Annotated in this window: 53 protein-coding genes and 1 pseudogene (1 of these 54 cut by a window edge); 13 read left to right on the top strand and 41 right to left on the bottom strand. The window is 44.2% G+C overall.

Annotation, left to right across the window (positions count from 1 at the left end; translation table 11 throughout):
- Positions 1-301: 301 nt before the first annotated feature.
- The 3 genes from sodB to AAGA51_RS10795 all read left to right on the top strand — a co-directional run bounded on the left by sodB (position 302) and on the right by AAGA51_RS10795 (position 2,398).
- Positions 302-886: a superoxide dismutase [Fe] gene (gene sodB / locus AAGA51_RS10785; RefSeq protein ID WP_042483784.1), complete on the top strand. Its 585-nt coding sequence runs from the start codon at positions 302-304 to the stop codon at positions 884-886.
- A gap of 140 nt (positions 887-1,026) precedes the next feature.
- The gene (locus tag AAGA51_RS10790; protein ID WP_042483787.1) at positions 1,027-1,530 is read left to right on the top strand and encodes a VC2046/SO_2500 family protein; all 504 of its coding nucleotides are present in this window, start codon (positions 1,027-1,029) and stop codon (positions 1,528-1,530) included.
- A gap of 199 nt (positions 1,531-1,729) precedes the next feature.
- Positions 1,730-2,398, top strand: coding sequence for an SDR family oxidoreductase (locus AAGA51_RS10795; protein WP_042483790.1), 669 nt, complete (start codon positions 1,730-1,732; stop codon positions 2,396-2,398).
- A 21-nt stretch (positions 2,399-2,419) separates the two neighbouring features.
- On the opposite strand, the gene AAGA51_RS10800 is transcribed toward AAGA51_RS10795, so the two are convergent.
- The 23 genes and pseudogenes from AAGA51_RS10800 to sixA form a co-directional block, all read right to left on the bottom strand.
- Positions 2,420-3,178, bottom strand: a complete 759-nt coding sequence (locus AAGA51_RS10800) for an MlaA family lipoprotein (protein WP_042483795.1) — start codon at positions 3,176-3,178, stop codon at positions 2,420-2,422.
- 76 nt (positions 3,179-3,254) lie between these two features.
- Entirely contained in the window at positions 3,255-4,472 is a 1,218-nt protein-coding gene (gene ccmI, locus AAGA51_RS10805; RefSeq protein WP_042483799.1) for a c-type cytochrome biogenesis protein CcmI, read from the bottom strand.
- Entirely contained in the window at positions 4,472-4,948 is a 477-nt protein-coding gene (locus AAGA51_RS10810; protein ID WP_042483802.1) for a cytochrome c-type biogenesis protein, read from the bottom strand. The genes ccmI and AAGA51_RS10810 overlap by 1 nt, the downstream gene beginning before the upstream one ends.
- Positions 4,945-5,499 carry a DsbE family thiol:disulfide interchange protein gene (locus AAGA51_RS10815; RefSeq protein WP_042483806.1) on the bottom strand — a complete coding sequence of 185 codons (555 nt, stop codon included), beginning with the start codon at positions 5,497-5,499 and terminating at the stop codon, positions 4,945-4,947. The genes AAGA51_RS10810 and AAGA51_RS10815 overlap by 4 nt, the downstream gene beginning before the upstream one ends.
- Positions 5,500-7,455, bottom strand: a complete 1,956-nt coding sequence (locus tag AAGA51_RS10820; protein ID WP_042483808.1) for a heme lyase CcmF/NrfE family subunit — start codon at positions 7,453-7,455, stop codon at positions 5,500-5,502.
- Positions 7,452-7,934 carry a cytochrome c maturation protein CcmE gene (ccmE, locus tag AAGA51_RS10825; protein WP_042483810.1) on the bottom strand — a complete coding sequence of 161 codons (483 nt, stop codon included), beginning with the start codon at positions 7,932-7,934 and terminating at the stop codon, positions 7,452-7,454. Before ccmE ends, AAGA51_RS10820 begins: the two co-directional genes overlap by 4 nt.
- Positions 7,931-8,137, bottom strand: a complete 207-nt coding sequence (gene ccmD, locus AAGA51_RS10830; RefSeq protein WP_042483811.1) for a heme exporter protein CcmD — start codon at positions 8,135-8,137, stop codon at positions 7,931-7,933. The genes ccmE and ccmD overlap by 4 nt, the downstream gene beginning before the upstream one ends.
- Positions 8,138-8,139: 2 nt before the next feature.
- Complete coding sequence (locus tag AAGA51_RS10835; protein WP_042483813.1) at positions 8,140-8,886, bottom strand: heme ABC transporter permease; 747 nt, start codon at positions 8,884-8,886, stop codon at positions 8,140-8,142.
- Positions 8,887-8,975: 89 nt separating this feature from the next.
- Positions 8,976-9,644 carry a heme exporter protein CcmB gene (gene ccmB, locus AAGA51_RS10840; RefSeq protein WP_042483816.1) on the bottom strand — a complete coding sequence of 223 codons (669 nt, stop codon included), beginning with the start codon at positions 9,642-9,644 and terminating at the stop codon, positions 8,976-8,978.
- A complete protein-coding gene (ccmA, locus tag AAGA51_RS10845; protein ID WP_042483819.1) occupies positions 9,644-10,264 on the bottom strand; it encodes a cytochrome c biogenesis heme-transporting ATPase CcmA in 621 nt (206 codons plus the stop codon). Before ccmA ends, ccmB begins: the two co-directional genes overlap by 1 nt.
- 210 nt (positions 10,265-10,474) lie before the next feature.
- Positions 10,475-10,981: a DUF2802 domain-containing protein gene (locus AAGA51_RS10850; protein ID WP_042483822.1), complete on the bottom strand. Its 507-nt coding sequence runs from the start codon at positions 10,979-10,981 to the stop codon at positions 10,475-10,477.
- A complete protein-coding gene (locus AAGA51_RS10855) occupies positions 10,981-11,475 on the bottom strand; it encodes a chemotaxis protein CheW (protein WP_042483825.1) in 495 nt (164 codons plus the stop codon). Before AAGA51_RS10855 ends, AAGA51_RS10850 begins: the two co-directional genes overlap by 1 nt.
- A gap of 50 nt (positions 11,476-11,525) precedes the next feature.
- Positions 11,526-12,521, bottom strand: a complete 996-nt coding sequence (locus AAGA51_RS10860) for a chemotaxis protein CheW (protein ID WP_042483829.1) — start codon at positions 12,519-12,521, stop codon at positions 11,526-11,528.
- Positions 12,511-13,290: a ParA family protein gene (locus AAGA51_RS10865; RefSeq protein WP_042483832.1), complete on the bottom strand. Its 780-nt coding sequence runs from the start codon at positions 13,288-13,290 to the stop codon at positions 12,511-12,513. Before AAGA51_RS10865 ends, AAGA51_RS10860 begins: the two co-directional genes overlap by 11 nt.
- A gap of 9 nt (positions 13,291-13,299) precedes the next feature.
- On the bottom strand, positions 13,300-14,436 hold the full coding sequence (locus AAGA51_RS10870) for a protein-glutamate methylesterase/protein-glutamine glutaminase (RefSeq protein WP_042483834.1): 1,137 nt from the start codon (positions 14,434-14,436) through the stop codon (positions 13,300-13,302).
- A 26-nt stretch (positions 14,437-14,462) separates the two neighbouring features.
- Positions 14,463-16,700: a chemotaxis protein CheA gene (locus AAGA51_RS10875; RefSeq protein ID WP_042483836.1), complete on the bottom strand. Its 2,238-nt coding sequence runs from the start codon at positions 16,698-16,700 to the stop codon at positions 14,463-14,465.
- A gap of 9 nt (positions 16,701-16,709) precedes the next feature.
- Positions 16,710-17,435, bottom strand: a complete 726-nt coding sequence (locus AAGA51_RS10880) for a protein phosphatase CheZ (RefSeq protein WP_042483840.1) — start codon at positions 17,433-17,435, stop codon at positions 16,710-16,712.
- 57 nt (positions 17,436-17,492) lie between these two features.
- Positions 17,493-17,861: a chemotaxis response regulator CheY gene (gene cheY / locus AAGA51_RS10885; protein WP_042483844.1), complete on the bottom strand. Its 369-nt coding sequence runs from the start codon at positions 17,859-17,861 to the stop codon at positions 17,493-17,495.
- A 45-nt stretch (positions 17,862-17,906) separates the two neighbouring features.
- A complete protein-coding gene (locus tag AAGA51_RS10890) occupies positions 17,907-18,641 on the bottom strand; it encodes an RNA polymerase sigma factor FliA (protein ID WP_042483847.1) in 735 nt (244 codons plus the stop codon).
- Entirely contained in the window at positions 18,634-19,521 is an 888-nt protein-coding gene (locus AAGA51_RS10895) for a MinD/ParA family protein (protein WP_042483851.1), read from the bottom strand. The genes AAGA51_RS10890 and AAGA51_RS10895 overlap by 8 nt, the downstream gene beginning before the upstream one ends.
- Before the next feature lie 13 nt (positions 19,522-19,534).
- Positions 19,535-20,806, bottom strand: a pseudogene (flhF, locus tag AAGA51_RS10900) (flagellar biosynthesis protein FlhF); the annotation flags it as partial.
- A gap of 270 nt (positions 20,807-21,076) precedes the next feature.
- On the bottom strand, positions 21,077-23,173 hold the full coding sequence (flhA, locus tag AAGA51_RS10905; protein WP_042483857.1) for a flagellar biosynthesis protein FlhA: 2,097 nt from the start codon (positions 23,171-23,173) through the stop codon (positions 21,077-21,079).
- 249 nt (positions 23,174-23,422) lie between these two features.
- A complete protein-coding gene (gene sixA, locus AAGA51_RS10910) occupies positions 23,423-23,890 on the bottom strand; it encodes a phosphohistidine phosphatase SixA (protein ID WP_042483860.1) in 468 nt (155 codons plus the stop codon).
- A 376-nt stretch (positions 23,891-24,266) separates the two neighbouring features.
- Between sixA and AAGA51_RS10915 the strand changes: the two genes are divergently transcribed.
- Positions 24,267-27,044, top strand: coding sequence for an insulinase family protein (locus AAGA51_RS10915; RefSeq protein WP_042483862.1), 2,778 nt, complete (start codon positions 24,267-24,269; stop codon positions 27,042-27,044).
- 66 nt (positions 27,045-27,110) lie between these two features.
- Here the strand turns inward: AAGA51_RS10915 and AAGA51_RS10920 are convergent, their stop codons facing one another.
- The gene (locus tag AAGA51_RS10920; protein WP_042483864.1) at positions 27,111-27,704 is read right to left on the bottom strand and encodes a VOC family protein; all 594 of its coding nucleotides are present in this window, start codon (positions 27,702-27,704) and stop codon (positions 27,111-27,113) included.
- Positions 27,705-27,928: 224 nt separating this feature from the next.
- On the opposite strand from AAGA51_RS10920, the gene argS reads away from it, so the two are divergent.
- Both argS and AAGA51_RS10930 read left to right on the top strand, forming a co-directional pair.
- Positions 27,929-29,662 (top strand): arginine--tRNA ligase, encoded by a 1,734-nt coding sequence (argS, locus tag AAGA51_RS10925; protein WP_042483867.1) that lies wholly within the window; start codon positions 27,929-27,931, stop codon positions 29,660-29,662.
- Positions 29,663-29,865: 203 nt separating this feature from the next.
- The gene (locus AAGA51_RS10930) at positions 29,866-30,294 is read left to right on the top strand and encodes an HIT family protein (protein ID WP_042483870.1); all 429 of its coding nucleotides are present in this window, start codon (positions 29,866-29,868) and stop codon (positions 30,292-30,294) included.
- Between the two features lie 101 nt (positions 30,295-30,395).
- Here AAGA51_RS10930 and AAGA51_RS10935 read toward each other — a convergent pair whose 3' ends face one another.
- From AAGA51_RS10935 to znuA, 5 genes are all read right to left on the bottom strand, one after another.
- Positions 30,396-30,626 (bottom strand): FeoC-like transcriptional regulator, encoded by a 231-nt coding sequence (locus AAGA51_RS10935; RefSeq protein ID WP_042483874.1) that lies wholly within the window; start codon positions 30,624-30,626, stop codon positions 30,396-30,398.
- A complete protein-coding gene (gene feoB / locus AAGA51_RS10940) occupies positions 30,623-32,896 on the bottom strand; it encodes a Fe(2+) transporter permease subunit FeoB (RefSeq protein ID WP_042483879.1) in 2,274 nt (757 codons plus the stop codon). The genes AAGA51_RS10935 and feoB overlap by 4 nt, the downstream gene beginning before the upstream one ends.
- The gene (locus AAGA51_RS10945) at positions 32,896-33,123 is read right to left on the bottom strand and encodes a FeoA family protein (protein ID WP_042483883.1); all 228 of its coding nucleotides are present in this window, start codon (positions 33,121-33,123) and stop codon (positions 32,896-32,898) included. The genes feoB and AAGA51_RS10945 overlap by 1 nt, the downstream gene beginning before the upstream one ends.
- Positions 33,124-33,835: 712 nt before the next feature.
- Positions 33,836-37,186 carry an AraC family transcriptional regulator gene (locus AAGA51_RS10950; RefSeq protein ID WP_042483886.1) on the bottom strand — a complete coding sequence of 1,117 codons (3,351 nt, stop codon included), beginning with the start codon at positions 37,184-37,186 and terminating at the stop codon, positions 33,836-33,838.
- A gap of 211 nt (positions 37,187-37,397) precedes the next feature.
- Complete coding sequence (znuA, locus tag AAGA51_RS10955) at positions 37,398-38,282, bottom strand: zinc ABC transporter substrate-binding protein ZnuA (RefSeq protein ID WP_042483889.1); 885 nt, start codon at positions 38,280-38,282, stop codon at positions 37,398-37,400.
- Between the two features lie 79 nt (positions 38,283-38,361).
- On the opposite strand from znuA, the gene znuC reads away from it, so the two are divergent.
- Both znuC and znuB read left to right on the top strand, forming a co-directional pair.
- The gene (gene znuC, locus AAGA51_RS10960; protein ID WP_042483893.1) at positions 38,362-39,150 is read left to right on the top strand and encodes a zinc ABC transporter ATP-binding protein ZnuC; all 789 of its coding nucleotides are present in this window, start codon (positions 38,362-38,364) and stop codon (positions 39,148-39,150) included.
- Entirely contained in the window at positions 39,143-39,925 is a 783-nt protein-coding gene (gene znuB / locus AAGA51_RS10965) for a zinc ABC transporter permease subunit ZnuB (protein ID WP_042484160.1), read from the top strand. Before znuC ends, znuB begins: the two co-directional genes overlap by 8 nt.
- Before the next feature lie 75 nt (positions 39,926-40,000).
- Here the strand turns inward: znuB and sucD are convergent, their stop codons facing one another.
- The 8 genes from sucD to sdhC form a co-directional block, all read right to left on the bottom strand.
- On the bottom strand, positions 40,001-40,873 hold the full coding sequence (gene sucD, locus AAGA51_RS10970; protein WP_042483896.1) for a succinate--CoA ligase subunit alpha: 873 nt from the start codon (positions 40,871-40,873) through the stop codon (positions 40,001-40,003).
- Positions 40,873-42,039, bottom strand: coding sequence for an ADP-forming succinate--CoA ligase subunit beta (sucC, locus tag AAGA51_RS10975; protein ID WP_042483897.1), 1,167 nt, complete (start codon positions 42,037-42,039; stop codon positions 40,873-40,875). Before sucC ends, sucD begins: the two co-directional genes overlap by 1 nt.
- Positions 42,040-42,230: 191 nt before the next feature.
- Positions 42,231-43,439, bottom strand: coding sequence for a 2-oxoglutarate dehydrogenase complex dihydrolipoyllysine-residue succinyltransferase (gene odhB / locus AAGA51_RS10980; protein WP_042483902.1), 1,209 nt, complete (start codon positions 43,437-43,439; stop codon positions 42,231-42,233).
- A 28-nt stretch (positions 43,440-43,467) separates the two neighbouring features.
- Positions 43,468-46,278 (bottom strand): 2-oxoglutarate dehydrogenase E1 component, encoded by a 2,811-nt coding sequence (sucA, locus tag AAGA51_RS10985; protein WP_042483904.1) that lies wholly within the window; start codon positions 46,276-46,278, stop codon positions 43,468-43,470.
- An 89-nt stretch (positions 46,279-46,367) separates the two neighbouring features.
- Entirely contained in the window at positions 46,368-47,078 is a 711-nt protein-coding gene (locus AAGA51_RS10990; RefSeq protein ID WP_042483907.1) for a succinate dehydrogenase iron-sulfur subunit, read from the bottom strand.
- Between the two features lie 14 nt (positions 47,079-47,092).
- Positions 47,093-48,859 (bottom strand): succinate dehydrogenase flavoprotein subunit, encoded by a 1,767-nt coding sequence (sdhA, locus tag AAGA51_RS10995; RefSeq protein WP_042483910.1) that lies wholly within the window; start codon positions 48,857-48,859, stop codon positions 47,093-47,095.
- Positions 48,860-49,204, bottom strand: a complete 345-nt coding sequence (gene sdhD, locus AAGA51_RS11000; RefSeq protein WP_042483912.1) for a succinate dehydrogenase, hydrophobic membrane anchor protein — start codon at positions 49,202-49,204, stop codon at positions 48,860-48,862.
- Positions 49,198-49,590 carry a succinate dehydrogenase cytochrome b556 subunit gene (gene sdhC / locus AAGA51_RS11005; protein WP_042483914.1) on the bottom strand — a complete coding sequence of 131 codons (393 nt, stop codon included), beginning with the start codon at positions 49,588-49,590 and terminating at the stop codon, positions 49,198-49,200. The genes sdhD and sdhC overlap by 7 nt, the downstream gene beginning before the upstream one ends.
- Before the next feature lie 394 nt (positions 49,591-49,984).
- Between sdhC and AAGA51_RS11010 the strand changes: the two genes are divergently transcribed.
- The gene (locus tag AAGA51_RS11010; RefSeq protein ID WP_042483918.1) at positions 49,985-51,274 is read left to right on the top strand and encodes a citrate synthase; all 1,290 of its coding nucleotides are present in this window, start codon (positions 49,985-49,987) and stop codon (positions 51,272-51,274) included.
- Between the two features lie 67 nt (positions 51,275-51,341).
- Here AAGA51_RS11010 and AAGA51_RS11015 read toward each other — a convergent pair whose 3' ends face one another.
- Positions 51,342-52,100: a Nif3-like dinuclear metal center hexameric protein gene (locus tag AAGA51_RS11015; protein ID WP_042483920.1), complete on the bottom strand. Its 759-nt coding sequence runs from the start codon at positions 52,098-52,100 to the stop codon at positions 51,342-51,344.
- Positions 52,101-52,180: 80 nt separating this feature from the next.
- Between AAGA51_RS11015 and AAGA51_RS11020 the strand changes: the two genes are divergently transcribed.
- Positions 52,181-52,942 (top strand): DUF1853 family protein, encoded by a 762-nt coding sequence (locus tag AAGA51_RS11020; protein ID WP_042483922.1) that lies wholly within the window; start codon positions 52,181-52,183, stop codon positions 52,940-52,942.
- Positions 52,943-53,018: 76 nt separating this feature from the next.
- On the opposite strand, the gene pgm is transcribed toward AAGA51_RS11020, so the two are convergent.
- Both pgm and seqA read right to left on the bottom strand, forming a co-directional pair.
- Entirely contained in the window at positions 53,019-54,665 is a 1,647-nt protein-coding gene (gene pgm / locus AAGA51_RS11025; protein WP_042483924.1) for a phosphoglucomutase (alpha-D-glucose-1,6-bisphosphate-dependent), read from the bottom strand.
- 158 nt (positions 54,666-54,823) lie between these two features.
- Positions 54,824-55,384 (bottom strand): replication initiation negative regulator SeqA, encoded by a 561-nt coding sequence (seqA, locus tag AAGA51_RS11030; protein WP_042483927.1) that lies wholly within the window; start codon positions 55,382-55,384, stop codon positions 54,824-54,826.
- Positions 55,385-55,476: 92 nt separating this feature from the next.
- Between seqA and AAGA51_RS11035 the strand changes: the two genes are divergently transcribed.
- The 3 genes from AAGA51_RS11035 (at position 55,477) to fldA (ending at position 57,163) form a co-directional block, all read left to right on the top strand.
- The gene (locus AAGA51_RS11035; RefSeq protein ID WP_042483932.1) at positions 55,477-56,241 is read left to right on the top strand and encodes an alpha/beta fold hydrolase; all 765 of its coding nucleotides are present in this window, start codon (positions 55,477-55,479) and stop codon (positions 56,239-56,241) included.
- Positions 56,242-56,357: 116 nt separating this feature from the next.
- The gene (locus AAGA51_RS11040) at positions 56,358-56,579 is read left to right on the top strand and encodes a DUF2788 domain-containing protein (protein ID WP_039424790.1); all 222 of its coding nucleotides are present in this window, start codon (positions 56,358-56,360) and stop codon (positions 56,577-56,579) included.
- A gap of 56 nt (positions 56,580-56,635) precedes the next feature.
- Positions 56,636-57,163: a flavodoxin FldA gene (gene fldA, locus AAGA51_RS11045; protein ID WP_042483937.1), complete on the top strand. Its 528-nt coding sequence runs from the start codon at positions 56,636-56,638 to the stop codon at positions 57,161-57,163.
- A gap of 103 nt (positions 57,164-57,266) precedes the next feature.
- Here the strand turns inward: fldA and AAGA51_RS11050 are convergent, their stop codons facing one another.
- On the bottom strand, positions 57,267-57,671 hold the 3' portion of the coding sequence (locus AAGA51_RS11050) for a DUF4442 domain-containing protein (protein ID WP_042483940.1). It continues 108 nt past the right edge of the window; the window shows 405 of its 513 coding nt (coding positions 109-513); its start codon lies off the right edge, out of view — the gene reads right to left on this strand; the stop codon is at positions 57,267-57,269.

Genomic DNA, 57,671 nt, shown 5'->3' on the forward strand with positions numbered 1-57,671 from the left:
AAACAAGGCACTGATTTGAAAACATAGTCATTCTACGTTGAAAATCAGTAACGTAGGATAAAAGCGAATAAAACTCGCCCTTTGGGAGCTCATCAACGAGCCCATATCGGCGGCAAATAACTTTGAAAGGGGATGACCATTTCTACAGTTATTTTTCTTGATCTGAACTCGTTGATGAAGCTCTGAGTCCAGTATCTTGAGATTACTTGGGTATACAGTCAGTCGTACCGACGAAAACAAAAAACGAAATTGGAAGCAATCGAGAGAGTTCTCTCTCTTCACCTATATGGAGAATCGAGCAATGGCATTTGAACTACCAGCTCTTCCTTACGCAAAAGACGCACTAGAACCACATATCTCTGCAGAAACTCTTGAGTACCACTACGGTAAGCACCACAACACTTACGTTGTTAAGCTTAACGGCCTAGTACCAGGAACTGAATTCGAAGGCAAAACTCTAGAAGAGATCATCAAAACTTCTACTGGCGGTGTTTTCAACAACGCAGCACAAGTTTGGAACCACACTTTCTACTGGCACTGTCTAGCGCCAAACGCGGGTGGCGAACCAACAGGTGCAGTTGCTGAAGCAATCAATGCTGCATTCGGTTCTTTCGAAGAATTCAAAGCAAAATTCACTGATTCAGCAATCAACAACTTCGGTTCTTCTTGGACTTGGTTAGTGAAAAAAGCTGACGGTTCTCTAGCTATCGTTAACACTTCTAACGCTGCAACTCCAATCACAGAAGAAGGTGTAACTCCACTTCTAACTGTTGACCTATGGGAACACGCGTACTACATCGATTACCGTAACCTACGTCCAGACTACATGAACGGTTTCTGGGCTCTAGTTAACTGGGAATTCGTAGCTGCTAACCTAGCTAAATAATTTCTAGTCGCTGCTCAAGCGATTAAAAAACAAACGATGCTAAGCCTGCAGATTTGCAGGCTTTTTTTGTTTTTTAGTGAAGTTTATATCTAAAGATTTTGCGTCCGTTGCCGTTATAAGTGCATCAAGCGGAGAGCAAAATGCAAGTACATACTTTAGATAAAGCGGGAATCATCAATGAACTGAACATAGGTTCAGGGATTTGTCACGCCGTCCATCAAGGACGACGAGCCGACTTTTCTTTACTTGTTGCTCTGTTCTCCAATGATGTTCGTGACAACACACCTGTTGAGCATATAGAACAACCTCAGACGACTGACGAACTCTTGCGCGAACGTTTCGAGCTGGCTACACCGCAACCGCTAAGGAACGATCAAAGCTCCTATGCAATATCCGCGAAGCAAGCAGAACACTTCCATCATGGAGGGCTCGCAAGTGCCAAACTCTGTCATTACCTCACCCCTGAAGTACTGACTTATCTGCCCGAAGATACGCAAGATCTACCGGAAGATGTTTATCTCAACCTTTCCGGACATGAAAGGCGTCATCTAGCAGTAAAATCACCGCCAAAGACACTGCCATTCGATTTGTACAATAAGCTGACAACCGCTTATCGCCATGATCAGTTGAGAGCACAGACCTAGATCGCTGTATGCGCTGATTTAGTGCGAACATTCTCAGCTCATTGCTTTAGAGTGTGAAACACTGCTCAAAATGATCACTGATAATAGAAACTAAACCTTTTCTTTGAGTTCATTCACACAAAGTGTCACATCCTTCACCCATTCTTACTGTTCAAAAGTTAATCGAAATAATTAAAAAACCAAACAGAAGGTGCGCACTATGGAAATTAAAAGCGCCATTGTTTTAATAACTTCAGCAAGCTCACAGCTAGGTAGTACCCTCGCAACGCATTTTACTTGTTTAGGTGCGACCGTGATTTTATGTGATACCGATAAACAAGGCTTATATGAAACCTTCGGTCGTTGTAAAGAACTCTCAAATCACGTTGATTGCTATCACCTTAGAGACTATTCGCAAGAGAGTCTCAATAGAATGCTCGACAGTATTGAATCAAGTTACCACACTGTACCCGATGTACTGATCAACAACTGGCCTTCATCACCTATGCCTTCTTTAGTAGATGAAAAACCGACAGAACTCTTTATTCAAAGACTGGCGTTAATGGCTTCCTCACTTTTTTCATTTGGTCAGGCTTGTACTGAACGAATGCGCCAACATCACATCAAAGGAGTTATTGTGAATGTCATTTCATTGAATGACAGCCGCGACTTTTCCGGCATAGAGAATGCGAGTTGTATGGTGTCAGGGTTTACACAAAGCTGGGCGAAAGAACTCGTTCCCTTCAATATTCGAGTGGGAGGTGTTGTGCCCATGCCTTCAGCCAGTAAACATAGAAGTCATTGGGCAGAAATTCAGGATGAGCTCATTCGCAACACAGAATACATTGTCGCGAATGAGTATTTCAGCGGACGAGTAATGTCAGCTTAACTAGCAGGGATATACAGACGGTTAAAAACCTTCTTCCATATAGGAATCAAGGTAATCTTCTTCACTGTTATCGACTTCCGTTGATGTTTCCACTTCGGCAGTGAAATCTCTGCGTTGTAGATAGGCAGCTCGAGTGAAAGAGTAAGAATCAGGAGAATCCTCTAATAGTGCTTCCTGATTTACTAAAGCAGCGCGGGTTTCCATACCTTCTAGAGCCCATTTACCTACCGATGCCCAGATATTTAAGTAGGAAAGTGGAGCATAGAAGCTATCAACGACATCGCCGGCTTCGCGAACCACAACAGGCCCGTAGCCCGGAACCATAACATAAGGCCCTTTACCCACACCATGATGACCAATCGCATCACTAAAGGCCTTTTCACCATGCTTTGTAATACCAGCTTCAGAAGCAATATCAATCAAACCAAGCAGGCCAAAAGTTGAGTTAATCCAGAAGCGGTTGAAATGATCGATCGCTTTCTTACCATTTCCCATCAATAAGTTATTGATCATGCTCGACGGTTCATCGAGATTCGAAAGAAAGTTAGCGATACCGTGACGAACTGGGTCTGGCGTGTATTCCACATAAGTAAGAGAAATGGGACGCACGAAATAAGGGTCTAGGTAATCATAGTTAAATGCCCACATTGACCGGTTGAATCCTTCAAAAGGATCATTAACTTGCGGATCTGACGCGCTTTGCTCTTCAGGAACAGAACTACACCCGGTGATGACAACCATCAAGCTCAGTAAGACAATCCTTGTTAATCGGCTGATCATTATTATTATTTCCTTAACCAATCGACAGAAGGCCAATGAAAACATTGGCCTTTGGCTTTTTTATAAAGGTACAGTATTAAAACTGCTTATTGATTTCAACCTTTACCTCGCTTCCCAGCTCAACGACTTGGCTTTCGCCAAACCAATCTCCGTCTCGCGTAGCCACATTACCGTCAGAATCGATTCGAACGCGAACGATTAGTTGCTGTAAATCAGACAACCTACGTCCCTGCATCATGCTGTTCGAGTCATCCATTATAACCGTGAATGGGAAGTTACCGAGCGGATATCTCGCTGCGGCAATCGGCATTGGCGCACCATCTGCTGAATGCACAGAGACAATCACAACACCTTGATTCGGAAGTACGACTTCACTGCCTAATGAAATTGAAACTGACACCGCATGCTCATCCAGCACCGCAGGTTCCATTTTAGCTTTCGCACTGGCGATGCTGCGAGACAACATCTCGTAGCGACCATCATCCGGACCAATCATTTGTTGCATAGACTGCCAGTGTTCAATCGCAGTTGGATAATCCTGACGCTCAAACGCATCAAATGCCAGCAACGAATAGACACGTAAATCGACGTAGTCAGCTTTCAACATTTTATTCAGCAGTGTGCGGGCACTTTGCTGATCAACCTGATCATTCGAGAGCATCAAAGCTTGCGCATAACCTAACTTAATATCGCCATCTTGTGGTTCGATTGCATAGGCTTTTTTCATCGCACCAATCGCGGTTTCCATATCACGATTCGCCAATCCGATGCGCCCCAGTAGTAACCAACCTGTCGAATCTTGCGGTTCGTAATGAAGTCGAGTTCTTAAAGCTAAGGTTAAGTCTTCCATCTCTTTATCGGTCAGCTCAACCCCTTGAGGGTTCATCAGTTTTTTCGATAGCTCTGGAAGGCTCTGGCTAATATCTTGCCAATGCTGCACTTTCTGGTAATTACCAAAAACGGCGTACAAACCGTAACTCAACGCCACCACAAGAATAAGCGAAGGAACAAGTACCATAGACGTTGATAGAGTCCGTTCTTCGGTCTTGTTCTGGTCATTTGGAATATCGTCCAACAGCGATTGTTTAAGATCCGCGACCAGCTCTTGTTGGTCTTCAACTAAGCCTTCATCCGTTTCAACAGCTAATTCGGCAAGTCGATCTTTATAAAAAGCTTTATTGAGATCATCGCGCAACGCTGCATCATTATTCGCTTTTGGTTTAAGCATTGGAATAGCGACAAAGACACACGCAATCGCGACAAGAATTAGCGTTAACACCCAAAATAAAGTCATTACTGCTTATCTCCGTCTTTATCTTCTTCCAATAAGGCTTTTAAACGTTGCTCTTTGTTTTCGTCCCACTCTCCGGCTTCAGCACTGGCTTTACGGCGCTTGGTACGCAAAACAATAACAACAAAACCAACCACTAATACAGACAGCGGAGCCACCCACAAAATAGCGGTTGATAGCGTTAACGGTGGATTGTAAGTCACGAAGTTGCCATAACGGGCAATCATGTAATCGACGATCTCACTTCTGGATTTACCCTGCTTGGTCATCTCATAGACTTTTTGACGCAAGTCCTGAGCTAACGCAGCGTTAGAATCAGCAATAGAGTTGTTCTGGCACTTAGGGCACCGCAGAGTGTTACTCAATTCATGAAACTGTGCTTCCTGCTCTGGTGTATCGAAATCGTAAACATCAATCGCAGCAATGACCGAAAAAGACAACAGAGCTGCAGCGATTAAAGCGAATAACTTAACTCTCATTTCTTCGCCTCCAGCAGCAGTTGCTCATAAATCGGAGCCAGTGTTTGTTTCCAGTTAGTCGGATTAACATCACCGACATGGCGATAACGAATAACACCATTAGCATCAATCAGAAACGTCTCTGGCGCGCCGTAAACACCAAGATCCAATCCCAGCATACCGTTGCCATCGAACAGGCTGATAAGGTATGGGTTACCTAATTCGTTCAACCATTGAACGGCTTTATCACGTTGGTCTTTGTAGTTCAAACCAATGATTTTCACATCTTGCTTTGAAAGCTCATTTAAGTACTGATGCTCGGCATAACAAGTTGGGCACCAAGTCGCCCAGACGTTGAGCAACAGTGGCTCGCCACGAAATATCGCCTGATCATAAAGCTTGCCGGGTTCCGCTAAGTCTTCTAAGCGAAATTCAGGCACTTCTTTACCCACAAGAACCGATTCCAACTTGGTTGGGTCGTCACCACCAGCATTTCTGACCAGCTGCGTGGTAAAAACCGCGACCAAACCAAGAAAAACAACCAGAGGGATAAATAATATCTTCTTGTTCATTTAAGCCTCCTTCACTGCTGTTTTTCTGAAACGGTAACGTTTATCACTGATTGCGAGAATGCCGCCGATAGCCATCAATAAACCGCCAGCCCAAATCCAACGTACAAACGGCTTGTAATACAGGCGTACTGCCCATGCATCGCTGTTATCAAGACGCTCGCCCATTGCGATATAAAGGTCGCGAGTGATTCCACGGTCAATCGCAGCTTCAGTCATCATAGACTTAGCCGTATTGTAGAAACGCTTTTCAGCATTCAATGTATTGACGTACTGACCATTCTTTGTGACTTCGAACTGAGCGACATAGCCATCATAGTTAGGGCCATCACGGTCTAGTAAGCCTTTGAAATAGAAATCGTATTCGTTCAGTTGGAAGTGCTCACCCGGTGCCAAACGCACATCACGCTCGATGCTGTAATTTTGCACCATAGCAATACCAATAATCGAAATTGCTAAACCAATGTGACCAAGTACCATTGACCAATGGCTACGATGGACCTGTTTCACACCAACCATAAAGCTATGACGGTGAGTGGCTCGTTGGTGAATCTCATAGCCATGCAATAAGATAATCCACCACGCCATTACCCAGCCCATGAAAGCCAAACCTGTAAATGACTCTGCCGTTGCGAATACACAAGCAGCCGCCAGAGCCAAAGACCCAACAGCTGAAATAGCCATAGGTTTAGCTAAAACAGAGAGGTTATCTCGCTTCCAGCGAACCAGTGGACCAATACCGAGTAATAAAGCGAATGGCACCATCAACCAGCTGAACAAACTATTAAAGAATGGCGCACCAATCGAAACAGAGCCAAGACCTAACTGCTTGTGAACCAGCGGTAACAGAGTACCAATCAGAACCACAACCAAAGCGGTAATCAGTAGTACGTTATTTGCTAAAAGCGCGTTTTCACGCGATACCAACTCATAATTTCCTCGCGCTCGTACCGATGCACCTTTTACTGCGAACAGCAGTAAAGATCCGCCGATAACAAATACTAAGAAAGCTAAAATGAACATACCGCGAGCAGGATCAGAGGCGAATGCATGCACAGAAACCAGAATGCCCGAACGCACAAGGAATGTACCCAGTAGACTTAGTGAGAATGCAGAAATCGCAAGCAGAACCGTCCAAGCCTTAAACGTGCCACGTTTTTCCGTAACAGCAAGCGAGTGAATTAATGCGGTACCCGCTAGCCAAGGCATAAATGAAGCGTTTTCTACTGGATCCCAGAACCACCAGCCGCCCCAGCCAAGTTCGTAATATGCCCACCATGAGCCAAGAACGATACCCAGCGTCAAAAATAACCACGCCGCTGTTGTCCAAGGTCGAGACCAACGAGCCCAAGCGGTATCAAGACGTCCTGTCATCAGTGATGCAATCGCAAAAGAGAAGGCAACAGAAAAGCCCACATACCCCATGTATAACATCGGTGGGTGAATGATTAGCCCCGGGTCTTGCAGCAATGGGTTCAAATCACGACCGTCGATAGGGAAATAAGGCAATGTGCGTAAGAACGGGTTAGAGGTAACAATGATAAACAGTAGGAAACCTACCGAGATCATCCCCATAACAGCAAGTACACGCGCCACAGATTCTTGCGGCATACCACGGCTAAAACTTGCAACCGCAACAGTCCAAGCGGCTTGAATTAACACCCATAACAGAAGCGAACCTTCGTGCGCTCCCCAAACCGCCGTTAAACGGTAATACCATGGGAGCAAGCTATTAGAGTTACTTGCGACATATTTAACCGTGAAATCATTGGTATAGAATGCCCAAAGCAAAATGCCGAATGACAATAACAAAAATGAGAACATCCCCCATGCCAGAGGACGGGCTGAGTTCATTAATAATGCGTTATTTCTTGAAGCACCAACCAGAGGCAATAGGCTTAGCAAGACGGCTAAGCCCAACGAAATAATCAGGGCAAAGTGACCTATTTCTGCAATCATTGATCACTTCCTTGTTTTTGTTCCGGTGTGTAAGTCAGCGGAGCATGGTTCTTTTCCATCGCTTCTGCAATTTCAGGAGGCATGTATTCTTCATCATGCTTAGCCAGTACTTCAAAAGCTTCAACTGTCGTCGCATCCACTAATACACCTTGAGCAACAATGCCCTGCCCTTCACGGAAGAGATCGGGAAGAATGCCTTCGTAAACCACAGTGACCGATGGACCAACATCATGTAATAAAAAGCTGACTTTGAGAGAGTTAGGATCGCGTTTAACGGACCCCACAGTGACCATACCGCCAATACGTAAACGCTGACCAACCTCTGGCTTTTTGCCATCTTTACCGTTAACTAATTCTGTCGGCGTATAGAACAGGTCCATATTTTGGCTTAATGCATAGAGAATCAAACCTGTTGTCGTGCCTAAACCAATGAGAATAGCGAGGACAATACCGAGCCTCTTTTTACGTCTTGGGTTCACAGTGTGTTCTCCATATGTTTAGCCGCTTCGATACGCTCTTGACGCTTAATTTTATTTCTGACTTCTTTCATGAGCGCCTTACTACGATTAATACTCAAAAACCATAAAACGGCCATCGATAAATAGGTAATGCCGAAACCACCCCAAACGTAGCTGGCGTAGCCGCCCATCGCGAAAAAATCTGACCAAGTTTCAAAATGCATGGTTACTCTCCTTTCTCTGCTTGAGCTAGCTGGATAACCCACGGGCGGTGACTCTCTTTACTGATAATTTCGTTTTTTAATCGTGCAAGTGTCAACGCAGCAAAGAAAAAAGCAAAGCCAAAAATATTCAGTAACAACGGCCACAACATATTGGCAGAGATAGAAGGCTTCTCAAACTTAGTGATCGTTGCACCTTGATGTAACGTGTTCCACCATTCCACAGAGAAGTGAATGATTGGCAGGTTAATCACACCGACAATTGCCAAAATACCTGCCGCTTTCGCAGCGGTTTTTTGATCATCAAATGCGTGGTAGAGAGCAATAACGCCAAGATAAAGGAAAAGCAGAATTAATTCTGAAGTTAGGCGAGCATCCCAAACCCACCAAGCTCCCCACATGGGTTTTCCCCAAACAGCACCAGTGATAAGTGCGATAAAAGTGTAAACCGCACCGATAGGAGCCATGGCTAATGCGGCCATATTGGATAATCTTACCTGCCAGACGATGCCGATAAACGCAGCAATTGCCATAGACATGTAAGCACCCATAGACCAAATGGCTGAAGGCACATGAATATAGATAAGCCTGAAACTATCACCTTGCTGGTAGTCCGACGGAGCAAATGCAAGCCCCCAAACTGTACCAACCGTCAAACAGCCAAAAGCTAAAACAGTGAACCACGGGAAAAACTTCCCGCATAACTGGTACGCAGATTCTGGCTTAGCGTAGGGATGGAGCCATTTCCACATTGTTTGTCCTCACTTTGCTTCTAATACTTAACTTATTCGTGTTAAGTTTTTTGTGTAAATTTGGGCTAAATAAAAAAGTCGTTCTTAAGTTAGTTAACACTTACTCGTAACGCAGCACTGATCGCAAACGGTGTTAACGTCATCGCTCCAACCAGCATTGCCGCTAAGATGGCCAACTGGCCGTTGTAGGCCATTCCCAAAGAAGCAGCATCTATCGCTGATGTGGCGAAAATTAAAATGGGTATATACAAAGGCAAGACTACAAGGCTGAGCAGTACGCCGCCTTTTTGCAGACCAACCGTTAATGCTACGCCGATAGCGCCAATAAAACTGAGTGTTGGTGTACCAAGCAACAGGGTCGCGACCACACCAAGCCAAGTGTCAAAATTCAGCGACAACAGAATAGCTAATAATGGGCTTATTAATATCAGAGGCACGCCAGTAAGTAACCAATGAGCGATCACTTTTGACAAAGCAACCACAGAAAGAGGTACTGGCATAATCATCATCTGCTCAAGGGCCCCGTCTTGAAAATCATCACGGAACAAACGCTCTAAAGAGAGCAAAGCAGACAGGAGTGCGGCAACCCAAACAATGCCCGGAGCAATCCGAGAGAGCAGCCCCGGCTCTGGACCAATGCTGAGCGGGAACAATGTAATAACGATGATAAAAAACCACAGCGGGTTAAAAATATCGGCTTGGCGTCGGAATGCGATTAGGAGTTCACGCTGAATGATCATCGCCATAGTTGAAAACATTAGGCGTCTCCTAGCTTGATTTTGCGTAACTTGTCATGGTCAGCGAACATATCTTGGTGTGTGGTTAAAATAACAATGCCACCATTTTCCGCATGTTTTAAAAACAGAGCTTCCAATACTTTCACACCTTGTTTGTCGATAGCGGTCAAGGGTTCATCCAGAATCCACAGCTTCTGTTCGCTCAGCCACAATCTTGCTAAAGCTACGCGTCGCTGTTGTCCAGCGGACAACTTAGCCACTGGTACGTCTTCACGCCCTACAAGTCCAACCTGCACTAATGCTTGATAGATATCTTCTTTGTTATTTTTTGCTGAGTGAACAGATTGGTAAAAATGCAAATTCTCATAAGCGGTTAACTCACGCTTAATACCGGTTTGATGTCCCAAAAACAGTAAATCCGTATGATAGCTGTCTCTGTCTTCTTCGATATTAACTTTGTTCCAGTAAATCTCACCTTCGTCGCGGTCAGCAAGGCCTGTGATAATACGCAACAAAGTCGTTTTACCTGTGCCATTTCGGCCTTCAATCTGGACGAGTTCGCCCGCGTCGATATTGAATGATAAATGCTCGAATAGCACCTTTTCATCGCGAATTGCAGTGAGATTGTTAACGTCCAGCATGAGCTTCTATATAACAAATTAGGGGCTGCTATATTAACACACCACCGTTTAGACAAAATAGAAGAAGGGTATTACGAATCACGAAACTAAGTAAGAATCTGTTAATTTTTAGCGATTTGTTTTTTCTTTTACCACTTTATAGTTACAAATGAAGATCTCGAAAAACAAAAAAGGAAGCGATTGGCTTCCTTTTAGGCTTAATGGATGTTTCTAACGAGATTGTTTTCGTACTGGAGGCCGATTGGGTACTGCGCGTGCTTTGCCTTCTGGATGACTCGTCAATGGCGGAATCGCCTCTTTCCCTTGCAGTTTTTTCTGCAAAGACATCATCAGTTCAGCTTCAGCTTTCGGCAATTCACACTCTTCGATCAGTTCGTCGAGATCTGCGCCGAGTTTGACCATTTTGCTCGCCCGACTGTACAGACGTGCGTCAGTATCAGCGTTTTCCAGCTCTTTCAATCTGTCGTTTAGGTGCTTGATCATATCTTGCTGATCGTTGACTGTTTTTCCAAGGCCAACAACAACTGAGCGAACTTCTAGCAATTGTTTGCTAACTTTCTGCTGTTCTTTATCAGCATTTCGAAGTTGCTGCCTGAAATAGTCCCCCTGACGAATCAAGGCTCGGCGTAGGCTAACCCACACCAAACCAATCAGTAAGATTATCAGTACAGCACCACCCGCTAAAAACGGAGATGCATAAGACATCAACTCATTCATTATAGATGAGCCATTTCATCCCATTCTTCGTCTGAAAGCAGTTTATTTAGGTCAACCAAGATCAGAAGTTTACCGTCACGGTTGCTTACGCCTTGGATGAACTTAGAGCTTTCATCAGTACCAACACTTGGAGTGGTATCAATTTCAGAAGAACGTAGGTATACAACCTCAGCAACGCTATCCACTAGGATACCAATTACTTGACGCTCAGATTCGATCACTATGATACGAGTATTATCACTGGTTTCACCAGGCATCAAACCAAAGCGAGAACGAGTGTCGATAACCGTTACTACGTTACCACGTAAGTTAATGATACCTAGAACATAGTCCGGCGCACCCGGTACAGGGGCGATTTCAGTGTAACGAAGTACCTCACGCACTTGCATTACGTTGATGCCATAGGTTTCTTCTTCTAGTTGGAACGTCACCCACTGAAGTACTTCATCCTTCGAGTGTTCTTTTCTAACTTCGACTTCGTTAGCTTGAGACATACCTTTTCCTCTCTAAGTCGTTACCGACAAAAATATTATTTTATCCAGAGCTATTTATCTAATGCTTTTACATCAAGCCCTGCATTAAGCATAGCTATCAATGCTTCAACATGGATCAAAGCACACATTTTTTCTTTAACCATACCAGCAAGCCACGGACGTTTACCGACCTGCTCTCGCCAGCGAATTTTTTCACTGCTTAGCGTTTCTGTCCCCAACAGTTGAGAACACGCCAGACCCCACATGCTCTCACCCAACATAACGATATATTGGTACGCTTCTTTGTAGCTGTCATCACGTAGCTTTTCCGCCATGACCCACTTTGCCGTATCAACAACATCAAGTTGAGAATCGCGGTTGGTTTGTAAACCTAAGTACCAAGCGGGGCGACCGATCAGATGATTAAGCTCAGCCTTACGATGGATACCACCCAGTTCATCTAACGGAACCGCAAATGTCACACCATTTACATCAAAGTATAGAACCTGAAAGTTCTGCTCACGGATTGGAGTTTCCCAATGGCCGATATCCGCAGAACCTGATTGAGTTTGTAGTTCAACAGCGACCTGCTCTTCAACCACAATTTCAGGTTCAATGTCTGCAATTTCGCTTTCTGTTACTTCGACCTCAGGTGTTTCAACTTTAGCTTCAAGTTCAACTTCTGTGATGTCGGTTGCTACATCCCACTCTTGAATCTCTTCAACAATAGGTTCTTGAATATCCGGCTCTTGTACAACAGGCTGTGTCGCAACCTGAATATCGAGCGTGTTCTGCTCCATCACCTGTTCAAGTTCGAGTTCAGCCACTGGATTACTTGCTTCCATCTGGCTTAACAGACGCTGGACATCTTCCAGATTCGGCATCTCTAGTTCTTGTAAACCATCCAGAGAATCATCCAAATAACTTTTTTCTGGGACAGATTGAACCATAGGAGCCAGTTCTGGCTCCTTTTCAACAGGCTGCTCTTCTATCAACTCTTCTTCTAGAAGAGCCGTAAAATAATCATCTAATGCTTGTTCACTTGATAGTGAATGGCTACTGCTCATTAATAGCAAGCCTCTCCAAATACAATAGCAACTGTTTATAAGCAAATACGCCGCGACTACCGTCGGCGAAATGGGATGCAGGTAAGCGCTTCAAACTCGCATCTCTAAATTTTGTATCAATAGGTACTGCTGAAGACCACACCTGATCTGGGTAATCTTTCTTAAGCTGGGTCAAGGTTTGCAAAGAAGCACGAGTGCGTTTGTCGTACATGGTTGGTACGATCGTCACTTTGAACTCGCGGCTACGTGACTTCTGCATAATTGCCAGAGTACGAACCATGCGCTCTAGCCCTTTCATTGCCAAAAATTCAGTTTGTACTGGAATAAGAATTCGATCACTTGCTGCCAATGCGTTGACCATCATCACGCCCAAAATTGGCGGACAGTCAATCAGCACATAATCGTAACGTTGACGCAAAGCCATTAAGGCGCGCTTAAGGATTAACCCCATTCCGCTACGGTTACCCATTACACGGTCTAAAGTCGCCAGAGACATATGTGCAGGAATAAGGTCGATACCTTCAACGTCTGTTTTCAATATCAGAGGTTTAACGCTTTGTTCGTTATACTCTTTTAATTGAAACAGATCGAACAAGCTGGTTGGAACGCTATCTGAATCGTAACCCAGATAAGTCGTTAACGATGCGTGTGGGTCAGTATCCACCAGCAAGACGCGTTTTCCTTGTTTACTTAACAAACCGGCTAACGTAATCGTTGTTGTGGTTTTACCTACGCCACCTTTTTGGTTTGCAACGCTCCAAACAATCATTAAATATCCTTATGCAAGACCTACTTCAACCAGCATTCTTTCTGCAATGCGGTCTAGTGGCAGATCTTCAGATGAAATACCTGATTTCGCGACAGCTTGTGGCATACCATACACCACGCAACTTGCTTCATCTTGAGCCCAAATGGTTGAACCCGCAGATTTCAGCATTCGAGAACCTTCGCGTCCGTCTGCACCCATACCAGTCAGAATCATCGACAACACTTTGTCGTTGTAAACTTTTGCTGCTGAACCAAAAGTGACATCCACGCAAGGCTTATAGTTCATGCGTTCACCACCATCCAGTATACGGATTTTTGCAGCGCCCGGACGGCCTTCCAGCATCATTTGCTTACCACCAGGAGCCAGATACGCAACACCCGGACGTAATGGATCACCATCTTCAGCTTCCTTCACTTCAATTTTGCAAAGTGAATTCAAACGGCTAGCAAATGCTGCGGTAAACGTAGCAGGCATATGCTGAATCAGAACAATAGGATGAGGATAATTGGCTGGCAGTTTAGTCAGAATTTTTTGCAACGCAACGGGGCCGCCAGTAGAGGTTCCAATAGCGGTTAACTGATAGTTTTTACCAGAAGCTTTGAAACGAGCCATCGGAGACGAAGGTCTTGCCGCAGGAGCAGCCGACGCTGTCGTGTTCGCTTGTGCTCGCCCAAATGGGCTGGTTGTTGATGACGCTGAAGATGTTGCAGAGCGCGTTGTACCGCCAATTGGTCGGCGCATGAAGCTCTTTTTGGCTGCAATTTGAATCACGCGCTGTTGTAACAAACTTACCGCTTCATCACGATTTCGCGCAATATCTTCAAACTTCTTCGGTAAGAAATCTAAAGCACCTGCGTCTAACGCATCTAATGTTGCTTTAGCGCCTTCTTGTGTTAACGAAGAAAACATCAAAATCGGTGTCGGATTTGATGCCATGATTTGACGGACGGCTGTAATACCGTCCATCACTGGCATCTCAATATCCATGGTAATCACATCTGGCTTTAGACGTTCGGCTTTTTCAACCGCTTCTTTACCGTTAGTTGCGACATCGATGACTTCAAGGCGTGGTTCAGCGTTTATGATCTCGCTTACTCTGCGTCGGAAAAAACTTGAGTCATCTACAACTAATACTTTAATCGCCATAGTTTTCCTTAAATTTATACTCTTACTTAAACTCGAGAAGCAGCTGCATAACGTTTAAGCAGATCTGGAACATCAAGAATCAAAGCAATGTGCCCGTCACTGGTAATTGTCGCGCCAGCCATACCCGGAGTACCTTGCAGTAGTTTATCCAGTGGTTTGATAACCACTTCTTCTTGACCAATTAAAGTATCAACAACGAAACCAACACGTTGACTACCTAGCTGAACAATAACAACGTGTCCATGACCTTGACGCGCTTGTACTTTACCCGCCTGAGGAGCTAACCAGTTTTGAAGGTAGAAAAGTGGAATAGACTTATCACGTACAATGATAGTTAACTGTCCATCAACAACGTTGGTTCTACCTAAATCTAAGTGGAAAATTTCGTTCACGCTTGCCAATGGCAATGCAAATGGATGACCAGCAACACCAACCATAAGAGTTGGTAGGATTGCGAGTGTAAGCGGTACTTTAATCGTGATCTTAGTGCCTTTACCCAGTTCCGAATCGATATCGATTGAACCGTTTAGGGTATTAATAGCCGTTTTTACAACGTCCATCCCTACACCACGACCTGAAATATCAGAGATCTTTTCTTTACTAGAGAAGCCCGGCATGAAGATAAGGTTAAAACACTCTTTATCAGTCAGGCGAGAGGCTGCATCTTCATCCATCATTCCACGCTTAACTGCGATAGAACGTAGTTTATGAGGGTCCATACCTGCGCCATCATCAACGATAGCCAATTCAATATGGTCGCCTTCTTGTGAAGCTGAAAGAATCACTTTACCCGTACGAGATTTACCAGTCTTCGCACGCTCGTCCGGCATTTCAATACCGTGGTCAACCGAGTTACGAACCAAGTGAATCAATGGATCCGCTAGCGCTTCAACCAAGTTTTTGTCGAGGTCGGTCTCTTCACCACGCATTTCAAGCACAATGTCTTTATTTAAGCTACGCGCCAAATCTCGAACCACTCGAGGGAAACGGCCAAAAACTTTCTTGATCGGCTGCATGCGCGTTTTCATCACTGCGCCTTGCAAGTCAGCAGTAACAACATCAAGGTTTGCAACCGCTTTAGACATCTCTTCGTCGTTGCTATTTAAGCCAAGGCTTAATAGACGGTTACGTACCAACACTAACTCACCAACCATGTTCATAATGACATCTAGAGTTGAAGTATCTACACGTACCGTCGCTTCCGCTTGGTTCTGTGTTTTCTTAGCTGTGGCAACTTCTCGTTTTTCTTCAGGCTGTTTCACCGCAGGTACTGCTGGTTTTTCTGCCGCTGCCACTTTAGGCGCTACCGCTTTTGGAGCTGGAGCAGCAGCTTTTGCCGCTGCCGGTTGAGTATTCGCTGCGGCTGGGCGCGTTGCCATATCCAACTCTTCAATTGAAGGGCCCTTACCTGAACCGTGTAGTTCATCGAGAAGTTTTTCGAACTCCTCATCGGTCATTAAGTCGCCGTCAGCGCCTGTTGCGCTTGAAGCAGCTGATTGCGCGGGCTTACTTGGAGCAACAGGTTCAGCAGGCTTTTGTGGCACGCCGCTGGCAGTTGGACTCTTACCCTTGCCATGAAGTTCATCAAGTAACTTTTCGAACTCATCATCGGTGATATCACCGCTTAAGTCCGAGTTAGTCGCCGCGCTTGGCTGCACTGGGGCTGCTTCAGATTTAGCCGCAACGCCCGGGCTCTTGCCCTTGCCATGCAACTCATCCAATAGTTTTTCAAATTCGTCTTGAGTAATTTCGTCGATAGAATCAGCCGACAATTTGGTTTCTTCTGGCTGACTTTGAACCGGAGCTTCGATCACTGGTTCTTCAACAACAACGTCTTCAACAACAGGTTCTTCTGCTGCAGGAGCATCTTCAGATTCAGGCTTGCACAAGTTATGCAGCTCATCAAGAAGTGCGGGATCTGCAGGTGTCAACGGTTCACCATCCTGAACCGCACGGAACTGTTCATTCACCGTATCGAGTGAACGAAGCATTGTATCCATAAGGCTTGGGGTAACACTGCGTTGGCCATTACGTAAAATGTCGAACACGTTTTCCGCGCCGTGGCAGGTTTCAACCAGCTCTGTTAGAGACAAAAAGCCTGCACCACCTTTTACTGTGTGGAAGCCGCGGAAGATTGCGTTTAACAAATCTTTGTTCTCAGGGTCATTTTCTAACTCGACTAATTGCTCAGAAAGCAATTCGAGGATTTCACCTGCTTCAACCAAAAAGTCTTGAAGAATGTCTTCGTCTAAATCGTAGCTCATACGTTACCCCTAAAAACCAAGACTCGACAATAAATCGTCTACTTCGTCTTGAGATGCGACTGCATCTTCTCTCTCATGAGGATTTAAAATTGGTCCTTCAGCTTGAGTAGATGCTTTTTTCTCGCTAACTATTTGTTTCTGTTGTTCTGATTGTTCTTTACCAAACGCCGTCAAAATATCGACCAAACGTTGTTCTACTTCGTTAACCAAAGTAATCACACGGCGGATGATTTGACCGGTCAAATCTTGGAAGTCTTGCGCCATCAGTATTTCAGTAAGCTGACCACGCAACTCACTGCTGTCACCTTCAACTTGCGACAATAGGTCATCAACACGATGACATAATGCTTTGAATTCACTGAGTTCTATCTGACCACGCATAAGTTCGTTCCACTGAGGACGAACGAGCAGTAATGTTTCATGTAAACTGTCAGCAATAGGCATACAACGATCAACAGCATCCATGGTCTTGTTTGCCGCGACTTCCGTTTTTTCTATTACGTAAGTTAACCGAGTCCGTGCATCAGGAATTTCATCCTTAGCAATTTCTGTAATTCGATCATCAATTTGAAACTGCTTAAGTGAATCATGCAGATCTCGGGTCAGTTCCCCGATCTCTTTAAACATCGGGTTACGTTCAGATTCAAAGACTCGCTTTAGAAATAGATTCGCTTCGTCTTGCAATCCATTCTCTAGCAATTCAACGAGTTCTCTGGCTTGTTCTAATGAAATCATTCTGATATAGCCCTTACACGCGTAATGAATAGAGCACCTTCGTCCTAGCAAAAGTGTTTATAGACGTTCGAATATTTTTTCTAATTTTTCTTTAAGGGTAGCGGCTGTAAACGGCTTCACAATATAACCATTAACGCCAGCTTGAGCGGCTTCGATAATCTGCTCACGTTTTGCTTCCGCTGTAATCATCAAAACAGGAAGATGCTTCAGTTGATCGTCTGAACGAATATGCTTCAACAGATCGATACCTTGCATACCAGGCATATTCCAGTCTGTGACTACAAAGTCAAACTCACCCTTCTTGAGCATTGGCAATGCCGTCAAACCATCGTCTGCTTCTTGTGTGTTATTGAAGCCCAAATCACGAAGTAGATTCTTTACAATACGGCGCATTGTTGAAAAGTCATCAACAATAAGGATCTTCATGTTTTTATTCAAAATTGCCTCCACTGAGTTCGAAATCAGTGATATTTAGTCATTTTGTGTCCAAGAACTTAACTTTGTTCTTAGACGTTGCATAGATTGGCTTAGTATTTGGCTTACACGGGACTCACTCACACCAATGACTTCACCAATTTCTTTCAAGTTTAACTCTTCATCATAATAGAGCGAAAGTACTAAGGCTTCACGCTCCGGAAGTGATTTTATTGACTCAACCAATGCTTTACGGAACGATTCATCAGCAACACCTTGGAATGGCGAGTTGTCCTCATCATCATCCAGTGGGGAAATAGCATCGTCCGAAACACCCAAGTCTTCAATACCGACAATTCGCGAGCAATTAATATCGCTTAATACCGTATGATACTGGTCAAGCGGCATATTTAAGTGCTTTGCGACTTCGGCATCGCTGGGATCTCGATTTAGTATTCCTTCTAATTCAGAGATCGCCTGGCTAATTTCTCGGTTATGTCTGTGAACCGAGCGCGGTACCCAGTCACCGCGTCGAATATCATCGAGCATAGCTCCACGAATTCGAATTCCTGCGTAGGTTTCAAAGCTAGCGCCTTTACTCCCGTCGTAATTCTTTTGAGCTTCAAGCAGACCAATCATCCCGGCTTGGATTAAGTCGTCAATCAAAACGTTGGGCGGTAGGCGTCCAATCAAGTGATGTGCAATACGCTTAACCAATACAGAATATTGCTCGATAAACAGCTGCTGGCTGTTCAAAGCTCCATATTGATTGTAGGTAAGCGCTTTATTCACCAAATGGTTCCTCTACTGTTTCTGATCGATTAAGTAGCCGCTCAACAAAAAATTCTAAATGACCACTTGGTGTTTTCGGTATTGGCCACGTGGTTGCTTTATTCGCCAATGAGCTAATCGCTAAAGATGCGGGTGAACGCGGAAAAGCATCAACTACGTTGCGCTGTCTTTTCACTGCCTGACGAACATTATCGTCCAGAGGAATACATGCTACGAGTTCAAGGCTGACATTCAAGAAGCGTTCTGTGACTAATGTCAATTTAGCAAATAATTCCCTACCTTCACGATAACTTCTCACCATGTTTGCAACAATCTTAAATCGTCGAACTTGATGTTCTCTGCTTAAAAGTTTGATCAACGCATATGCATCTGTGATTGAAGTCGGCTCATCACACACAACAACCACAACATCTTGTGCTGCACGAGCAAAGCTGACAACCATATCAGAAATACCGGCTGCTGTATCGACTAAAAGCACGTCCATCTCATCTTCCAGCGTACCAAACGCTCGAATTAAGCCTACATGTTGTGCATGTGACAGTTCTGTCATGGACTGCGTACCAGAAGTCGCCGGTATGATCTGAATTCCGTGCGGTCCTTCAGTTATAGCATCTTTTAGCTCACACTCGCCAGCTAGCACGTGTCCTAGGTTACGCTTTGGACGAATACCGAGCATAACATCGATATTGGCTAGGCCGAGGTCTGCATCCAGAACCATGACTTTTTTACCTTCGCGGGCCATACAAATAGCCATGCCTAAGGTTACGTTTGATTTGCCCACACCACCTTTACCACCTGTCACTGTAATGACTTTGGTTAGCGATGGCTGAGATAAGCGACGTAAGCCGCTTGCTTGGTCATATATCATTTTATTCGTCATATCTGTACGCCGCCTAGAATCTCTCTGAATCACTATTCCAATAGTGAGGTTCATTTTCTGTCGACTTCTCTAGTAATTCGTTTGCCTTTGCCACCATGTATTTAGGCTGAGCAAGCACAATGTCTTCAGGTACACGTTGTCCATTCGCTATGTAAGCGACAGGTAGTGAGTTTTGAACTACCACACTGACAAACTCACCTAAGCTCAAACATTCATCGAGCTTAGTCATGATGCAACCTGAAAGAGGAATTCTTCTAAAGTGTTCGATGGTTTCCTGCAGTACCTTTCTCTGCGCTGTTGCAGGCAGAACAAGGTAGCTGTGAATCACTTCCCCACTCTCTTGCATCAAGGTATCTAGCTGTTCGGATAAGCGAACATCACGTTGTCCCATACCAGCGGTATCGACCAAAACGAGTCGGCGATTTCTCAACTGATATATTACTTCGGCTAACTCTTTGGAATCTTTAGCGACTCTTACAGGACAACCCATAATTCTTCCGTAAATCGACAGCTGTTCATGTGCGCCGATTCGGTAGGTATCTGTCGTTACCAGTGCAACATTATCGGAGCCAAACTCCATTGCTGCACGAGCTGCAAGCTTAGCCACAGTGGTCGTTTTACCCACCCCGGTCGGACCTAAAAGCGCAACCACACCGCCACGTTTTAAGATGTCTTGCTTCACTACGGGTATTTGGTCTGACACTAAGCCCAACAAGGCTTTCCAAGCTTTTGGTGGAGGAGTATCTTCCGGAATATAGCAAGCCAATTGGTCAGCTAAATCAAGTGATACACCCATGCGTTCAAGGCGTTTAATCAGCATTGCTCGAAGTGGTTCACGACGTTCAACTTCTTGCCACATCAGGCCGGATACTTGATGTTCTAAAAGACGACGGATTGAAGTCATCTCTTCACGCATATTTTCTAAATCTTGTGCAGAAACTTTTGCTTCTTCAGGATGATTGCGCTCAAAGCGAGATGGATCTAAACGCAGTTTACGCTGCTCGCGATTCGTCTCTTCGTCCTCAGCCCAACGACTTACTTTAGATTGCGGTGCACTTGATTGAGTTGGATGGCTGTTTTCTCTTTGACGCTGTAGTAAAGCAGAAAGAGAATCTTCATTCTCTGCACGGCGAGCGTCTTGTTCGGGCATCGCGCCATTACTGTACTGCTTGAGCATATTAGCGAAGCGTTGCGTCATTGAGCGACCTTCGGCTGCGCTCGCCTGTAAGCTGACGCGATCTTCTTCCAGCTCACGTCGAGCAGGCTGTCTGGTCAAAGATTGAGAAACCTGACTGTTGCTGAATCTTGGTTGGGAGCTGTAAGGCTGTTGAGTTCTCGGCTGTGATACAGCTGGAGACGCAGACGGCTCACCATCCACGGCCGCCACGATTTCGACACCACCAGCGACTTTTTTATTCGACATGATCACCGCATCCACGCCCAACTCTTCTTTGACTTGGAGTAGCGCAGTTTTCATATCTTTGGCAAAAAATCGTTTTATTTTCAAAGCTGATATCCGTCTTTAACGTGAGGCGAACTAATTATCTAACAACAGTTAATTACCTACCGCCTGCACAATTCGAATTTGTTTCTCATCAGGTATCTCTTGGTACGAAAGGACACGTAAGTTAGGAATAGTATTTTTCACAAACTTAGCCAGTGTCGAACGGAGAACACCTGAAGTGAGCAATACCGCTGGCTCACCTTTCAATTCTTGTTCTTGTGTTGCTTGGCTTAATGCCATTTGCAACCTTTCAGCAAGTCCAGGCTCAATACCCGCAGACTCACCACCTGAAGCTTGCATTGTTTGATGCAATATTTGTTCCAATTCAGGTATCAATGTAATTACAGGTAGTTCAGGCTCTATTCCATTGATTTCCTGAACGATTAGGCGTTTCAATGATATACGCACAGCCGCTGTGAGGATGTCAGGTTCTTGACTCTTGCTGGCATATTCTGAAAGTGTCTGAACTATCGTTCGAATGTCTCGAATAGGGATGGCTTCATTCAACAAGTTCTGTAGAACTTTCACCACCACACCCAAAGAGAGCTGATCAGGCACAAATCCTTCCACCAGCTTCGGTGTCGAACGTCCAAGCATTTCTAGTAAGTTCTGCACTTCTTCGTGACCAAGTAGCTGGGAAGCGTTGTTAGTTAGCAATTGGCTTAAATGTGTCGCGAGTACGGTTGAGGAGTCTACAACGGTATATCCCAAAGCCTGAGCATGTTCACGTTGGTCTTCACGAATCCAAACGGCTTCAAGGCCGAACGCAGGGTCAAAGGTACGTTCACCTTCAATCATTCCGTAGACTTGTCCCGGGTTTATAGCGAGTTCTTGATCGGGGCGAATTTCCGCTTCACCAGCAGCAACGCCCATTAAGGTAATACGGTAGCTATTCGGTGTAAGTTCTAGGTTGTCACGAATATGCACGGCAGGAATAAGGAAACCAAAGTCTTGCGATAGCTTTTTACGTACCCCTTTCACACGCTCAAGTAGCTCTCCGCCTTGATCTCTGTCGACCAAAGGAATCAAACGATAACCCACTTCTAAACCAATGATATCCACTGGCTGAACATCATCCCAAGAAAGCTCTTTCTGTGAAGGGGCGTCGCCATCCAATGTGGCAGGGAGATTGGTTGTTTCTTCTTTTGCTGCTTTCTGTTTGCGTTGAATCCAGTATGCGGAACCACCCGCAATTGTTGCCAGTAGTAAAAAAGCAAAATGCGGCATTCCCGGAACAATACCCATAACACCGAGTATTACAGCAGTAATCATCAGCGCTTTCGGGTTATCAAACAGTTGGAAGATAACCTGCTCACCCATATCTTCATCGGTATTTTGACGCGTTACCATGATTGCTGCGCCAATAGAAAGCAATAACGACGGGATCTGAGCGACTAAGCCATCACCGATTGTTAATAGGGTGTAGATTTCAATTGCTTCGCTAAAGCCCAAACCATATTGAGCCATACCGATAGATAAACCACCGATAATGTTAATAAACAGGATTAGAATACCAGCGATGGCATCCCCTTTAACGAACTTAGAAGCACCGTCCATCGAACCATAGAAATCCGCTTCTTTGGTTACTTCAAAACGGCGGGTACGCGCTTGTTCTTGATCAATCAAGCCTGCGTTTAAGTCGGCGTCAATCGCCATCTGTTTACCGGGTAAAGCGTCCAAGGTAAAGCGAGCACTAACTTCAGAAATACGCCCCGCACCTTTGGTGACAACCATAAAGTTGATGATCATCAGGATGAGGAACACCACCAGACCAACGGCGTAGTTGCCACCAATTACCACACTACCAAACGCCTCAATAACGTTACCTGCGGCGTTGCCTCCTTCATGACCTTTCAGCAAAACCACACGTGTTGAAGCTACGTTCAAGGCTAAGCGAAGCAAAGTTGCAATAAGCAGTACTGTCGGGAATGCGGCGAAATCCAGAGGTCTACGGGTATAAACCGTCACTAACAACACTACCATCGACAACGCGATATTGAAGGTAAAAAATAAGTCCAACAAAAAGGCAGGAATCGGTAAAACGACCATGCCAAGAGTCGCAAGCACCATAATAGGAGCGCCAATCGCTGGCATGCTGCGCTGTGGAATGGAAGGTAACTTATCCGCAAATGGCAGAGTAAACTTCATAGGCCTATAAACTATTCGTTAATACTAAAATTGAAGAATTCGGTTTGAAGTATTTAGTTTGCTGATTTCACAAAGCCAAGCTCGCAAAAAGCCTCTAAATGACAACACTTTAGCCAGAGGATGCAATATTCAGTCCATGCTAATGCGCCAAATTAATGGCTGCTTATTAGAAGACAGCGAATATCAATCACCAAAATTTCTAGAGACAAAAAAGGCCACCTTGCGGCAGCCTCAGCATGTTTTGTTCGATTAGGGATGGATATTCCACACCAGCTCACCTTTGCGAGCGGCGACATCATAATCAATACAGACTAATCCGGAAGTCGGAAACATAGGTGCAACCATTCCCGGAACAAACTCAGAAACCAAATACCCAACTAAAGGTAAATGCGACACCAACAGTACAGATGTCAGGTTTTCAGCTTCAATACAAGCAGCTACGAACTCGAAAACATCTTCTGACTGACCATATGGCGTTATCTCTTCACACACTTCAACCATGTCTGCCGAAAAGTGTTGCGATATCTCTTGCCAAGTTTGTTGAGCGCGCAAGTAAGGGCTCACAAAGACTTTGTCTATATGGGTAATGTTCTTCTGAATCACGCCGGCTCTGGCTACAGCGACAGACTCATTCCGACCTCTATCCGTCAAGGCTCGCTCTGCATCACTGGCAGCATAATGCTGGGCTTCTCCGTGACGCATAATAAAAATTTTCATCTTTTTTACCTTAGGTTTAATGCAGTCTGTTGCTGCTTGGCGGCGATTATAATCACCTTTTACCCTACTTCGCGACCACTTTTGCCGCAATTTGTGAGTCCTTTATATTACGCAACTCTCATGCCATCTATCTCCGTTGAGTCTAGGCTTACTCATCGCATTTATCTCTTAACGAACTCAAATTAGGGTTAATTTCAAAACTATCAGTCTGTTAAAAACCCAGTGAAAAGACTAAAATGACAATGTGTTATTAAAAGTTCCAAGTTTATAAGCGCTCTCGTTTATAAATATCCAGCTCATAAAAACCCGATCTCGTATTTGCGGTAAGTAGTATCAGCGCCATACTTAAGATCTCGTGCTACTCCGGAGATTCTCTGTGCACATAAGTCCTAATGATTCAAACCGCTATCGACACTTCACTCTGCCAAATGCGCTGAGGGTGCTGTTGATCCAAGATGAAAGTGCGCAAAAATCTGCTGCTGCACTTGCGGTCAACGTAGGACATTTTGATGACCCTGTTGATCGCCAAGGTATGGCTCACTATCTTGAGCACATGTTGTTTTTGGGAACAAAGGCGTACCCGAAAGTTGGTGATTTTCAAAGTTTTATCAGCCAGCACGGTGGCAGTAATAACGCTTGGACAGGAACAGAGCACACCTGTTATTTCTTCGACGTAACAACCAGCACATTCGAAAAAGCGCTTGACCGATTTAGTCAATTTTTTGCCGCGCCTTTATTCAATGAAGAAGCGTTAGACAAAGAGCGCCACGCTGTCGATTCAGAGTACAAGTTAAAGCTCAATGACGACTCTCGCCGCTTATATCAGGTACAAAAAGAGACGGTTAACCCACGCCATCCGTTTGCAAAATTCTCCGTCGGCAATATCGAGACATTAGGTGACAGAGAAGGAAAATCGATCCGCGAAGAAATTATTGCGTTTCATGCCGAGCAGTATTCGTCGGACATCATGACGCTGACGCTTATGGGTCCACAAACTCTCGATGAGATGGAACAATGGGTCAAAGAGAAGTTTTCAACCATTGAAAACAAACACCGTCGCGGAAAATCAATCAGTAAACCGTTTGTCACACCTGAACAAACAGGCATTACTATTAGAGTCGAACCGTTAAAAGAAATTCGTAAGTTGGTAATGAACTTCCCCATGGCTAACGTGGATGCTCATTATCCTTACAAGCCCTTGTCTTACTTTGCGCATTTAATCGGTTATGAAGGTGAAGGCAGCTTACTGTTAGCATTGAAAGACAAAGGCTGGATTACGTCACTTTCAGCGGGTGGCGGTGCCAGTGGTAGCAATTATCGCGAATTCTCTATCAGTTGCACTCTGACGGCAAAAGGCTTGAAAAAGACAGACGAAATCATTCAGGCACTGTTTCAATATATCCGAATGATTGAAGAGCAAGGCTTGGAGGAGTGGCGTTACCTTGAGAAACGTGCGGTATTGGAATCGGCGTTCCGCTTCCAAGAAACAAATCGTCCTATGGATATTGTCAGCCATTTAGTCGTCAATATGCAGCATTACGCTGCTGAAGATACCATTTATGGCGACTACCTGATGAGAGGTTACGATGAGGCGTTGCTAAGAAGTTTTCTGCCTTATTTGTCGCCAGAAAACCTTCGGGTCACTGTCATTGCCCAAGGACAGCATTACGATAAAGAAGCCAACTGGTACTTTACACCCTATTCTGTCGAGCCTTTTAGCGAGGAACAACAGAACATCTACCGTACGAATGACAAGACGTGGCCGTTGACTCTGCCGCCTCAAAACCCGTTTATCTGTTACGATCTTGATCCTAAACCGGTTGTCGATGCGCAGCCACAACCACAGATATTGCAAGACTTACCTGGCTTCCGTTTATGGCACATGCAGGATGCGGAATTTCGTGTACCAAAAGGCGTGATTTACATCGCCATTGATAGCCCGCACTCCGTCGCGAATGTGCAAAACATAGTGAAAACACGTCTTTGTGTTGAGATGTTTTTAGATTCTTTGGCGAAAGAGACCTACCAAGCAGAAATTGCCGGTATGGGTTACAACATGTATGCCCATCAAGGTGGTGTAACGCTATCCATCTCTGGTTTCAGTCAGAAGCAACCTCAGTTGATGGAAATGATCTTGTCTAAATTCGCCGAGCGTAGTTTCAGCCCTAAACGCTTCGACACCATCAAGCAACAAATGCTACGAAACTGGCGTAATGCGGCTCACGACAAACCCATTTCTCAGTTGTTTAGTAATATGACGGGGCTATTGCAGCCTAATAATCCGCCGTATCCAGCTTTGCTTGAAGCGTTAGAAGCAATAGAAGTTGACGACTTGGCTGAGTTCGTCGATTTGATTCTTGCCAACTTGCATGTCGAGATGTTTGTTTACGGTGACTGGCAAACACAAGACGCGCACGATATGGCAGAAGTGCTCAAAGATGCATTAAGAGTACAAAACCAAACTTACGAAGAATCTCTCCGCCCTCTTGTTATGTTGGGTAACAGCGGAACTTTCCAGCGTGAACTGAACTGTAACCAAGATGATTCAGCGGTTGTGGTTTACTATCAGTGTGAAGATACAGAACCACGCAGCATCGCGCTCTATTCGCTGGCGAATCACTTGATGTCAGCCACCTTCTTTCATGAAATTCGTACCAAACAGCAGTTGGGATACATGGTTGGGACGGGCAACATGCCAATGAACCGTCATCCGGGTCTGGTACTTTATGTTCAGTCACCGAATGCAGCGCCAAGCGATCTCATTTTTTCAATTGATGAGTTTCTGAATGCTTTTTATCTGGTTCTGCTTGAACTGAATGATTACGAATGGCATAGCAGTAAACGCGGCTTGTGGAATCAAATTGCTACGCCAGATCCAACACTCAGAACACGCGCACAACGCTTATGGGTCGCGATCGGCAATAAAGATTGGGACTTCAATCAACGGGATATCGTACTTGAAGAGCTCAAACACCTGAGCAAATCCGATATGATTCGTTTCGTGGTTAATACACTTAAACCAAGAACGGCCAACCGACTCATTATGCATACGCTTGGCAATGCTCATCAGGACTGTGAACCGCTTCATTTAGGACTGGAAATTGGATCAACGGAAGAATTCCAGCTCAGACCAAAAGCGTACGATATCGGCTAGATTCCAATGAAATAAGGAGTTGTGTAATACAACTCCTTACTTTGACTTAGTGTGATTTAGGGGCAGTTACTGTTCTGATTCAACAATATTTTTTAGCGAATGAGGGTGTAACTTAATACACACGCCCTGCCACTTGAAGGCCACTGTCGGATTATTCAATCGCTCACCTTCACCCTTGGGACTGGATAGCTTCACTTTGACACCTTTGTCTGCAAGTTTGCCCCAGTTCAAGGCAAGATCAGGAAATACCTGTTTCAAATGCGCCAGATAGTCATCGGCTGTTTGCGCTTCTGATGGCACGACAAATTCCACATGTTCCCAACTTTGATCAGGGTAAATCTTACCTTCTGCGGGATAAGGCAGCTCTAAACACTCAATATGCCAACTTTTAATCACCAAAGGTTGGTTAAATGCGATAACAATAATTGGACGACCATTGATTTGGGTTTGAGAAATCACTTCCCCTTCTTGAGCCCAAGCTTGGTGCGCCAACTTTGCCAATTCCAACTCATTGATCCGCATGGCAATATGATCAAGTTGATAGGCCGATAAATCTATCTGCAATACAGTCGTTATTTGCTGAATTTTTTCGATAAAATTTTCTAAGTTTTGTTTCATCTGATTAGGATGAAGACCTGCATCTAGCAATGGCTGAAGCATTTTACGCGTCCAAAATAATGATTTTTCACCGATACTATCAAAAGCACGCGGAAAAGTAGTAAATTTCGCAGTTTCTTCCCTATAAGCGCGCCAATAAAATTGTTATTATGTGCGCCAATTTATGAACTAGATCAAGATATGCATTCACTATTGTCTGGTGATTTACAACCGTGTAGTGATTTTTATGCATACGCAACCAATTCCCAGAATTGAAGGACACCCAAGTGAATATTCAAGCACTGATTAATGACAAAGTATCTCAGGCTCTTGAAGCCGCTGGCGCACCAGCAGGAAGCCCTGCTGCTGTTCGCCAATCTGCAAAAGCACAGTTTGGCGATTACCAAGCCAACGGCGTGATGGGCGTTGCTAAACAGTTAGGTACAAATCCGCGAGAATTCGCACAAAAAGTCTTGGATGTTCTCGATCTCGACGGTATCGCAAGCAAAACTGAAATTGCTGGACCGGGCTTTATCAATATCTTCCTAAGCGAAGAGTTCCTTGCTGCTCAAGCTGAAGCTGCGCTGGCTGACGAACGTCTAGGTGTGGCAGTTGAAGCACAGCAAACTATCGTTGCTGACTACTCAGCACCTAACGTTGCAAAAGAGATGCATGTAGGTCACCTACGTTCTACCATCATCGGCGATGCGGTTGTTCGTACACTTGAATTCTTGGGTCACAAAGTCATTCGCGCTAACCACATTGGTGACTGGGGTACTCAGTTCGGTATGCTAATCGCAAACCTTGAGCGTATCCAACAAGAGTCTGGTGAAGTATCTATGGAGCTTTCTGACCTAGAAGGCTTCTACCGTGAATCGAAAAAGCTATACGATGAAGATGAAGAGTTCGCAGCAAAAGCACGTGGCTACGTTGTAAAACTTCAAGGTGGCGACCAGTTCTGTCTAGATATGTGGAAGAAACTGGTTGACGTAACTATGGTTCAAAACCAACGTAACTACGATCGCCTAAACGTATCACTTACTCGTGACGATGTAATGGGTGAAAGCATGTACAACGACATGCTTCCAGCTATCGTTGCAGATCTTAAAGAAAAAGGCTTGGCACAAGAAGATGACGGCGCACAAGTTGTATTCCTAGACGAATACAAAAACAAAGATGGTGAGCCAATGGGCGTTATCATCCAAAAACGCGACGGTGGTTTCCTTTACACCACGACCGATATCGCGTGTGCGAAATACCGCTACGAAACACTAGGTGCTGACCGTGTGTTGTACTTCATCGACTCGCGTCAACATCAACATCTGATGCAAGCTTGGACTATTGTTCGCAAAGCAGGTTACATCCCTGAAGAAGTGTCTTTAGAGCACCACGCATTCGGCATGATGCTAGGTAAAGATGGTCGTCCATTCAAGACTCGCGCAGGCGGTACTGTTCGTCTTGCTGATCTTCTTGATGAAGCAGAAGAGCGTGCAGCGGCTCTAATCGAATCTAAGAACCCTGAGCTATCAAGCGAAGAGAAAGCTGACATTGCAACGACAGTAGCTATGGCGGCAGTGAAGTATGCTGACCTGTCTAAACACCGTACAACTGACTATGTGTTTGACTGGGACAACATGCTAGCTTTTGAAGGCAATACTGCACCGTACATGCAATACGCTTACACTCGCGTTGCTTCTATCTTTGCTAAAGCCGGTTTGTCGATGGATGAACTGAGCGGTGACATCAAAGTTACAGAAGAGAAAGAGAAAGCATTGATCGCGAAACTGCTTCAATTTGAAGAGGCGGTACAAGCAGTCGCTCGCGAAGGTCAACCACACATCATGTGTAGCTACCTGTTCGAACTTGCTGGTCAATTCTCTAGCTTCTACGAGGCATGCCCAATCCTAGTTGCTGAAGATGAGCAAGTAAAACAAAGCCGTTTGAAACTGGCTGCGTTAACTGCGAAGACCATCAAACAAGGTTTGTCATTGCTTGGTATTAATACGCTAGAACGCATGTAATACCATAGATAAATACAAGTAAACTGGAAAAAGGTTGGCGACATGCCAACCTTTTTTGTTTGCGTTCCCCTAAGTGCGCAGACGACTCACGCACCAAGACCGTTAAAATCTATTTTGTTGTTGCTGATTCTCTGCGCAATCTTCTGTTCTTCTCATTGCTGGCATTGATATAATCGAGGCAGTTTTTATCATGGATGTCCTATATGAGTTTTCACCTTCACCCACAACTTGCTAAAGATACCGATGTGATTGGCCATTTCCCGCTCTGTGTTGCTCTACTCCATAAGGACGACGCTGTGCCATGGGTTATCTTGGTACCTAAGAAAGCGAATTTAAAAGAGCTGCACCATTTACCAATGAACGAGCAGCAACAATTTCTCGTCGAATCTCAAGCGGTCAACCAAGCTTTGGAAGCGTTATTCCAACCAGCAAAGCTTAACCTTGGCGCTTTAGGTAACATGGTTCCTCAACTGCATATCCACCATATTGCGCGCTTCGAAGACGATATAGCTTGGCCTGGGCCAATCTGGGGAAATACCAAGGGTACGATTCGTAGTGAGGAACTACAGGAAGAAATGTTGGTGAAGCTACGCAGCTTACTGTCGATGAGCAAAATTTTTGTCACTGCTTAAGATCGCTTTTGCTCACTGGTTCTGGATAAATAAAGAAAAAGCCGCTTAATGCGGCTTTCTCTTTATTTCAATGACATCTTATTTCAATGACATCATTTTCACTACATAGTGACCGTGACTGACAGGCCATCTTGCTTGTTGATGACATAGCGAACTCGCGTTACATACTGAGCGGCGTTGGTATCAATCAGACGAGAAATAGCACCTTTCTTAATCCAAATAGCGAGCATGGCATCAACGCCGTCTTCACTGATTGAAAACCGTTTAGCCAGTTCCTTACGAGTGATACTCCCCTGCTCCTCAATCGCCTGTTTCAGTTCGGTCAAAATCATGCCACTTGAACCTCAAGAACTTGCTGTTTGCGTCCAGCTCTCTTAAGCATTTGGAACACGGTGTAGTAGACGGCAACAATAGCCACTATCCAACTGGTACTTGAGAACGGATGATTCGTGAAGTTTACCGCTTGATAGAATATCGCCGAACAACCATACGCTAACCCCATTGTCCATGCGGCAATAAAGTAAGAATACTTTTTGCCAAATTCACGAACGTATGCACCCATAGCGGCAACACAAGGTGTGTAGAGCAAAATCATGATCAGGTAAGCAAATGCTGCACTGCCACTTTCGAAATGTGAGTTCAAGTTACCGAAAATTGAAGAATCCACTTCTTGCTCTTGTGCAACCGCTTCATTATCAGAAAGGTCACCGATCTCAATACCCAGTGGGTCAGAGAAACTCAATCCCATTAAGTTTTCAGGAATAGACATCACCGCTTCTTCTAAACTCGCCAATAAATCGAATTCGGTGCCTTCTTCATCACTAACGGTGGTGTAAAGGTTATTCAGCGTACCAACAACCGCTTCTTTGGCGAATATACCCGTAATGATACCAACAGTTGCTGGCCAGTTATCTTTGTTCACACCAATAGGTGCAAATACCGGAGTCACAACCTGTGCAGCTTTGGATAACACTGAGGCTTCGCTGTCTTGGTTACCGAAAGAACCATCGGTACCTACAGAGTTCAAAAAGCTTAAAATCGCCACCACCAGAACAATGGTCTTACCCGCACCAAGTACAAAACGGTTTAGTTTTTGCCACGTTTTAATCAATACATTTTGCAGTGTTGGAAGCTCATAATCTGGCATTTCCATCAATAAGCTATCACTTGAACCTGGATACAATGTTTTCTTGAGTACCCATCCAGTAAACACAGCTGCAACTATACCGAGTAGATAAAGCGCAAATACAATGTTTTGACCACTTTGTGGGAAGAATGCTGCAGCAAACAAAGCATATACAGGTAAGCGTGCCCCACATGACATAAACGGAGCCATCGAAGCCGCTAACTTACGTTCACGTTCTTGATCTAAAGTACGGGTTGCCATGATAGAAGGCACGTTACAACCAAAACCAAGCACCAAAGGAACGAATGCTTTGCCCGGAAGACCGATTTTTTGCATCACTTTATCAAGAACAAATGCTGCTCGTGACATATAGCCTGAGCTTTCCAGCACAGCTAAGAACAGATACAAACAGGCGATAACTGGAATAAAGGTCGCTACAGTTTGGATACCGCCTCCAATCCCATCCACCAGAACAGTAACCAGCCAAACAGGCAGATGATCATCAAGCAGATAGTGGCCACCATCAACCAGTAATGCGCCAACACCAATATCAAAGAAGTCGATAAACGCACTACCAATGTTGATGGAGAACATAAACATCAGATACATCACGACGAAGAAGAAAGGTACACCAACCCATTTGTTTAAAATGATCTTATCGGCTTTCTCAGTAAAATTGTGGCTCAGCTTACCTTCGCTACAACGAATTTTTTTACACTGTTCATGAAGGAAAGTGTATTTGGTATCTGCCACATGTAAGTCGATATCCAGTCTGCATTCTTGCTGCTGTTTATAGACTTCTGCTCGGTCAGCTTCAGGCAAGCCATTAATGACCATTAAATCATTCTCAAGGGCGCGAATGGCAAGAGCACGAGCAGACACATCTTGTTCTTTAAACAATGGTATTAAGTGCTGAATTGACGCTTCAAAGTTTTCGCCATAGTTCAGTTCAATATCTTTAAGAGCGATACCTTGAATAAGTTGCTTATGCAGTTTCTCTTTGAAACGACGAACTTGCTCTCTGTTGTTGGCTGAAAGGGTAAAGACAGGGCAACCCAACATTTGGGCAAGAAATTTGGTATCAATGCGTTGACGCTCACGCTTGAGTACATCCATCTTATTGAGGACAACAACCATCGGCCTGCCGAGTTCACGCAACTGCAATGTCATATATAGACTGCGTTCTAAACTTGTTACATCCACAACGTTAATAATAAGATCCGCCGGATGAGTTAATACCGCTCTTGAAGCAATCGACTCGTCAATACTGTTGCTATCGTTACCACTGTCTAAAGCATAGATTCCCGGTAAGTCCGTCAGTCTGAACTCATCACTGGAATGGGAGTAACGACCCGTTTTTTTCTCAACGGTAACACCTGCCCAGTTCCCCACCTGCTGTTTTGCACCGGTCAGGCCGTTAAACAATGTTGTTTTGCCGCTGTTCGGGTTACCAACTGTAAGCACTTGATATTGCATTATGCTTTCTCCACTTCAATAGACGACGCAATACTCTCTCGCATTGCCAACGATATGCCTCTTACTTCAACCTGTAGCGGATCACCCATAGGTGCTCTACGAATTAGCGTTACTTCTGTGTTTGGTAATAACCCCATCACCATAAGCTTTTTCCTAACCTCATTAGACAAACCGTTCATTGCTAGAACAGTGCCTCGGTCGCCATCATTTAAGTCAGATAGTTTCATAATGCATTTCGCCAATCGTAGTGTTAATGAGAAACATTTTTATTTGATGTATGGATAATACGCCCCTACAACCCAACAAATATTGCGTGAAATCAAACATTGCTAAAATGGCAACTCATGCTTAATGACTTCTTCATCTCGTCAAAAACGTTAATTTCAAATGCTACTTTTAAATATTAAAACGTGCTGATTTTTCTTCCTCTTCAATGAAGAACAAAATAAACCATTAATAACAACAACTTAAAATCAATAAATTTTGTTGTCGTTTTTCTTATAGAAAATTGTCGTTAATTTTATAAGGGTATAAGTACGGTTTGATTATAGTCACTCCCGTCTTCACACATTCTCGAAGACATTTATTCCAGAAGTGATGCTATGTCACTCCGGCAGCAAGCGAAGGTGTCTTTGGCACCCGTGGTATAGTCCCCCGGCTATACCACGGTTTTTTTTATCTGCAGATCCCCAATCCAGTCCCAACACGTCTTTTTGCCCAAAACCACTTATAAGCAAGCCAAATAAATAGCCATCTTTAACCTGCTTCGACTAGATATAGCTTCGATTACAGATAATGACTCGCAGCTTTGTTTGTTAATTTCTCTTGGGATCTCTATTGAAGAGCTTTTAATGGACTCAAAAAGTCATGTCCAAGGTAAGCTGTAGTCATAGGTCGAAAAAAGAAGGTACTAATAAGGAATAAGAAAGATGAACACCTTTAATCTTGGTGTTCATCGATAAACTGAGTTGGTGACAAACCGAAATGATGTTTAAAACGCTGACTGAAATAAGAGGGGTCATTGAAGCCACACTCATACGCTGCCTGAGATACCTTCTCTCCACTTAGCAAGCGTTGACAAGCTTTCTCCAATCGCACTTCGTTGAGATATTCTTTAAATGTTTTACCCGTAGCAGTTTTAAATCGTCTTTGGAAACTTCGTTCAGACATAAATAATACTTTCACTACATTAGCAGTGCTAAATTCCGCATCAGAAAAATTATCGACAACAAGCTGTTCAACCTTACTGAGCCATAAACACTCGGTATCATCTAGGATATTGTCACCTGAACACTTTGAGTATGAATCCAAGTCTGTTTCCAGTTGTTCAATATCTGCCGCTGGCCAAGATAGCTGCACAACGTTCTGTTCTTTAGACACATAGACATTCATTTCACCGCCCGATTGCTCAACAAGATCGCTTAACTGATTGAGAGCAAAACCCGACGTGGTTGTCATGGTCTGTTCGACATTTTTAGCGCTTCCACCTTGGTCACTCATGGTTACCAAAACATGCCCATTCACTTCATAGCAGCGAACAACGAGCGATTGATTCTTGAATAAACGTTTCATTGCCTCTGCAAATAAAGCATTAAAAATCACATCCAGATTGAACTGCTGTAATTTTACGTAACTTCTTCTACTTTGAATTTCCGTGTCCAGAATCATTCCAGCAATAGAAAATTCATCACTCCAGCTGCTCACTACCGATTCCAGAACCAGAGAGAGGTTATGCGTTAATGTCGTCGACTCATTATCGGAACGCACGTTTTTAACCTGTTCCAACTCGATTCTGGCTTCTTCCACCAGAGTTTCTAGTTCTTCCTGATTCGCTTCACGAGCTCCGAGTTTTAGCTTTTCTAATCTTGGCTCTATAGCCAATAAAATGTTTTCCAACAGTGCGTGGCGAACCTGAATCTGCTTGCGAAGTTGCAAGTTATTGCTGAGTACGATTTTACTTTGGTGCCTAAGCTGACTGGTTTTCAAATCCACTTGCTCTTTGAGCAATCGGTTTGCTTTCATCATCATGCGTGAGCGCCACCAAACAACGAATATCAACAAAGAAATGAGGCTCAGTACATAAACGATGAAAGCCGTCATAGAGAGATACCATGGCTCTATAACGTGAAACGATAAATAGCTTTCTAATTTGTTACGTTGCTCTGTTGTAGAGCTTCGTAAATGGAGTTGATAATGGCCCGGCCGTAAATAATCAAGAGTGAGTTGGGACCCATCAATAGGTAACCACGGACTGCTTTCCGTTAACTTATACTCAAGACTCAAGTTCACTGTTTGGGGTAAAGCGCCAAAAGTGAGGCTTAATGATCGGCCATAATCCACACTAATCTCCGAGGGACTTCCTACCGACAACAGCTTATCGTCAACCTTGATTTGACTAATAATGACCGGAGAATGAGGCAGACTTGAGACGGACAATTCTTCAGCCGAAACTTTCGCCATACCTAGTGCAGACCCAATAACTAACTGTGGGTAAACCGAACTATTGCTCGAAGTACAAACACTAGGAAGAAACTCATTGTTGATTAACCCGTAAGGTTCACCAAAATGTTTTTTTACTGCGCCTTGATGGCTATAAAGGGTTAACCCTCTAGAAGAGGATAGCCATATTCCTTGGGACGTTTCCATCAAACATTTAGGGCTAATGCTGTCTTCAGCCAAAATAATAGAGAACAATTTACCATTATCACTTTGCTGTTTGTACACGCCATAATCACTCGCATACCAGACATTTCCGTCTCGATCTTCAATCACTGAATGGTTTTGACCATACTCGCTGCTCGCACTATCGAAAGTGATTCTCTGCTCTCTGATGGAATAGGTGCCGTGCTCAGTACCAATCAGGATGCCATTGTGCCGTGTCGCTTTTAACTGCGTGATAGTGGCAGGAAGATAAGCATCCACTAACCAATCGTCGCCATATTCCACGAACACTTTGGTGACTGTGTTGTAAGACCACAGTTTATTACCAGACACACCCCATAATTCTTCATGGCTATCCACTTCAATTCGATCCACTTTGGAATGGGTTAGCAAAAGTGGAAGCGAGGTTTTCACTACTTTTGAATGCACGACATCGAATTTGACTAAACCATCATCGGTGGCTAGCCATAGAACGTTCCCCATTAAGACAGAATCATTGACTTGCCCTTCATAAAGCAGCTCTCGTCGTGGTGATTGATTAAAATTAATGCGAGCTACACCCGTTGACATCGAGAGCAAAAACTCGTCGCTGCCTTGCAGATAAGCGATGTTTTTAATATCGGCGTTCAAGCCGCTTTTCGTCAGTTTCTTGGACAAAACACGATTAAATTTCTGACCAAACATTGAGTAGTAAAACACACCTTTCTCAGAGGCAATCCATATCCCCCCTTGTGCGTCGTTCACTAGAGAAAAAATCTTATGACCTTTAAGCGAGTAAGCACTGTGTACGTTACTCTTTAGCTTTGTCGTACTCTGATTCAACAATGAGTGGACGAACAAACCGTTCTCTGTGCCAATCCAATATTCATTTTCTGTTTCAGCAATAGAGAGTACGTGCGATTTAGCTATTTTTTGAGGATCTTTAGATTTGTTTTTCAAATCAACCAGCAGTACACCATCCAATGTTCCAACAAGCATCTCTCTGCGCTTTTCGGAGAAGAATAAAGTTTCAACGTAGTCATCGCCCGAACGAGGTACATGAATAAAACTGTGATTTTCTGATAGGAAAACACCGGAGTTTGTTGCTAGCACCCACTTTGAAATGCCGAATGTCGCATCATTAACCACAACCCTTTTTGACTTATCAAAGTGAGTCAGTGTTTTTAGAGTGTAAGACTCGAGTAAAAGCGATTGCGTATTGTAAGTGTAGAAATAGTCTTTGCTTACCATCCAAATAGACTTTCCAGAGACGCCTATCTTATCAATGACCGTTCCTGCTGGAAGGTCAACGACACGGGTTCGTACATCATTGGTCGATATTTTGTTCAGACTGCCATCTATCACAGTCCAGAAAGCATTGTTCAAGTAAACAAGTTGCTGGTAATCATTGGACAGAATGGAACCTTGCCTAGGCAAAATGGCTTGCCCGTCAAAAAAGCGTATTTTGCCATGGACATCGTGCAGCCAAATACCCCCTGCATCACCAACGAATAAGCTTTTGGCCGCGTAGACTTTGCCTTGTGTTTGAGTTGGCAGAGGATAAAACACAGAAGGAGACTTTTCGATGGCGTTTGCTGAAAACACACCAAAGTAAAAGACAGCAAAGACAAGACACAGGATGCGATACAAAATAAGCCCTTTCTACGACCAAGAGGTTTGCGAATGTTAATTCGCGACAAAAAAGAACTCGCATTGTATAGAAAAACAGCGATAGTTGAAGGGGGAAATGAGATAAAATTTGCTTTCTCAGCGTGTATCACAAATGAAAGACGATAAAAAATCGCCTTTCATAGTGTGAATATCTGTAAATATCACTAAGTAATAAATGAATTACCCAAAGTTATTTCGCGAGACAGTCGTAATAACTGTCGCTCATAGAATGGAGAAACTCGAAGTAACTGCCTTTAGCTACAGGGATATCGACACCTAAAGGATCGAGAACTCCCGTTTGAGCATCACTGCCTCTCACCACACTTTCAATTACTGCAGGTTGAAACTGAGGCTCAGAGAAAACACATTTAGCTTCATTAGCAGCCAGTGCTTTACGTATGTTAATTAGAGTTTTAGCACCCGGCTTTCTGTCTGGACTGACGGTAAAATGGCCAATATTGTTCAAACCATAATGCTGCTCAAAGTAATCATAAGCATCGTGGAAAACGTAATACGGCTTATGCTTTACTTGGTCTAGCTTCGCGGCAATTTCTTTATCTGTTTGATGTAACGAGTTAATAAAGTCGCTCAAATTTTTGTTGTATATGTCTTTATGCGCTACATCTGAAGCAACAAGAGCTTGTGTAATCGCCTTTGCCACCTGTTCTACCTGTTCTACGCCCAACCAAAAGTGCGGGTCATGAGTTCCATGGTTATGACCATCATGTTCATGATCATGCCCCACTTCACCATAAGAACGTAGCTTCAAATCAGGTATTTCATTTAGCGTTAAGACATTGTCTTGCTGACTGAGAACTTTCTCCAAAAAAGGTTCCAGATCTTTACCGAACCAAATAACCAGAGAACTGTGGCGAATGGTTTTGACATCCGAAGGACGAAGGGCGTAATCGTGTGGTGACGCATTGGCTGAGAGCAAAACTTCTGGCTCGGTCACTCCCAGTGTCAACTCATGTGTAATCATCTGAATAGGTTTAATACTTGTCAGAATGGTATTTGCCCAACTAGAAAACGGTAAGACAATAAGACTCAATAAAAGAGTGATTCTAGAAAACATGGATGTCGTATATCCTGTGGCGTTAATATTGGATAAATGTTACATTATAACATCAGTCAATTGCAAATGAGTTCCATTAATGTCAGCGCTTATTGAGTTGCAAGATATCTGCGTAGATTTCAACCAACTCCGAGTATTAGATCGCGTCAACCTTGCTCTTTCAAAAGGAAAGATAACGACCCTTATCGGACCAAATGGAGCAGGAAAATCGACTTTAGTCAGAGTACTGCTCGGTCTTCACACACCGACTTCAGGTAATGTCGTCAAAGCTAAAAATGTAAAGATTGGCTATGTCCCGCAGAAGCTAAAACTTAACGATACGTTACCACTCACCGTAGAGCGTTTTCTGAAACTCGCTGGTAAGTATAGTCGTCAGGAACTCACCGAAGCGATGCGATTGGTTGGTGCTGAACATTTGGCAAAAAATGACATGCACAAGTTGTCTGGTGGCGAAAACCAACGAGTACTGCTTGCACGTGCTTTGCTACAAAGACCTGACATCCTTGTATTGGATGAGCCAGCTCAAGGTGTGGATGTGCAAGGCCAAATTGACTTATACGATTTAATCAATACCATTCGTCAGCGTTTCGGCTGTGGTGTATTTATGGTTTCCCATGATCTTCATCTGGTAATGGCAAAAACCGATGAGGTGATTTGTTTGCATCACCATGTGTGTTGTTCCGGTACACCGGAGCACATCACCAAACACCCAAGTTATATTGCTTTATTCGGTGACCGTAGCCGAGAAACATTGGCGTTTTATCATCATAACCATGAGCACCATCATCATGATCTTTCTGGTCAGCCAGTAAAAGGCGATGCTGGTACATGTTCTCACCACTCCCATGGTCATCATCAACATGATTGAATTTCTACTTCCATCGATTCTTGCTGGTATTGGCATTGCGATTATTGCAGGACCATTAGGCTCATTTGTCGTTTGGCGCAAAATGGCCTACTTTGGCGACACGTTAGCTCACGCCTCTCTTATGGGGCTTGCGTTGGGCTTTCTTTTGGACATCAATCTTTATTTTGCGCTGCTTATTTGTTGTTTAGGATTGGCCTTCATTTTAGTAACGCTGCAAAAGCAGCAATTGGTTGCTACCGATACATTGCTCGGCATCCTGGCTCACAGCTCTCTATCGCTCGGTTTGATTGCTGTTAGTTTTCTGGACAATGTTCGTATTGATTTGATGAGTTATCTGTTCGGCGATCTGCTTGCAGTAAACCCTTCTGACCTAATCTTTATCTGGAGCGGTGTGATCATTGTAGGCGCGATTCTTTATCTGTTTTGGCGTCCATTGCTTTCAAGCAGTGTGAATGAAGAACTTGCTTCGGTAGAAGGCATCAACATTGACCTGATGCGTTTGGTACTCATGCTATTAGTAGGTTTAGTTATCGCTGTGGGCATGAAGTTTGTGGGTGCCCTGATCATGACCTCACTACTTATTATTCCGGCAGCGACCGCAAGACGACTGGCTCAAACACCAGAGCAGATGGCACTGTTTGCCTCTCTAATCGGCATCATCAGCGTCCTGTGCGGACTAACTTTATCTTGGCACTTTGACACACCAGCGGGTCCATCTGTCGTTATCAGCGCAAGCACATTGTTTATGCTTAGCCATATCGTTAAAAGAAGTTAATGGTTTCTTTAATACCTTAGCGCTTCCAATAAAAAACCCAAGCCTGAGCTTGGGTTTTCTTTATCTAAGATGAAATTACCAACCAGTAACTTCACGCAGAGCTTTACCGATGTCCGCTAGGCTCTTAACCGTTTTCACGCCAGCAGATTCAAGTGCAGCAAATTTATCTTCCGCTGTACCTTTACCACCAGAGATGATTGCGCCCGCGTGGCCCATACGTTTACCCGGAGGAGCAGTAACACCCGCGATGTAAGAAACAACTGGCTTAGTTACGTTTTCTTTGATGAACGCTGCTGCGTCTTCTTCCGCTGTACCACCGATTTCACCAATCATTACGATTGCTTCAGTCTCTGGATCTTCTTGGAACAGTTTTAGAATATCGATAAAGTTTGAACCCGGAATTGGGTCACCACCGATACCAACACACGTAGACTGACCGAAACCTTCGTCAGTAGTCTGTTTAACCGCTTCATAAGTCAGAGTACCAGAACGAGATACGATACCTACTTTACCTTTCTTATGAATATGACCAGGCATGATACCGATCTTACATTCGTCTGGAGTAATAACACCCGGACAGTTAGGACCGATCATACGTACGCCAGTTTCTTCCAGCTTCACTTTCACATCGATCATATCGATAGTTGGGATGCCTTCCGTGATCGTTACGATTAGCTGAATACCTGCATCAATAGCTTCTAGAATTGCATCTTTACAGAATGCTGCTGGTACGTAGATAACCGTCGCTGTAGCGCCTGTTGCTTCTACTGCTTCACGTACAGTGTTGAACACAGGTAGACCTAGGTGAGTTTGACCACCTTTACCTGGAGAAACACCACCAACCATTTGCGTTCCGTAAGCGATCGCTTGCTCAGAGTGGAAAGTACCTTGGCCGCCAGTAAAACCTTGGCAGATCACTTTAGTATCTTTGTTAATAAGTACAGACATTATTTGCCCTCCGCAGCAGCAACAACTTTTTGAGCTGCGTCAGTTAGAGACTCAGCTGCAATGATATCAAGACCAGAACTTGCAAGAACTTCACGACCAAGCTCCGCGTTCGTACCTTCTAGACGAACAACAACCGGAACGCTTACGCCAACTTCTTTCACTGCTCCTATAATACCTTCTGCGATCATGTCACAGCGTACGATACCACCAAAGATGTTTACTAGAACGGCTTTCACATTGTCATCAGATAGGATGATCTTGAATGCTTCAGCTACTCGCTCTTTCGTTGCACCACCACCTACATCTAGGAAGTTTGCAGGTTTGCCACCGTGTAGGTTAACAATGTCCATTGTACCCATTGCTAGACCAGCACCGTTAACCATACAGCCAACGTTACCGTCTAGAGCTACGTAGTTCAGTTCCCACTGAGCTGCGTGTGCTTCACGCTCGTCTTCCTGTGAAGGATCGTGCATTTCACGCAGTTTAGGTTGACGGTACATAGCGTTTGAGTCGATGTTGATTTTACCGTCTAGGCACAATAGGTTGCCTTCGCCAGTAATCACAAGCGGGTTGATCTCTAGTAGAGCGAGGTCGTACTGAGAGAACATTTGACCAAGACCCATAAAGATCTTAACGAATTGTTTAATTTGGTCACCAGCAAGGCCTAGTTTGAACGCAAGTTCACGACCTTGGTAAGCTTGTGGGCCTACGAGTGGATCAATCGCTGCTTTGTGAATTAACTCTGGAGTTTCTTCAGCAACTTTTTCAATTTCTACACCACCTTCTGTTGACGCCATGAACACAATTTTACGTGTAGCACGGTCAACAACTGCACCTAAGTACAATTCATTTGCGATGTTTGACGCTTCTTCAACCAGAATCTTAGCAACAGGCTGACCGTTTGCGTCTGTTTGGTAAGTTACTAGGTTTTTACCTAGCCACTTTTGAGCAAACTCTTTAACGCCTTCTTTAGTGTCGTGAAGTTCTACACCACCCGCTTTACCGCGGCCACCTGCGTGAACCTGACACTTAACGACTTTTTTCGCTGTACTGATACGGCCAGCAGCTTCGAAAGCTTCTTGTGGCGTATCACATGCATAACCTTCGGGTACAGGCAATCCAAATTCTGCAAACAGCTGTTTGGCTTGGTATTCATGCAAATTCATTTTGATATTCCGTTTGTTCTTCCTTTGAAGGAATTATTATTTCCATAACGCTACAGTCTTGGCTGCGTTTGCGTTCGTAGGGCTTTACAAATAAGTCGTTGAAACTTAGATGAAGGCCAGATGTTGGGCAGTCTAGCCTTGGGCGCTATGGGCGTCTAGTCACCCTAGGGTAACTAGACGTTTTAGCGATATTAAATGTCTAATAGCAGACGTGCAGGGTCTTCTAGTAGTTCCTTAACGGTTACTAGGAAGCCTACTGACTCGCGGCCATCGATTAAACGGTGGTCGTAAGATAGAGCTAGGTACATCATAGGTAAGATTTCAATCTTACCGTCCACTACCATCGCGCGGTCTTGAATCTTATGCATACCCAAGATTGCCGCCTGTGGTGGGTTGATGATTGGCGTAGACATTAGCGAGCCAAATACACCACCGTTAGTGATAGTGAAGTTACCACCCACTAATTCATCTACCGTCAACTTACCGTCACGACCTTTAAGTGCGAGTTCTTTGATGCCTTTTTCCACTTGAGCAAAACCAAGGGTATCCGCATCTTTAAGCACTGGCGTCACCAAACCACGAGGTGTTGATACCGCAATGCTGATATCAAAGAAGTTGTGGTAAACGACATCGTCGCCATCCAATGAAGCATTCACTTCTGGGTAACGTTTTAGAGCTTCTGTTACGGCTTTCACGTAGAAAGACATAAAACCAAGACGAATACCGTGGCGCTTCTCAAACTGGTCTTGATACTGCGCACGAAGATCCATAATAGGCTTCATGTTCACTTCGTTGAACGTCGTCAACATTGCAGTGCTGTTCTTCGCTTCAAGCAGACGCTCTGCAATACGCTTACGAAGGCGAGTCATCGGCACGCGTTTTTCGCTACGAGCTGCAACAGGTGCTGGCGCTGCTGCTTCAGCAACAGGAGCAGGTGCTGCTTTGTTCGATGCTAGGTGTGCTTCGATGTCTTCACGAGTAATACGACCGCCTACACCAGAACCTTTCACGTCACTCGCTTCTAGGTTGTGTTCTGCAAGCAGACGACGAACTGCTGGGCTTAGCGCATCGTTCGTTTCTTCAGTCAACGTCGCTTTGTGACGTTTGTCTGGAGAAGCTTCGCTTGAATCCGCAGAGTCTTTAGTTGGCTCGCCTGCAACAACTCCAGGAGTTAGGCGTGCAAGTAGTTGTTTAGAAAGAACGGTTGCACCTTCTTCTTCAAGAATCGCTTCTAGTACACCTTCTTCCGGAGCTGGTACTTCTAAAACAACTTTATCAGTTTCGATTTCAACAATGACTTCGTCACGAGCAACCATGTCGCCCGGTTTCTTGTGCCAAGTCGCGACAGTTGCGTCCGCTACTGATTCAGGTAAGTCTGGAACCAGAATTTCAATTGTCATATCTGTGTCTTCCTTTTACTTCTAGTTCTTAAGCTATGTTCAGAGCGTCATCAACTAACGCTTTCTGCTGCTTCAAGTGTACCGACATATAGCCTACTGCTGGTGATGCAGAAGCTGGACGGCCTGCATATTTCAAATCGGCGCCTGCTGGGATCGCCGCACGGAAATTGTGTTGACTACAGTACCAAGCGCCTTGGTTTTGAGGCTCTTCCTGACACCATACATAATCAACAGCGTTAGTGTATTGTTCGATAGCCGCTTGTACTTCTTCCATCGGGAATGGGTAAAGCTGTTCAATACGAACGATAGCAACATCATCTTGTTCATTGCTACGACGTTGCTCTAACAAGTCGTAGTAAACTTTGCCTGAACAGAATACAACGCGTTTAACGTTAGCAGGGTTCAAATCGTCAATTTCACCGATAGCTGGCAAGAATGTACCTTGCGCTAGCTCTTCCATGCTTGACACACATAGAGGATGACGAAGCAGAGATTTTGGTGACATAACAATGAGCGGACGACGCATCTTACGTACAACCTGACGACGCAGCATGTGGTAAACCTGTGCTGGTGTAGAAGGTACGATAACTTGCATGTTTTGCTCTGCACATAGCTGCAGGTAACGTTCTAGACGTGCAGACGAGTGCTCTGGGCCTTGACCTTCGTAGCCGTGAGGCAGCAGCATAGTCAAACCACATAGACGAGCCCATTTCTGTTCGCCAGAAGAGATGAATTGGTCGATAACAACCTGCGCACCGTTGGCAAAGTCACCAAACTGAGCTTCCCAAATGGTTAAACCACTAGGTTCAGCTGTCGCATAACCATATTCAAATGCCAATACCGCTTCTTCAGATAACACCGAGTCCAAAACTTCAAATGGACCTTGGTTGTCATGAATATTCGCTAAAGGAATGTACGTGCTCGCGTCTGTTTGGTTGTGTAGAACCGAATGACGGTGGAAGAACGTGCCACGTCCAGAGTCCTGACCAGAGATACGAATTCGCTTACCATTATCAACCAAAGTTGCGTAAGCCAAAGTTTCCGCCATACCCCAATCAAGTTTTTTCTCACCAGTAATCATAGCCTTACGGTCGTTGTAGATTTTTTCTACACGACTTTGAAGTTTATGACTCTCTGGATGCGAACAAGTGCGTGTTGCAAGCTCTTTCAGGCGATCAAGATCAATTTGGCTATCCCAATCAATATTCCAATCGTGACCTAAGTACGGAGACCAGTCTACAGAGTGCATTGCCATTGGGCGCCATTCTTTAACGACGACTTCACCACGATCCAATGCATCACGATATTCATTCACCAATTGAGTGGCTGTCTCAATATCGCATTCTTTACGATCGATCAGCACATCAGCGTATAGCTTACGTGGTGTTGGGTGTTTTTTGATTTTCTGGTACATCAGAGGCTGAGTTGCATTTGGCTCATCAGCTTCGTTATGTCCATGACGACGATAACAAACAAGGTCAATCACGACGTCACGTTTGAACTCATTACGGTAATCCAGTGCAATGCGTGTTACGAACGCAACCGCTTCTGGATCGTCTGAGTTAACGTGGAAGATTGGCGCCTGAACCATTTTCGCGATGTCAGTACAGTACATGGTTGAACGAGTGTCGCGAGGGTTTGAAGTCGTGAAACCAACTTGGTTGTTAACCACGATACGAACCGTACCACCAACACAGTAACCGCGAGCCAATGACATGTTAAATGTTTCAGCTACAACACCTTGCCCCGCAACAGCAGAGTCACCGTGAATAGTAATAGGAAGTACTTTGCTACCATCTTCATCGCCTAGACGATCTTGACGTGCGCGCACAGAACCCATAACTACTGGGTTTACAATCTCAAGGTGAGAAGGGTTAAACGCCAGTGCTAAGTGAACATCGCCACCTGGAGTTGCGAAATCCGCTGAGAAACCTTGGTGGTATTTAACGTCACCTGTACCCCATGTTTCGTCGTGCTTGCCAGCAAACTCATCAAACAAGTCTTGAGGTTTTTTACCCAAAACGTTAACAAGCATATTCAAGCGACCACGGTGCGCCATACCAACAACAACTTCACGCATACCGTTTTTACCGGCATGACGGATCAGCTCTTTAGTCATTGGGATTAATGCATCGCCACCTTCCAGTGAGAATCGTTTCGCGCCTGGGAATTTTGCGCCTAAATAGCGCTCAAGGCCTTCCGCTGCAGTTAATTCATCAAGGAAAGTGTTTTTCTCTTCGAGAGTGAAAGATGGCTGACCTACTACTGATTCTAAACGTTGTTGGATCCAACGCTTTTGCTCAGTGTCTGTCATGTGCATGTATTCAGCACCGATAGAACCACAATAAGTCTGTTCTAGAGATTTGTAGATGTCCTTTAACTTCATGGTTTCTGTGCCAACGGCAAAAGAACCAACGTTAAAAGTTTCTTCCATATCATCTTCGGTAAGATTGTGGAAAGCAGGATCCAATTCCGCCACTGGTGGGCGTTTCCACAAATTTAGGGGGTCAAGTTTAGCAGCTTCATGTCCGCGGAAGCGGTAAGCATTGATAAGCTGTAATACTTTTACTTGTTTTGCATCGACTTCGGGGTCACTAACTTGGACATTGTAATGCTTTGTCTCTTGAGCGAGTCGTCGGAAGTAATCACGGACACGTGAATGCGGCTGTTCAACCACATTTTCAGGCTGCGTAGGCAAACCATCAAAAACACGTTTCCACTCCTCACTTACCAGATCGGGATCACTTAGATACAGTTCGTAGATATCTTCTACATAAGTTGCATTGGCGCCAGCCAAGTGTGAAGACTCGAGCCATGCCTTCATCACGCCGTTGTGCATTATTTTCCCTTAACTAGTAGGTTTCACGTTTGCTTCGGTCTATGCCGAGCTACAAAGGCAGGCCCTAGAGCCTGCAATCTTGTGACTATTTAAACAGAACGATTAATCAGCATTGATTTAATATGGCCGATTGCTTTCGTCGGATTTAACCCTTTAGGACAGACACTTACACAATTCATGATGCCATGGCAACGAAAAACGCTAAATGCATCATCAAGATTAGATAAGCGTTCATCTGTCGCAGTGTCACGACTATCAATTAACCATCGATAAGCAGCTAAAAGACCTGCAGGACCAATAAACTTATCAGGATTCCACCAGAACGAAGGACATGAAGTTGTACAACATGCACACATGATACATTCGTACAGACCATCTAAATGCGCGCGCTCTTCAGGAGACTGTAAGTTTTCACGTGAAGGAGGTAAATCACCTTCAGAGATCAGGAACGGTTTCACTTTTGCGTAGTTGTCATAGAACTGGGTCATATCAACGATCAAGTCACGAACAACTGGCAAACCAGGTAGTGGACGAATCACAATTTTACTGCCTTTAAGTGCAGATAAAGGCGTGATACATGCCAGACCGTTTTTACCATTCATGTTTAAACCATCGGAACCACAAACACCTTCACGACATGAACGACGGAATGCGATTGTAGGATCTTGTTCTTTCAGCAAAATCAGTGCATCAAGAACCATCATATCCGAGCCTTCTTCAACCTCAAGCACATACTCTTTCATATACGGCTTGTTGTCTACATCCGGGTTGTAACGATACAAAGAGAAGTTCAATTTCATTGGTTAATCCTCCCTTAGTATGTACGGATTTTTGGAGGGAACGCTTCACGATGTACAGGCGTCATGTTTACATCACGCTTGCTCATCTGTTCCGTCTCAGGGTTGTAGATAGAGTGACATAGCCAGTTAGCATCATCACGGTCTGGGAAATCGAATCGAGCATGTGCGCCACGGCTTTCTGTACGGTAGTTCGCCGCAACAGCCGTTGAGAATGCAGTTTCCATCAAGTTATCCAGCTCTAGACACTCAATACGCTGAGTGTTGAACTCAGAAGACTTATCTGAAAGATGAGCTTCTTGCAGACGCTCACGAATCACTTTCAGCTCTTCTAAACCTTGTGCCATTGCATCACCTTCACGGAATACCGAGAAGCTGTTTTGCATACAACGTTGTAGGTCTTTACGGATTTGGAATGGGTCTTCGCCGCCTTTGCTGTTTTCCCAACGCATAGTACGCGCTAGAGAGGCTTCGATATCCGATTCAGTTGCAGGACGTGCTTCTGCTTGCGCCGCAAGAGTCTCACCTAGGTGAAGACCGGTTGCACGGCCGAATACCACTAGGTCAAGCAGTGAGTTACCACCTAGACGGTTTGCACCGTGAACAGACACAGATGCAATCTCACCACAAGCAAACAAGCCTTGAACTTCCATATCTTTACCAGAAGCATCTTGCTTAATCGCTTGACCAGAAACTTGAGTTGGTACACCACCCATCATGTAGTGACAGGTTGGAATAACTGGAATTGGTTCTTTTACTGGGTCAACGTGAGCAAAGGTACGAGAAAGTTCACAGATACCAGGTAGACGAGATTCAAGAACGTCTCTACCTAAGTGATCCAGTTTCAGCTTGATGTGTGGACCCCAAGGACCATCACAACCACGACCTTCACGAATTTCAATCATCATTGAACGAGCAACAACGTCACGACCAGCAAGATCTTTTGCGTTTGGAGCATAACGTTCCATGAAACGTTCGCCGTCTTTATTTAGAAGGTAACCACCTTCACCACGACAACCTTCAGTTACCAATACACCCGCACCCGCAATACCTGTTGGGTGGAATTGCCACATTTCCATGTCTTGCATTGGTACACCAGCACGCAGTGCCATACCGACACCGTCACCTGTGTTGATATGAGCATTAGTCGTAGAAGCGTAGATACGACCCGCACCACCTGTTGCCAGAATCGTTGCTTTAGATTTGAAGTAACAAATCTCACCAGTTTCCATACATAGAGCAGTACAACCTAAGATGGCACCATCTTGGTTCTTCACTAAATCCAGTGCGTACCACTCAGAGAAAATGGTTGTCTTATGTTTGATGTTTTGTTGGTAAAGAGTGTGCAGTAGCGCGTGACCAGTACGGTCAGCCGCAGCCGCCGTACGAGCAGCCTGCTCGCCACCAAACTCTTTAGATTGACCACCAAACGGACGTTGATAGATTGAACCATCTTCAAAACGAGAGAATGGAAGACCCATGCGCTCAAGTTCGATAACAGATTCAGGACCGTTCTTACACATATATTCGATAGCATTTTGGTCACCGATGTAATCAGAACCTTTTACCGTATCGTACATGTGCCACTGCCAGTTATCTTTGTGAGAGTTACCAAGAGCAACGGTAATACCACCTTGAGCAGATACTGTGTGTGAACGAGTTGGGAATACTTTAGATAGCAAAGCACAAGATAAGCCTTGCTCAGAAATTTGCAGCGCAGCACGCATGCCAGCACCACCAGCGCCGATTACTACGGCATCAAACTCACGAACAGGAATAGTCACTTACGCACCCCACAAAACAAACAGGCCAGAGAAGAAGTACCCAAACAGAATTGCAATGACGACTAATTGAAGACCGCCACGAAGTTTAGAACACTTTACGTAGTCAGTTAGTACTTGCCATAAGCCAATCCAGCCGTGGATAAGTACTGAAACTAACGCCAACATTGTGAAGACTTTAGTAAACGTTCCTCCGAAGAAGGACGTCCATGAGGCATATGAGATATCTGTGAAAGCGCAGAAACTCACGAGATAGATCGTATAAAGAGTCATGATGATCGCGGTAGAGCGAATTAGTAAGAAATCATGAACTCCATTGCGACCGAATGAAGAAACGTTTTTTACCATACCAAGATCCCCGCCAATACAGATAGAACGGCTGTTGCACCGAAAGCAACTTTCGCACTCATTGCTCCAGATTCAAGCTCCTCGAAATGACCAAGATCCATCAATAAATGACGAATACCACCAGCAATGTGGTAGGCCAAAGCGGTTAAAATTCCCCAAAGAATAAACTTGGCGAAAAAACCACCTACAAGATGACTCGCGTCCATGAAGCCTTGTGGCGAAGATAATGATAAGGATAGTAACCAAAGTAGTATGCCGACTGCGACAAACGTAATAACCCCTGACACACGGTGAAGGATTGATGCGATTGCGCTAATCGGAAAGCTAATGGTCTGTAAATCTAAATTAACAGGTCTTGACTTTCTTTCTTTCACGGGCTTGCTCACTCAGCTCCATTGAGCATTTATAGTTATGAATGTTTTTTGGTGGCAAAGCCATAAAACTTAACATTTACTTAACAAATAACCGCTATATCTAGCACTTAAATTGTAAATAAATTGTTAACAACAAGAATAAAAACCTCTCATTCTAATTGTTTCTAGCCTTGAATTTATAAGGTTTCCACCAAAATTAACTGCGCCAATATACGGCTGGCAACATTCTAATACAATTGATGTAACAATTTTTGCTACATAGAACAGATTTTTAACTTTATATGTATAAAAAATCAAAGAAAGTGCACACATCAGATGAAGAAAATTGACTTTGATGTGGATCAGACGTAAAAAAAGGCACACAAAACATCCTGGACGGATTAAATAATAAACAAAGGAGATTGTTATGGCAGATAAGAAAGCGACCCTTCATATTGAAGGTAAAGCGCCAATTGAACTGCCGATTATGGACGGGAGTATCGGCCCACAAGTAATCGATGTTCGCAAACTTGGAGCGAATGGCTACTTCACATTTGACCCGGGTTTTCTTGCCACTGCATCCTGTGAATCTCAAATCACTTACATCGACGGCGACAAAGGTGTTCTGCTACACCGCGGTTACCCTATCGATCAGTTAGCCAATAATGCCGACTATTTAGAAGTGTGTTACATCCTTCTTTACGGTGAAGCCCCTACTCGTGAAAAATACGAAGAGTTCAAGAAAATTGTAACTCGCCACACTATGGTGCATGAGCAAATCGCAAGCTTCTTCCACGGCTTCCGTCGTGATGCTCACCCAATGGCCGTCATGTGTGGTGTAGTTGGTGCACTTGCAGCCTTCTACCATGACTCTTTAGACATCAATAATGACCAACACCGCGAAATCGCGGCATACCGTCTACTGTCTAAAATGCCAACGTTGGCAGCAATGTGTTACAAGTACTCTGTAGGTCAACCATTCATTTACCCACGTAATGATCTTGGCTATGCAGAAAACTTCCTGCACATGATGTTTGCAACACCATGTGAAGAGTATGACGTTAACCCAGTGGTTGCTCGCGCGATGGATAAAATCTTTACCCTTCACGCAGACCATGAACAAAACGCATCAACTTCAACAGTGCGTCTAGCTGGTTCTTCTGGTGCTAACCCGTTTGCATGTATTGCAGCAGGTATCGCATCTCTTTGGGGACCTGCTCACGGTGGTGCTAACGAAGCATGTCTACGTATGCTCGAAGAGATCGGTTCTGTAGATAAGATTCCTGAATACGTTGAGCGTGCTAAGGATAAAGATGACCCGTTCCGCTTAATGGGCTTCGGTCACCGTGTTTACAAAAACTATGACCCTCGTGCTACGGTTATGCGTGAAGCATGTCACGACGTGCTTAAAGAGCTTAACATTAAGGATCCACTATTGGATGTGGCGATGGAGCTTGAGCGTATTGCCCTATCAGATGAATACTTCATCGAGAAGAAACTTTACCCGAACGTAGATTTCTACTCAGGTATCATTCTGAAAGCGATTGGTATTCCAGTATCAATGTTCACAGTAATCTTTGCGATGTCTCGTACTATCGGTTGGATTGCACACTGGAACGAAATGCACAGCGACCCTCAAAATCGTATCGGTCGTCCGCGTCAGCTTTATACTGGTCTTACAATGCGTGACTTTGAGCCTCTACACGAGCGCGAATAACTCCGTATTAATACGTACTAATAAAAAGAGCGAGATAATATCTCGCTCTTTTTATTTCTGTTATCAACTAAACTGGATTATCAATATCAATAAAAGTCACATCAAATCCATGTTGTTCAGCTAACCATTCACCTAACGCTTTGATGCCGTATCGCTCAGTTGCATGATGACCCGCGGCAAAATAGTGAATGTTGAGTTCTCTCGCCGAATAAGTGGTACGTTCTGAAATTTCGCCAGAAATAAAAGCATCCATCCCTTGTGAAGCCGCTAACTCAATAAAATCCTGACCACCACCAGTACACCAACCCACTTGCAGTATTTTCTTATCGGCCAATTCAGGTTCGATATGTAATGGCTCGCGATTTAGCACAGCCGCTATACGTTGCGCTAATTCTGCTCCCGTCATTTCTTTCTCAAGCCGACCAAACATCGCCACAGATTGTGGATGGCCTTCCAGTCCACCTTCAACTTCAATCTCTAATAGCTGAGCAAGCTGAGCGTTGTTGCCCAGTTCAGGATGAATATCTAAAGGCAAATGATAAGCGAATAAGTTGATGTCGTTCTTTATCAATTGGCGTATGCGTTCGCCTTTCATACCACGAATCGCCTCGTTTTCACCTTTCCAAAAATAGCCATGGTGAACCAAAATCGCATCCGCATTCATCTTTATTGCCTCTTCAATGAGAGCTTTGGATGCCGTCACACCTGTGACAATTTTTTTCATTTCTTTTCGACCTTCAACTTGAAGACCATTGGGGCAATAATCTTTAATTAGTTGTGGAGAGAGAGTCGCGTTCAATAACGCTTCAAACTGTAAATTATTCATCTCAAATTCCATTGCTTAATGGGTATGACGAGGTTATAACAATTTCAGAATAAATTGTCGAAATATGCTCGGGTAACTATATGGACTTAAAACCGTTAATTGATTGGGTAACAACCACCCCGTCGATATTTAAAGCTTCACCACCTATTGCAAGCAAGGCACCGTTTTCCAAGCCTGTACAAAGAAAATGGACAGCATATCAAGGCAACCAGCGACTTGGATTTTTATATCAACATCTGTGCTCTGAGCTTTTCAAATCTACCCCAACTTACAGCGCCATTGCTGAAGAAATTCAGCTTGTTCATGAAGGGAAAACATTAGGCTCTGTTGATTTCATTTTAAAAAACCGCAAAACCGAACAATTTGAGCACTGGGAAGTCGCGGTAAAATTCTATTTGCTTCACCAAGGTCTTTGGTATGGCCCGAATGCCGAAGACAGACTCGACCTGAAACTGGCTCATATGCTCAACCATCAGTTACCCCTTTCTAGCAGCGAACAGTTTTCATTGAAACATCCTTTATGGTCGAACGCTTCACAGCACCTTCTTATGCAAGGCAGATTGTACATCAACCCATTTACCCCTGAACCAGTACCCAATGAATGCTTAGGCTTCTCTATCAACGTCGATCAAATGCAAGGCCGTTGGTGTTATCAATCACAAGCTCATTTAATTAAAGAACCACTCTATCTGTTGGATAAAGCTCAGTGGCTAACAGGAAGAAACGAAGCCTCCCAACGCTACTCAGAACCGCAAGAAGGTTTTGTTCACTGCCAATCTGAATCGGGCGTATTCTGGTTTATATTGCCAGAAACGTGGCCAGCGCAAGAACAAGCCATCTAATTACAGTATCTCAAATGTAAAAAGAGAGGCGACCTAGTCGCCTCTCTTCATTTTTAATTCACGTAACAAACAAAAACTATAAACCAGCGGCTTTAAACACCTGATTTACGATTTCTTGAGCTTCTTTCTCGATCTGAGCTAAATGCTCAGCGCCTTTGAAGCTTTCGCAGTAAATTTTATAGATATCTTCAGTACCTGACGGACGAGCGGCGAACCAACCGAAGTCAGTTGTCACTTTCAAACCACCAATCGCAGCACCATTGCCCGGCGCATGAGTAAGACGAGCCGTAATTGGGTCACCAGCCAATGTTTGCGCAGCCACCATTTCAGCAGAGAGCTTACTTAACACGTCTTTCTGTGGACCATTAGCTACCGCTTGAATACGGTTGTAGCGAGATTCTCCGTGCTTAGCTGCTAATTCATCATAATATTGCTGAGGATTTTTACCCGTCACGGCGGTAATTTCAGCCGCTAATAAACATAAAATGATGCCGTCTTTATCCGTTGACCAAGGTGTGCCATCTTTACGTAAGAAAGAAGCACCTGCACTTTCTTCGCCACCAAAGCCAAATTTTCCGCTGTATAAACCATCAACAAACCACTTGAAGCCAACTGGCACTTCGCACAGTTCACGACCAAGATCCGCAACAACCTTATCGATAATCGCGCTGGATACCAGTGTTTTACCTACAGCAACCTCTTTGCCCCAACCGTCACGATGGCGGTATAGATAATCGATACACACTGCTAAGAAATGGTTTGGATTCATTAAACCTTTTGGAGTAACGATACCGTGACGGTCATAATCTGGGTCATTACCAAATGCCAGATCATACTCATCTTTAAGTGCAAGCAGACCTGCCATTGCATAAGGTGATGAACAGTCCATACGAACCACACCGTCTTTATCTAAAGACATAAACTGGAACGTTGGGTCAATTGCTTCGCTCACTAGCGTTAAATCTAAGTTGTATGCTTTACCAATTTGGCGCCAGTAATCAATACCGCTTCCGCCTAATGGATCAACACCAATTTTTAGATTCGCTTTTTGAATCGCTTCCATATCGATAACGTTAACCAAGTCATCAATATAAGGCTTCACCAAATCCACTTGTTTGAACAGCGGAGATTGTTTTGCCTCGCTAATCGCAACACGTTTTACGTCTTGCATATTGTTAGCAATGATCTCGTTAGCACGATCTTCAATCGCTTTGGTTAACTGACCTTCCGCAGGACCACCGTGAGTCGGGTTATATTTGATACCGCCATCCTGAGGTGGGTTGTGAGACGGTGTGATCACAATACCGTCTGCTTTCGCGTCATGCTTTAAGTTGTAAGTCAGGATCGCATGAGAAATACCCGGTGTTGGTGTGTAGCCGTTGTTCTCTTGCACAATCACTTCGACACCATTTGCAATCAGCACTTCAACAACAGAGCTGAATGCAGGTTCAGAAAGAGCATGGGTATCTTTACCAACAAATAGAGGGCCTTTTGTACCTTGAGCAGCGCGGACTTCAACCACAGCCTGAGCAATCGCCAAAATATGATTTTCGTTGAAGGTAGATTTATCCGCTGTGCCGCGGTGACCTGAAGTACCGAATTCTACTTTATGTGCAGAGTTACTTGGATCAGGTTGGAGTAGGAAGTAGTTTGCGACTAACGCAGGAATGTTATGTAAATCTTCTTGTTGCGCTTTCTGCCCAGCACGCGGGTGCATAGCCATAATGACATCCTTTCTAAAATTCAGACAAAATAAAACCTCATAATACGAACTTTGTATTGTGCATTATGAGGTTTGAATCAGACTTTTTTGTTTTTCAGTTCGAGATTTAGATCGCGCTTTCTCTTTAGTAAACGTTCTCTTTGTAGTTAACGTTCGTATTAGATAGCGTTGGTTACTTTCTCGATAATGTCCGCAGGGAAGTTCATCAGCGTCATCACTTGCTCAACCATCTGCTGTTTGCGGCTGGTGTTGTTGTTAGTGATAACCCAGAATGGCGTATTAGGAATCGCTTTTGGCTTTGTTGTTTGACCATTAGCCAATAAGGTCTGTTCGTTATCAGCAAAATACACACGTTTACGGCCTTTAACTGACATAGCGTCAGAGAAACTTGCCGAATCAATACGGTAAAGTGTCGACAGCACCAACATAAAACGGTCGACTGCTTTCTTTAATCCCGCAAACTCATCAGAAATCAATAAAGTACGCATTTCTTTTACGCTATCCACTTTCGTTTCTTGAGCAGCATCTTTACTCACAACGATACCTTTCGGTTCAGCAGCTATAGCAGACACAGCAGGAGCTTCTGGCTTAGCAGAAGATGTGTTCTTGTTATCTACATCCAACAGACGGCGCAAAATATCAGACGCGCTCTCACCGATATGAAGGGTTTGACCCGCGATGTAGCGGTATAGATCCTCATCAACCTCTATTGTTTTCATTCGCTTTTCACAATCTCAATGTTTAAACTCTGAGGGATTATAGCGAGATCTTTGCCGAGACTCTACGTTAAACCAATCACTAATAAGATAAAATGTCAGCACTTCTAAATTATAAACTCGAAGGTGAGGGTCACACCGTTGTTTTGATCCACGGCTTATTTGGCAACTTAGACAATTTAGGTTTACTCGCACGTGATTTAAAAACCGATCACCAAGTACTGAGCATTGACCTACGCAACCATGGTCAATCCTTTCATAGCGACGAACATGACTATGCAGTGATGGCTAATGATGTAAAGCAGCTTCTTGAGTCACTTAACATCGAAAATGCAATTGTGATTGGTCACTCGATGGGCGGCAAAGTCGCGATGAAGCTGGCTGATATCGATGCTTCGAGACTAGAGAAACTCGTGGTACTTGATATGTCTCCGGTCAAATACACCAAGCGTAAACATGATGCAGTCATCGCAGGATTAGATTCCGTGCTGGAAAACAAACCCTCTTCACGCGGTGAAGTCATGGAACTATTAGCCCAGCACATCGAAGAAGACGGAGTTCGCCAGTTCTTGGGCAAATCGCTCACCAAGCAAGATGACCATATGACTTGGCGTTTCAATGTGCCAAGCATCAAACAGAACTACTGGAATATCATCGGCTGGGAACCCATTGCCCCTTGTGATGTTCCAACGCTGTTTATCAAAGGTGGTAACTCAGACTATTTAACCGCTGAGCATCAACCTCAAATACAAGCGCAGTTTAAGCAGGCAAAAGCACATGTCATCGCTAACACAGGGCACTGGTTACATGCAGAAAAGCCAGCAGAAGTATTACGCGCCATTCGTAAGTTTATTGACTAAAGAGCAATTTATAACCATTAAGCCAACTAAGTGTGAATTCGGTAATGTTGCATCCATTAACTTTGCTTAATAACAGTGGTATAGTGCGCGCAAGCAAATTGGCATAAAGGATACCCATGCTGTACGACTACATGAATATGCTCGAATCTATCGGGCTAGACTTGCTTTTTGCATCTATCTTTTTCTTAATCGGTATGGCGATTAAAGATGTATTGAAACAAGGTAATGTACCAGTTTTTGGCCGTCGTATTGTTTGGTTAGTTCTATTTTTAGGTTGTGCAGGCTTTATCGCAAAAGGTCTTATCCAACTCAGTTGGGAAGGCACAGGTTTGGGTTAATTCCCCCAACACGTCGATTTCCCCGCAACCCATAACAATTTAAAGGTAAAGGCTCTATGGCAAGTGTAGGTATCTTCTTTGGTAGCGATACAGGTAACACCGAAGCGATTGCAAAGATGATTCAAAAACAACTCGGTAAAAATCTGGTTCATGTTCAAGATATTGCGAAAAGCAGCAAAGAGGACATCGATAACTTCGATCTTTTACTTCTAGGTATTCCTACTTGGTATTACGGTGAAGCTCAATGTGACTGGGATGACTTTTTCCCAGAACTAGAAGCCATTGACTTCTCTACTAAGCTAGTGGCAATTTTCGGCTGTGGTGACCAAGAAGATTACGCAGAATACTTCTGTGATGCGATGGGTACAGTACGTGACATAGTTGAAGCCAAAGGTGCAACTATCGTAGGTAACTGGTCAACAGAAGGCTACGAGTTTGAAGCGTCTAAAGCACTTGTTGATGAAAACCACTTTGTCGGTTTATGTATCGATGAAGACCGCCAACCTGAATTGACAGAAGAGCGTGTCACTAAGTGGGTACAACAAGTTTATGAAGAAATGTGTCTTGCTGAACTAGAAGACTAACCGTTTCTCTTGAAAATAAGCCCTTGCATTGCAGGGGCTTATTTTTATCCATCAAAAACGACAAGTACGCGAATCAACTTGTCCCAAGTTGATACTCTCAGAGTTAATTCACCGACTCGGTACACGCTTCATCATCGCCTTCGCGATATTTAGGTTTCTTCCGTACGTACAATTTACGGTGCACTTCAGAGACGACTTCACCACGTGCATTCTTGACGTGAATAATGAATTCAGGAAAACACTTATCCCCTGTCGCAGTCATATTTAAAATCGAATTTAATTGCTCATCAGTAATCCTGAACTCAGCAAACAGATCTGAATGTCCGGGCTTTATGAAGTTGATACTCGCCTCTTTATCCCAAACGTAATACTGCTCTCCGAGAATGCCCATTAACATCAGAGAATAAACGGGATCGGTTAAAGAAAAAATGCTGCCCCCATATTGGCTTCGATTGGCATTTTTGTTCCACCAGCGTAATTTCAAACGCATTTTTGCTTCGCGAAAATC

Origin of the sequence: Vibrio diazotrophicus, from assembly GCF_038452265.1 — a bacterium.
GTDB classification, from domain to species: Bacteria; Pseudomonadota; Gammaproteobacteria; order Enterobacterales; family Vibrionaceae; genus Vibrio; species Vibrio diazotrophicus.

Coding starts and splice junctions, on each gene's coding strand:
- AAGA51_RS10795 (WP_042483790.1), top strand. CDS start 1,730: ATGGAAATTAAAAGCGCCATTGTTTTAATAACTTCAGCAAGCTCACAG.
- flhA (WP_042483857.1), bottom strand. CDS start 23,173: ATGAAGTTTACTCTGCCATTTGCGGATAAGTTACCTTCCATTCCACAG.
- znuC (WP_042483893.1), top strand. CDS start 38,362: ATGTCAGCGCTTATTGAGTTGCAAGATATCTGCGTAGATTTCAACCAA.
- ccmD (WP_042483811.1), bottom strand. CDS start 8,137: ATGCATTTTGAAACTTGGTCAGATTTTTTCGCGATGGGCGGCTACGCC.
- sucA (WP_042483904.1), bottom strand. CDS start 46,278: ATGCACAACGGCGTGATGAAGGCATGGCTCGAGTCTTCACACTTGGCT.
- znuB (WP_042484160.1), top strand. CDS start 39,143: ATGATTGAATTTCTACTTCCATCGATTCTTGCTGGTATTGGCATTGCG.
- AAGA51_RS11015 (WP_042483920.1), bottom strand. CDS start 52,100: ATGAATAATTTACAGTTTGAAGCGTTATTGAACGCGACTCTCTCTCCA.
- AAGA51_RS10880 (WP_042483840.1), bottom strand. CDS start 17,435: ATGATTTCATTAGAACAAGCCAGAGAACTCGTTGAATTGCTAGAGAAT.
- odhB (WP_042483902.1), bottom strand. CDS start 43,439: ATGACAATTGAAATTCTGGTTCCAGACTTACCTGAATCAGTAGCGGAC.
- feoB (WP_042483879.1), bottom strand. CDS start 32,896: ATGCAATATCAAGTGCTTACAGTTGGTAACCCGAACAGCGGCAAAACA.
- AAGA51_RS10920 (WP_042483864.1), bottom strand. CDS start 27,704: ATGCTTCAGCCATTGCTAGATGCAGGTCTTCATCCTAATCAGATGAAA.
- AAGA51_RS10875 (WP_042483836.1), bottom strand. CDS start 16,700: ATGAGCTACGATTTAGACGAAGACATTCTTCAAGACTTTTTGGTTGAA.
- AAGA51_RS10820 (WP_042483808.1), bottom strand. CDS start 7,455: ATGATTGCAGAAATAGGTCACTTTGCCCTGATTATTTCGTTGGGCTTA.
- sucD (WP_042483896.1), bottom strand. CDS start 40,873: ATGTCTGTACTTATTAACAAAGATACTAAAGTGATCTGCCAAGGTTTT.
- AAGA51_RS10810 (WP_042483802.1), bottom strand. CDS start 4,948: ATGAGAGTTAAGTTATTCGCTTTAATCGCTGCAGCTCTGTTGTCTTTT.
- AAGA51_RS10790 (WP_042483787.1), top strand. CDS start 1,027: ATGCAAGTACATACTTTAGATAAAGCGGGAATCATCAATGAACTGAAC.
- AAGA51_RS11040 (WP_039424790.1), top strand. CDS start 56,358: ATGCTGTACGACTACATGAATATGCTCGAATCTATCGGGCTAGACTTG.
- fldA (WP_042483937.1), top strand. CDS start 56,636: ATGGCAAGTGTAGGTATCTTCTTTGGTAGCGATACAGGTAACACCGAA.
- AAGA51_RS10800 (WP_042483795.1), bottom strand. CDS start 3,178: ATGATCAGCCGATTAACAAGGATTGTCTTACTGAGCTTGATGGTTGTC.
- ccmB (WP_042483816.1), bottom strand. CDS start 9,644: ATGTTTTCAACTATGGCGATGATCATTCAGCGTGAACTCCTAATCGCA.
- AAGA51_RS11010 (WP_042483918.1), top strand. CDS start 49,985: ATGGCAGATAAGAAAGCGACCCTTCATATTGAAGGTAAAGCGCCAATT.
- AAGA51_RS10860 (WP_042483829.1), bottom strand. CDS start 12,521: ATGAGCAGTAGCCATTCACTATCAAGTGAACAAGCATTAGATGATTAT.
- AAGA51_RS10990 (WP_042483907.1), bottom strand. CDS start 47,078: ATGAAATTGAACTTCTCTTTGTATCGTTACAACCCGGATGTAGACAAC.
- AAGA51_RS10935 (WP_042483874.1), bottom strand. CDS start 30,626: ATGATTTTGACCGAACTGAAACAGGCGATTGAGGAGCAGGGGAGTATC.
- sdhD (WP_042483912.1), bottom strand. CDS start 49,204: ATGGTAAAAAACGTTTCTTCATTCGGTCGCAATGGAGTTCATGATTTC.
- sixA (WP_042483860.1), bottom strand. CDS start 23,890: ATGAAAATTTTTATTATGCGTCACGGAGAAGCCCAGCATTATGCTGCC.
- AAGA51_RS10930 (WP_042483870.1), top strand. CDS start 29,866: ATGAGTTTTCACCTTCACCCACAACTTGCTAAAGATACCGATGTGATT.
- AAGA51_RS10865 (WP_042483832.1), bottom strand. CDS start 13,290: ATGATTGTTTGGAGCGTTGCAAACCAAAAAGGTGGCGTAGGTAAAACC.
- AAGA51_RS11035 (WP_042483932.1), top strand. CDS start 55,477: ATGTCAGCACTTCTAAATTATAAACTCGAAGGTGAGGGTCACACCGTT.
- seqA (WP_042483927.1), bottom strand. CDS start 55,384: ATGAAAACAATAGAGGTTGATGAGGATCTATACCGCTACATCGCGGGT.
- AAGA51_RS10870 (WP_042483834.1), bottom strand. CDS start 14,436: ATGGCGATTAAAGTATTAGTTGTAGATGACTCAAGTTTTTTCCGACGC.
- znuA (WP_042483889.1), bottom strand. CDS start 38,282: ATGTTTTCTAGAATCACTCTTTTATTGAGTCTTATTGTCTTACCGTTT.
- AAGA51_RS10895 (WP_042483851.1), bottom strand. CDS start 19,521: ATGACGAATAAAATGATATATGACCAAGCAAGCGGCTTACGTCGCTTA.
- pgm (WP_042483924.1), bottom strand. CDS start 54,665: ATGGCTATGCACCCGCGTGCTGGGCAGAAAGCGCAACAAGAAGATTTA.
- sodB (WP_042483784.1), top strand. CDS start 302: ATGGCATTTGAACTACCAGCTCTTCCTTACGCAAAAGACGCACTAGAA.
- AAGA51_RS11020 (WP_042483922.1), top strand. CDS start 52,181: ATGGACTTAAAACCGTTAATTGATTGGGTAACAACCACCCCGTCGATA.
- ccmA (WP_042483819.1), bottom strand. CDS start 10,264: ATGCTGGACGTTAACAATCTCACTGCAATTCGCGATGAAAAGGTGCTA.
- AAGA51_RS10835 (WP_042483813.1), bottom strand. CDS start 8,886: ATGTGGAAATGGCTCCATCCCTACGCTAAGCCAGAATCTGCGTACCAG.
- AAGA51_RS10850 (WP_042483822.1), bottom strand. CDS start 10,981: ATGAATGAGTTGATGTCTTATGCATCTCCGTTTTTAGCGGGTGGTGCT.
- cheY (WP_042483844.1), bottom strand. CDS start 17,861: ATGAAGATCCTTATTGTTGATGACTTTTCAACAATGCGCCGTATTGTA.
- sucC (WP_042483897.1), bottom strand. CDS start 42,039: ATGAATTTGCATGAATACCAAGCCAAACAGCTGTTTGCAGAATTTGGA.
- AAGA51_RS10815 (WP_042483806.1), bottom strand. CDS start 5,499: ATGAACAAGAAGATATTATTTATCCCTCTGGTTGTTTTTCTTGGTTTG.
- AAGA51_RS10945 (WP_042483883.1), bottom strand. CDS start 33,123: ATGAAACTATCTGACTTAAATGATGGCGACCGAGGCACTGTTCTAGCA.
- AAGA51_RS10855 (WP_042483825.1), bottom strand. CDS start 11,475: ATGTCTCAAGCTAACGAAGTCGAAGTTAGAAAAGAACACTCGAAGGAT.
- ccmI (WP_042483799.1), bottom strand. CDS start 4,472: ATGACTTTATTTTGGGTGTTAACGCTAATTCTTGTCGCGATTGCGTGT.